54 protein-coding genes and 3 pseudogenes (2 of these 57 running past the window's edge) are annotated in these 55,969 nt (G+C 57.0%); 29 read left to right on the top strand and 28 right to left on the bottom strand.

The window, feature by feature from the left end:
- Nucleotides 1-137: the end of a GNAT family N-acetyltransferase gene (locus RGM3321_RS21030; RefSeq protein WP_244394679.1), read on the top strand. It extends 319 nt beyond the left edge of the window; the window shows 137 of its 456 coding nt (coding positions 320-456); its start codon lies off the left edge, out of view; the stop codon is at nt 135-137.
- A 13-nt stretch (nt 138-150) separates the two neighbouring features.
- Here the strand turns inward: RGM3321_RS21030 and RGM3321_RS21025 are convergent, their stop codons facing one another.
- Nucleotides 151-651: a GAF domain-containing protein gene (locus RGM3321_RS21025; RefSeq protein ID WP_244394678.1), complete on the bottom strand. Its 501-nt coding sequence runs from the start codon at nt 649-651 to the stop codon at nt 151-153.
- Between the two features lie 338 nt (nt 652-989).
- On the opposite strand from RGM3321_RS21025, the gene RGM3321_RS21020 reads away from it, so the two are divergent.
- Together RGM3321_RS21020 and RGM3321_RS21015 are read left to right on the top strand one after the other, a co-directional pair.
- Complete coding sequence (locus tag RGM3321_RS21020; protein ID WP_244394677.1) at nt 990-2,258, top strand: outer membrane protein transport protein; 1,269 nt, start codon at nt 990-992, stop codon at nt 2,256-2,258.
- Nucleotides 2,259-2,487: 229 nt separating this feature from the next.
- Nucleotides 2,488-2,985 carry a hypothetical protein gene (locus tag RGM3321_RS21015; RefSeq protein ID WP_244394676.1) on the top strand — a complete coding sequence of 166 codons (498 nt, stop codon included), beginning with the start codon at nt 2,488-2,490 and terminating at the stop codon, nt 2,983-2,985.
- 47 nt (nt 2,986-3,032) lie between these two features.
- On the opposite strand, the gene RGM3321_RS21010 is transcribed toward RGM3321_RS21015, so the two are convergent.
- The 5 genes from RGM3321_RS21010 to RGM3321_RS20990 all read right to left on the bottom strand — a co-directional run bounded on the left by RGM3321_RS21010 (nt 3,033) and on the right by RGM3321_RS20990 (nt 9,192).
- A complete protein-coding gene (locus RGM3321_RS21010; RefSeq protein WP_244394747.1) occupies nt 3,033-4,622 on the bottom strand; it encodes a hybrid sensor histidine kinase/response regulator in 1,590 nt (529 codons plus the stop codon).
- 46 nt (nt 4,623-4,668) lie between these two features.
- Complete coding sequence (locus RGM3321_RS21005) at nt 4,669-5,298, bottom strand: response regulator transcription factor (RefSeq protein WP_244394675.1); 630 nt, start codon at nt 5,296-5,298, stop codon at nt 4,669-4,671.
- Between the two features lie 216 nt (nt 5,299-5,514).
- On the bottom strand, nt 5,515-7,140 hold the full coding sequence (locus RGM3321_RS21000) for a methyl-accepting chemotaxis protein (RefSeq protein ID WP_244394674.1): 1,626 nt from the start codon (nt 7,138-7,140) through the stop codon (nt 5,515-5,517).
- A 269-nt stretch (nt 7,141-7,409) separates the two neighbouring features.
- Nucleotides 7,410-8,333, bottom strand: coding sequence for a proline iminopeptidase-family hydrolase (locus RGM3321_RS20995; RefSeq protein ID WP_244394673.1), 924 nt, complete (start codon nt 8,331-8,333; stop codon nt 7,410-7,412).
- A gap of 94 nt (nt 8,334-8,427) precedes the next feature.
- On the bottom strand, nt 8,428-9,192 hold the full coding sequence (locus tag RGM3321_RS20990; RefSeq protein WP_058400660.1) for a LuxR family transcriptional regulator: 765 nt from the start codon (nt 9,190-9,192) through the stop codon (nt 8,428-8,430).
- Nucleotides 9,193-9,531: 339 nt separating this feature from the next.
- Between RGM3321_RS20990 and RGM3321_RS20985 the strand changes: the two genes are divergently transcribed.
- The 8 genes from RGM3321_RS20985 (at nt 9,532) to RGM3321_RS28415 (ending at nt 18,072) form a co-directional block, all read left to right on the top strand.
- Nucleotides 9,532-10,479, top strand: a complete 948-nt coding sequence (locus tag RGM3321_RS20985; protein WP_244394672.1) for an ABC transporter permease — start codon at nt 9,532-9,534, stop codon at nt 10,477-10,479.
- The gene (locus RGM3321_RS20980) at nt 10,476-11,339 is read left to right on the top strand and encodes an ABC transporter permease (protein WP_244394671.1); all 864 of its coding nucleotides are present in this window, start codon (nt 10,476-10,478) and stop codon (nt 11,337-11,339) included. The genes RGM3321_RS20985 and RGM3321_RS20980 overlap by 4 nt, the downstream gene beginning before the upstream one ends.
- A complete protein-coding gene (locus RGM3321_RS20975) occupies nt 11,336-12,328 on the top strand; it encodes an ABC transporter ATP-binding protein (RefSeq protein ID WP_244394670.1) in 993 nt (330 codons plus the stop codon). The genes RGM3321_RS20980 and RGM3321_RS20975 overlap by 4 nt, the downstream gene beginning before the upstream one ends.
- Entirely contained in the window at nt 12,325-13,305 is a 981-nt protein-coding gene (locus RGM3321_RS20970; protein ID WP_244394669.1) for an ABC transporter ATP-binding protein, read from the top strand. The genes RGM3321_RS20975 and RGM3321_RS20970 overlap by 4 nt, the downstream gene beginning before the upstream one ends.
- A 50-nt stretch (nt 13,306-13,355) precedes the next feature.
- Nucleotides 13,356-14,870, top strand: a complete 1,515-nt coding sequence (locus RGM3321_RS20965; RefSeq protein WP_244394668.1) for an ABC transporter substrate-binding protein — start codon at nt 13,356-13,358, stop codon at nt 14,868-14,870.
- 157 nt (nt 14,871-15,027) lie between these two features.
- Nucleotides 15,028-16,212, top strand: coding sequence for a Na+/H+ antiporter NhaA (gene nhaA / locus RGM3321_RS20960; protein ID WP_244394667.1), 1,185 nt, complete (start codon nt 15,028-15,030; stop codon nt 16,210-16,212).
- 150 nt (nt 16,213-16,362) lie between these two features.
- The gene (locus RGM3321_RS20955) at nt 16,363-16,671 is read left to right on the top strand and encodes a hypothetical protein (protein WP_244394666.1); all 309 of its coding nucleotides are present in this window, start codon (nt 16,363-16,365) and stop codon (nt 16,669-16,671) included.
- 96 nt (nt 16,672-16,767) lie between these two features.
- Nucleotides 16,768-18,072 carry a PAS domain-containing protein gene (locus RGM3321_RS28415; RefSeq protein ID WP_279614079.1) on the top strand — a complete coding sequence of 435 codons (1,305 nt, stop codon included), beginning with the start codon at nt 16,768-16,770 and terminating at the stop codon, nt 18,070-18,072.
- Between the two features lie 83 nt (nt 18,073-18,155).
- On the opposite strand, the gene katG is transcribed toward RGM3321_RS28415, so the two are convergent.
- Nucleotides 18,156-20,426: a catalase/peroxidase HPI gene (gene katG / locus RGM3321_RS20940; protein ID WP_244394665.1), complete on the bottom strand. Its 2,271-nt coding sequence runs from the start codon at nt 20,424-20,426 to the stop codon at nt 18,156-18,158.
- Between the two features lie 373 nt (nt 20,427-20,799).
- On the opposite strand from katG, the gene RGM3321_RS20935 reads away from it, so the two are divergent.
- Nucleotides 20,800-21,234, top strand: a complete 435-nt coding sequence (locus tag RGM3321_RS20935; protein WP_244394664.1) for a GNAT family N-acetyltransferase — start codon at nt 20,800-20,802, stop codon at nt 21,232-21,234.
- A 12-nt stretch (nt 21,235-21,246) separates the two neighbouring features.
- Here the strand turns inward: RGM3321_RS20935 and RGM3321_RS20930 are convergent, their stop codons facing one another.
- The 4 genes and pseudogenes from RGM3321_RS20930 to RGM3321_RS20915 form a co-directional block, all read right to left on the bottom strand.
- A complete protein-coding gene (locus tag RGM3321_RS20930; protein WP_244394663.1) occupies nt 21,247-22,326 on the bottom strand; it encodes a GGDEF domain-containing protein in 1,080 nt (359 codons plus the stop codon).
- A 285-nt stretch (nt 22,327-22,611) separates the two neighbouring features.
- Nucleotides 22,612-22,857, bottom strand: a pseudogene (locus RGM3321_RS20925) (integrase); the annotation flags it as partial.
- 167 nt (nt 22,858-23,024) lie between these two features.
- Nucleotides 23,025-24,179, bottom strand: a pseudogene (locus RGM3321_RS20920) (tyrosine-type recombinase/integrase).
- A gap of 531 nt (nt 24,180-24,710) precedes the next feature.
- Nucleotides 24,711-25,781 (bottom strand): hypothetical protein, encoded by a 1,071-nt coding sequence (locus tag RGM3321_RS20915; protein WP_244394662.1) that lies wholly within the window; start codon nt 25,779-25,781, stop codon nt 24,711-24,713.
- Between the two features lie 144 nt (nt 25,782-25,925).
- Here RGM3321_RS20915 and RGM3321_RS20910 point away from each other — a divergent pair, with 144 nt between their 5' ends.
- Nucleotides 25,926-26,708, top strand: a complete 783-nt coding sequence (locus RGM3321_RS20910; RefSeq protein WP_244394661.1) for a hypothetical protein — start codon at nt 25,926-25,928, stop codon at nt 26,706-26,708.
- Between the two features lie 204 nt (nt 26,709-26,912).
- Here RGM3321_RS20910 and RGM3321_RS20905 read toward each other — a convergent pair whose 3' ends face one another.
- The 10 genes and pseudogenes from RGM3321_RS20905 to RGM3321_RS20860 form a co-directional block, all read right to left on the bottom strand.
- On the bottom strand, nt 26,913-27,614 hold the full coding sequence (locus tag RGM3321_RS20905) for a SprT family zinc-dependent metalloprotease (RefSeq protein WP_149657669.1): 702 nt from the start codon (nt 27,612-27,614) through the stop codon (nt 26,913-26,915).
- Nucleotides 27,611-30,937 (bottom strand): type I restriction endonuclease subunit R, encoded by a 3,327-nt coding sequence (locus RGM3321_RS20900; protein WP_244394660.1) that lies wholly within the window; start codon nt 30,935-30,937, stop codon nt 27,611-27,613. Before RGM3321_RS20900 ends, RGM3321_RS20905 begins: the two co-directional genes overlap by 4 nt.
- Before the next feature lie 67 nt (nt 30,938-31,004).
- Nucleotides 31,005-32,657 carry an ATP-binding protein gene (locus RGM3321_RS20895; RefSeq protein WP_244394659.1) on the bottom strand — a complete coding sequence of 551 codons (1,653 nt, stop codon included), beginning with the start codon at nt 32,655-32,657 and terminating at the stop codon, nt 31,005-31,007.
- 1 nt (nt 32,658) lies between these two features.
- Nucleotides 32,659-33,870: a restriction endonuclease subunit S gene (locus RGM3321_RS20890; RefSeq protein WP_244394658.1), complete on the bottom strand. Its 1,212-nt coding sequence runs from the start codon at nt 33,868-33,870 to the stop codon at nt 32,659-32,661.
- Nucleotides 33,863-36,358 (bottom strand): N-6 DNA methylase, encoded by a 2,496-nt coding sequence (locus tag RGM3321_RS20885; protein ID WP_244394657.1) that lies wholly within the window; start codon nt 36,356-36,358, stop codon nt 33,863-33,865. Before RGM3321_RS20885 ends, RGM3321_RS20890 begins: the two co-directional genes overlap by 8 nt.
- Nucleotides 36,359-36,686: 328 nt before the next feature.
- A pseudogene (locus RGM3321_RS20880) lies at nt 36,687-36,959 on the bottom strand (hypothetical protein); the annotation flags it as partial.
- Nucleotides 36,956-37,936 carry an integrase domain-containing protein gene (locus RGM3321_RS20875; protein ID WP_244394656.1) on the bottom strand — a complete coding sequence of 327 codons (981 nt, stop codon included), beginning with the start codon at nt 37,934-37,936 and terminating at the stop codon, nt 36,956-36,958. The pseudogene RGM3321_RS20880 and the gene RGM3321_RS20875, both read right to left, overlap by 4 nt.
- Nucleotides 37,914-38,273 carry a hypothetical protein gene (locus RGM3321_RS20870; RefSeq protein WP_244394655.1) on the bottom strand — a complete coding sequence of 120 codons (360 nt, stop codon included), beginning with the start codon at nt 38,271-38,273 and terminating at the stop codon, nt 37,914-37,916. The genes RGM3321_RS20875 and RGM3321_RS20870 overlap by 23 nt, the downstream gene beginning before the upstream one ends.
- Nucleotides 38,257-39,624 (bottom strand): YfjI family protein, encoded by a 1,368-nt coding sequence (locus RGM3321_RS20865; RefSeq protein WP_231671391.1) that lies wholly within the window; start codon nt 39,622-39,624, stop codon nt 38,257-38,259. The genes RGM3321_RS20870 and RGM3321_RS20865 overlap by 17 nt, the downstream gene beginning before the upstream one ends.
- Nucleotides 39,625-40,530: 906 nt before the next feature.
- Nucleotides 40,531-41,787, bottom strand: a complete 1,257-nt coding sequence (locus RGM3321_RS20860) for an integrase domain-containing protein (protein WP_244394654.1) — start codon at nt 41,785-41,787, stop codon at nt 40,531-40,533.
- Nucleotides 41,788-42,176: 389 nt separating this feature from the next.
- Between RGM3321_RS20860 and RGM3321_RS20855 the strand changes: the two genes are divergently transcribed.
- On the top strand, nt 42,177-43,160 hold the full coding sequence (locus RGM3321_RS20855; RefSeq protein ID WP_244394653.1) for a hypothetical protein: 984 nt from the start codon (nt 42,177-42,179) through the stop codon (nt 43,158-43,160).
- Nucleotides 43,160-43,447 (top strand): STAS-like domain-containing protein, encoded by a 288-nt coding sequence (locus RGM3321_RS20850; protein ID WP_230082007.1) that lies wholly within the window; start codon nt 43,160-43,162, stop codon nt 43,445-43,447. The genes RGM3321_RS20855 and RGM3321_RS20850 overlap by 1 nt, the downstream gene beginning before the upstream one ends.
- 17 nt (nt 43,448-43,464) lie before the next feature.
- Here RGM3321_RS20850 and RGM3321_RS20845 read toward each other — a convergent pair whose 3' ends face one another.
- From RGM3321_RS20845 to RGM3321_RS20820, 6 genes are all read right to left on the bottom strand, one after another.
- On the bottom strand, nt 43,465-44,646 hold the full coding sequence (locus RGM3321_RS20845) for a DUF3596 domain-containing protein (RefSeq protein ID WP_244394652.1): 1,182 nt from the start codon (nt 44,644-44,646) through the stop codon (nt 43,465-43,467).
- Nucleotides 44,647-44,853: 207 nt separating this feature from the next.
- Nucleotides 44,854-45,054, bottom strand: a complete 201-nt coding sequence (locus tag RGM3321_RS20840; RefSeq protein WP_244394651.1) for a hypothetical protein — start codon at nt 45,052-45,054, stop codon at nt 44,854-44,856.
- On the bottom strand, nt 45,051-45,287 hold the full coding sequence (locus RGM3321_RS20835) for an Arc family DNA-binding protein (RefSeq protein WP_104720687.1): 237 nt from the start codon (nt 45,285-45,287) through the stop codon (nt 45,051-45,053). Before RGM3321_RS20835 ends, RGM3321_RS20840 begins: the two co-directional genes overlap by 4 nt.
- On the bottom strand, nt 45,274-45,471 hold the full coding sequence (locus tag RGM3321_RS20830; RefSeq protein ID WP_244394650.1) for a carbon storage regulator: 198 nt from the start codon (nt 45,469-45,471) through the stop codon (nt 45,274-45,276). The genes RGM3321_RS20835 and RGM3321_RS20830 overlap by 14 nt, the downstream gene beginning before the upstream one ends.
- A 77-nt stretch (nt 45,472-45,548) precedes the next feature.
- A complete protein-coding gene (locus tag RGM3321_RS20825) occupies nt 45,549-45,929 on the bottom strand; it encodes a LuxR C-terminal-related transcriptional regulator (RefSeq protein WP_244394649.1) in 381 nt (126 codons plus the stop codon).
- An 85-nt stretch (nt 45,930-46,014) separates the two neighbouring features.
- Nucleotides 46,015-46,785 carry a LexA family transcriptional regulator gene (locus tag RGM3321_RS20820; protein ID WP_244394648.1) on the bottom strand — a complete coding sequence of 257 codons (771 nt, stop codon included), beginning with the start codon at nt 46,783-46,785 and terminating at the stop codon, nt 46,015-46,017.
- 107 nt (nt 46,786-46,892) lie between these two features.
- Here RGM3321_RS20820 and RGM3321_RS20815 point away from each other — a divergent pair, with 107 nt between their 5' ends.
- The 14 genes from RGM3321_RS20815 (at nt 46,893) to RGM3321_RS20750 (ending at nt 55,588) form a co-directional block, all read left to right on the top strand.
- Nucleotides 46,893-47,180 carry a Cro/CI family transcriptional regulator gene (locus tag RGM3321_RS20815; protein ID WP_244394647.1) on the top strand — a complete coding sequence of 96 codons (288 nt, stop codon included), beginning with the start codon at nt 46,893-46,895 and terminating at the stop codon, nt 47,178-47,180.
- Nucleotides 47,181-47,316: 136 nt separating this feature from the next.
- Nucleotides 47,317-47,652, top strand: a complete 336-nt coding sequence (locus RGM3321_RS20810; protein WP_244394646.1) for a hypothetical protein — start codon at nt 47,317-47,319, stop codon at nt 47,650-47,652.
- Complete coding sequence (locus tag RGM3321_RS20805) at nt 47,649-48,020, top strand: hypothetical protein (protein WP_244394645.1); 372 nt, start codon at nt 47,649-47,651, stop codon at nt 48,018-48,020. The genes RGM3321_RS20810 and RGM3321_RS20805 overlap by 4 nt, the downstream gene beginning before the upstream one ends.
- Nucleotides 48,017-48,262: a hypothetical protein gene (locus RGM3321_RS20800; protein ID WP_244394644.1), complete on the top strand. Its 246-nt coding sequence runs from the start codon at nt 48,017-48,019 to the stop codon at nt 48,260-48,262. Before RGM3321_RS20805 ends, RGM3321_RS20800 begins: the two co-directional genes overlap by 4 nt.
- Complete coding sequence (locus tag RGM3321_RS20795; RefSeq protein ID WP_244394643.1) at nt 48,259-48,984, top strand: Rha family transcriptional regulator; 726 nt, start codon at nt 48,259-48,261, stop codon at nt 48,982-48,984. Before RGM3321_RS20800 ends, RGM3321_RS20795 begins: the two co-directional genes overlap by 4 nt.
- Nucleotides 48,981-49,358, top strand: coding sequence for a hypothetical protein (locus RGM3321_RS20790; protein WP_244394642.1), 378 nt, complete (start codon nt 48,981-48,983; stop codon nt 49,356-49,358). Before RGM3321_RS20795 ends, RGM3321_RS20790 begins: the two co-directional genes overlap by 4 nt.
- The gene (locus RGM3321_RS20785) at nt 49,355-50,110 is read left to right on the top strand and encodes a helix-turn-helix domain-containing protein (RefSeq protein ID WP_244394641.1); all 756 of its coding nucleotides are present in this window, start codon (nt 49,355-49,357) and stop codon (nt 50,108-50,110) included. Before RGM3321_RS20790 ends, RGM3321_RS20785 begins: the two co-directional genes overlap by 4 nt.
- On the top strand, nt 50,107-50,895 hold the full coding sequence (locus RGM3321_RS20780) for an ATP-binding protein (RefSeq protein WP_244394640.1): 789 nt from the start codon (nt 50,107-50,109) through the stop codon (nt 50,893-50,895). The genes RGM3321_RS20785 and RGM3321_RS20780 overlap by 4 nt, the downstream gene beginning before the upstream one ends.
- Nucleotides 50,892-52,274 (top strand): replicative DNA helicase, encoded by a 1,383-nt coding sequence (locus tag RGM3321_RS20775; RefSeq protein ID WP_244394639.1) that lies wholly within the window; start codon nt 50,892-50,894, stop codon nt 52,272-52,274. The genes RGM3321_RS20780 and RGM3321_RS20775 overlap by 4 nt, the downstream gene beginning before the upstream one ends.
- Nucleotides 52,267-53,619, top strand: coding sequence for a site-specific integrase (locus RGM3321_RS20770; protein ID WP_244394638.1), 1,353 nt, complete (start codon nt 52,267-52,269; stop codon nt 53,617-53,619). Before RGM3321_RS20775 ends, RGM3321_RS20770 begins: the two co-directional genes overlap by 8 nt.
- A complete protein-coding gene (locus tag RGM3321_RS20765) occupies nt 53,612-54,223 on the top strand; it encodes a hypothetical protein (protein WP_244394637.1) in 612 nt (203 codons plus the stop codon). The genes RGM3321_RS20770 and RGM3321_RS20765 overlap by 8 nt, the downstream gene beginning before the upstream one ends.
- 169 nt (nt 54,224-54,392) lie before the next feature.
- Nucleotides 54,393-54,707, top strand: a complete 315-nt coding sequence (locus tag RGM3321_RS20760) for an FxLYD domain-containing protein (protein WP_020339812.1) — start codon at nt 54,393-54,395, stop codon at nt 54,705-54,707.
- A 116-nt stretch (nt 54,708-54,823) separates the two neighbouring features.
- Nucleotides 54,824-55,102 carry a DUF2513 domain-containing protein gene (locus tag RGM3321_RS20755; protein WP_024690126.1) on the top strand — a complete coding sequence of 93 codons (279 nt, stop codon included), beginning with the start codon at nt 54,824-54,826 and terminating at the stop codon, nt 55,100-55,102.
- Nucleotides 55,103-55,279: 177 nt separating this feature from the next.
- Nucleotides 55,280-55,588 carry a hypothetical protein gene (locus RGM3321_RS20750; RefSeq protein ID WP_244394636.1) on the top strand — a complete coding sequence of 103 codons (309 nt, stop codon included), beginning with the start codon at nt 55,280-55,282 and terminating at the stop codon, nt 55,586-55,588.
- A 342-nt stretch (nt 55,589-55,930) separates the two neighbouring features.
- Here RGM3321_RS20750 and RGM3321_RS20745 read toward each other — a convergent pair whose 3' ends face one another.
- Nucleotides 55,931-55,969: the 3' portion of a hypothetical protein gene (locus RGM3321_RS20745; RefSeq protein ID WP_244394635.1), read on the bottom strand. The gene runs 234 nt beyond the window's last position; the window shows 39 of its 273 coding nt (coding positions 235-273); its start codon lies beyond the right edge, outside the window; the stop codon is at nt 55,931-55,933.

Below are 55,969 nucleotides of genomic sequence, written 5' to 3'. Positions count from 1 at the left end.
CAGGTTTGGAGCTGCTGATTGTGCCGTCATCCTTGACCGCGCAGGAGTTTTATACGGCGCTGGGTTTCAGGTTGGTGCGAGAGCATCAGGAAGGGGTGGAGCGCACATTGATCATGGAACGGCAATTGCGCACCTGAGGCATTCCATGCCTTAAGCAGTGACTTCCTGCATTTCCTGCAGCTGGTAGTGCGCGTACAGCGTGCTGGCGATCAGCGTGCAGAAGACTTTCAGGGTATCGAGCGTATCGACATCGTCGAGTGGCGTGGGCAGGTTGTCCAGACCGCACAGCGTGCCGAAAAAGTCTCCGTTGGGGAAAATGATCGGCAACGAGAAATAGCTCTGAAAACCATAGAGTTTCGGGATGGGATGCTCTGCGTAGACCGCATCCGTAGCAACCTCGTTGATCACGATCGGACAGTGGTGTTGACGCAATTCATTGCACAGCGTGGTTTCAAGCTTGAGCTCGTGGCCTGGTTCCAGCCCGAATCTGATTTCGTCATACACCGCGCATGCCGTCCAGCTGGTCTCGGTTACTTTGGCAATGGCTGCAAATCTCAGCCCGGTCAGCCGGGTTACCAGCCGTAGCAGGCTGGAAGTGGCTTCGATTTCACTGATGACTGCCAGCTCTGCTGAAGTCAGTTTGTTGTTCAAAATGCGTCACCCTGGTCATAAATGCACTGATGCGGCCTTGGCAGTACGCCTGGCGCTGCCGATCACGCGCAGGAAGTGATCCTGCCATACCTGATCATGGCTTACATGAAATATCGTGTTCGTCGCCCTTAACTATTTAATGAGTTTAATGGCGCTGTCAATGTTGAACACTTGCCCAGTGGCGTGTACTAGTACATGTGTACTATATGGATCCTATTTTTGCATTGATAAAATCGCAGGTTTGCCAGAGCAAGGAATGCCTGAAACACCGTGCAGGTGTGTACAGGCCGTGTGTTTTTCTGCCGGGCTGAATTTCATCACTGCGAGCATCGAACACCATGCACAAGACTACCCTGGGCTTCACGGTTGCCATGATTTCCACGCACTTGTATGCAGGCGGCTTTGCGCTTAACGAGCAAGGTATAAGTGGCATGGGCACAGCGTTTGCGGGCCGGGCCTCTGCCGCCGAAGATGCCGGCACGGTATACGGCAACCCTGCAGGCATGGCGCGTCTGGCCGGCCAGCAGGTCACCGGTGGCGCTACCTTTATCGATGCATCGACGGATATCAGCCAGGCGAGTGGACGTTCGAGCGGCAGCAACGATGGCGACATGGTGCCATTCAAGGCCATCCCGTTCGGTTTCTATACCCGCAGGCTGAATGAACACTGGGCCATCGGCCTTGGCGCGTACGTGCCGTTCGGTCTGGCGACGGATTACGAACGCGGTTTTCAAGGGCGCGCCTTTGCCAGTAAGAGCGATGCAAAAGTTCTGACCCTGCAACCGACATTGAGTTATGCCTTCAATGACAGGGTATCGGTGGGCTTCGGGCCGACCATCAATCAGTTTGCCGGCTCGCTGGAGTCGGACCTGACGCTTAACCCGGCCATCGCCGACAGTAATGTGAAGGTGAAGGGCAAGGATGTCGCGCTGGGCTTCAATATCGGCGTTCTGGCCAGCCTGACTGATACCACGCAGGCTGGTTTGACCTACCACTCCAAAGTGCGCTACGACCTGGATTGCCACACCGAGGTTGCCACAGGTGCCGGTACGCCAGCCCAGTTGCTGAACAGCAATCGCTATGACTGCTCGCTACAGGTCGATACTCCTGAATCCTACGAATTGTCAGTCACCCAGAAGCTCACCGATGCCTGGACACTTTATGCGGGGACGACCTGGACGCGCTGGAGCCGCATGAACGACCTGAGTTTCAGTACCGAGAACATCAGCCCCGCGCGCGGAGGGGTACTGGCTGCGTCCTTGTCTGGCGCTATCGCAGGCGGGCTGGACTGGCATGATACCTGGGCCTATGCGCTCGGCACATCGTATCGACTGGATTCACACTGGTCGTTGCGTACCGGCATCCGTCTGGATCAGTCACCGACCAGCAATACCAATCGCTCGCCACGCACACCGACCGGCGACCGTACGATCTTCAGTGTGGGGACGGGTTATGACGTCAGCAAAGAACTGACCCTTGATGTTGCCTACGCCTATCTTAAAGAAGAAAGCGTTGATGTCAGCCGTGCCAATGCGCTGGCCAGTTACAGCGCGCGCTATCAGAACCGCGCCAGCTTTTTGGGCGTGGGGGCGACTTACCGTTTCTGAGAAAGTTGTCAGTCTGCAGAAGCAGTACATCCTTACTGTTACTAGTACATCCGTACTATGGCTGGCCCTGGTTCGGCAACTTAAGCTAATGCGCTGAATAACACCCTGACTTGTTGATGGCAGACGACGTTTTTATAACGTCGCCGGCCGCGCGTGCGCGACCGTAACAGGTCTTGCAGTGGTGTAAACGGATCACTCACAACAGACTTTGTTTTCAGAGGGAACGCGCATGGGTATTTCTCGCCATTTGGCAAACATAAGGGGGTTGGCGGCGATTACGCTGGTCACAGTAATCATGACGGCCTGTTCGACCGGTGGCGGCAACCCGCTCGATACCCTGACCGGTGATTACAAATATGCGCCTGACTATATAAAAGCCAACATCATTGCCCGCAAGTCGACCAAGGAACAGGTTCGCCAGGCGTTTGGTGCGCCTTATTCGGCGCAGGACGATGTGTCCGATAACAGCTCCGAGTGGTACTACGACCGTAACGAATCTGGTCTTAACTCATTGACCAAGATGGCGGCCAAGTACTCCAACCGATACGGTTCCGGAGACGCGGCATCCACCTTGCTTCAAGGGCAATCGCGTATGGGCGATGCGCAGGAAATGATAGGCGACGCAAGCACACTGAGCGGCATGCAAGCTACCGGAAGAAAAGCGTCGATTACGCGCATTTTCATCAAGTTCAAGGGCAATGTGGTTGAGCGCTTCACAACTGATTGACCACAGCTCGCTGCCCAACGTCTGCAAGCAACACATTCCAACGACTGTCAGTACACCGCCGAACCGGCCTTGAAACTCAGCAACAGCGAGCGCAGTTCGACCGGCCTTACCGGTTTTGATAGAACAGGGATATCTGGATCGTTCAGCGTCTGCCGGACGTGCTGAAGCTCATGGCCGGTAATCACGATAGCGGGTATGCGCCTTCCCTGCAGCCCGCTCAGGTAGGCAATGCAGTCGGCGCCCGAGGCCGTACGATCCAGATCGAAGTCAGTGACTACCAGATCACAGTCGACACTGATCTCGGGGATGCTGCTGAAGGTCTGTACCTCGCAGCCCCATCTGCGCAGCAACATGGCGGTGGCTTCAAGCACGTTGCGATTGTCTTCGATCAGCATGACGCGCAGACCGGAAAGCAGGCGGGTATTCCAGTTGATTTCGATGTTGTTCACCGGCTGGCTGGCGGCCACGGCTTTCAGGCCGCTGACGGTTACCGCAGTGCCGCGCTCGGGCACTGAACTGATATTGACCCGCAGATTCATGAGCCTGGCGATACGGCTGACGATACTCAGCCCCAGGCCAACACCTTCAATGTCGCGGTCACGCTTCTCGCGGACGCGATAGAACTCGTTGCACAAGTGCGGCAAGTGCTCGGCGGGTATGCCGCGGCCCCGATCATAAACACCAATGCTGACTGTGCCTTTTTGCCGGCGACAGCCAATCAGAATCGGTTTGCCCGGCGCGTATTTGAAAGCATTGGAGACAAGGTTCTGCAACAGCGTGCGCAACAATGCCGGGTCGGTCCAGACGTGATGGTTGCCGCTGTGTACGCGAATGTCCACGCCAGCCCAGGTGGCAGCCTCGCTGTTCTGAGCGGCCAGCCCGTTGAGCAGTGCATCCAGGTCGACTGATTCGGGGCGCGGTGCGACTTCGCCCTGATTGAGGGTGTAGATGTCCAGCAACGAACGAAACAGTTGTTCTACCGCACTCAATGCCCGGTCGATGTTATTTACCAGACGTTGTTCGTTATCGCCCAAAGCCGCATCGCGCAGGCAGGCAGTAAACAGGCTGATGGAGTGGATCGGCTGGCGCAGGTCATGACTGGCCTGTGCCAGAAACCTTGACTTGGCCTGATTGGCCGCCTGGGTTTCTTCAAGGGCCATGTGCAGTCGGCCAAGCAGAAAATAGACAAACAGTGGCAGGACCAGCATGGTCAGGATCATCATGACGGCCACAGCATGGTGTTCACGCAGAAACGGCGTGAGCACGATGATGATCATCAACGAAATCATGGAAAAGCCGGTTGCCAGCAGCAGGTAGTTGCGCCCGTAGCGCATGCCGTAGCCGACCGTCATGCTCAGCATTACCGAGTACACCGGCAACATGGCCTCGCCGCCAACCGAGATCGTTACGATTCCCGCCAGATTATCGGTCACCAGGGCAAACAGACGTCGTCTGCCGGAGGCACCCGGGCGCTGGGCAATGCGTATGATCAGCCCCACCGTGACGACGCCGAAGCCCATGCAATAAGCCAGGATCACAAATAGCTTGTTCTCTGACATTTCACCCATCCCATACGCGATCAGTGCGTAAAGGATCGATGTGGCAATGACCCCCATGCGCAGCAGCGCCTGAGTCATTTCCAGATCTATTCGTTGGGGCAGTAATGACATGACGGCTACCGTCTCAGTGCTGTTTGCCGGCCAGGCTGGAAAACTGTGCAGCGGCAGCCGATCGGGTGGACACACCAAGCGCCTTGAGCAGGCTGGAGACATGAATACGCACGGTAAAGGGTGAAATACCCAGATCCCTGGCGATTTCCTTGTTGGTTTTTCCCGACGCCACAAGCCCCAGTACTTCTCTTTGACGTGCGGTCAGATGGCTGATTGCGCCAGTGTCCAGATCGCTCAGTAATGAACCTTCGGGCTTGTACTTGACCACCACTTCGCCATCGCGAATGGCGATGATGGATTCGGCAATTTCCAGGGGGTCTATATTTTTGCCAATGAAGCCATCCGCACCCTGAGACATGACCTGTGAAATGGTGTCCAGATCATCGACCATCGAGACGACAATGATTGAAGTGCGTTTGAACTCGCTGCGCAGGCTGCCGATGGTCTGCATCGAAGTGAGCCCCGGAAAGCGCAGGTCTAGCACCAGTGTGTCGACCTCATCACCCCGGCGTGCGAGGGTGAGTACTTCATCCAGATTGCCTGCTTCTTCAATAATCGCTTCGGGTATCAGCCGCTCGATAGTACGCAGCATGCCCTCACGAAACAGCGGGTGGTCGTCGGCCACAATGATTCTGCACGGCATACCTCATACTTCCCGTATTCAAGTAGCGCGCATCATACCTGATAGAACGTATTTGTATCGTTAATGAAACAAATGAAGTGCAACTTTAATGGGGGTCGAGTGCTGGCATTTTGTTATTGTTTTTTTTGCCAGAACTGGCACTAGCGCTATAAAAGGTGCAGCAGACGAATCCGCTGCCTTGCCGCCATGCCCGATAGTAATGGATCCCGGTTTGCATCATGTCTTGAAGCGCAGTACAAGATCATTCAAATTGACTGCCAACTGAGAAAGTTCGGTACTGGCAATCAGTGTTTGCCGGGTGCCTTCGCTGCTTTGTACGGCCAGATCACGGATGCTGATCAGGCTTCTGTCGACATCACGCGCTACATGCGCCTGTTGCTCTGATGCTGCAGCGATCTGCAGGTTACGGTTATTGATCTCCAGTACCGAGTCGGTGATCTGGCGCAGCGATTGCCCGGCGTCTTCTGCTGTCTTGCGAGTGTTATGGACTTCCTGAGTACTCTTCTGCATGGACTCGACAGTGGCCGAAGAACCGGCCTGAATCGCCGAGATCATCTGTTCGACTTCCTGGGTGGACGTTTGTGTGCGATGCGCCAGCGCGCGCACTTCATCAGCCACCACGGCAAAACCACGACCTTGTTCACCGGCACGCGCGGCTTCGATGGCTGCGTTCAATGCCAGCAGGTTGGTCTGCTCGGCAATTCCGCGAATCACGCCCAACACTTTGCTGATGTCCTGTGCCTGGCCGGCCAGGGCAGTGACCTGTGCAGAAGAGCCCTCGACCAGACCGGTCAGGTTCTGCATGGCGGTCAGGGTCTCTGTCACGCGCTGGTTGCCCAGGTCGGCGGAGACGCTGGATTGTTGGGCGGCCTGGGAGGTAGACGTAGCATTACGAGCGACCTCTTCTACGGCAGCACTCATTTCGTTTACAGCAGTGGCGGCCTGTTCGATTTCGCTGTTCTGTTGTTGCAGTGTACGGTCGGCGCTTTCGGTGATTGACGTCATCTCGACTGCAGCGGTGCTCAGTTGGGCGGATGCGCCGGAAATCTCATGAATGGTGGTACGCAGGTTCCCCGACATGGTGTTGAGGGCCGTCATCAAGCGTGATGCTTCGTCGCTGCCGGTAACGCCCAGTTGCCGGGTCAGGTCGCCTGAGGCGATGTCTTCTGCCAGTTTGAGGGAAGCGTTGAGCGGATCGACAATACTGCGTGTCAGGGTAATCGCCAGAACCACGGTCAGAAGGGACGCCGCAATAACAACGGTCAGCAATACATTGACGCTGTGGTTGTAAACGTCGGTGGCATCTTTTCCGGAGCTCACGGCTTCTTCAGCGTTGTGCCCACGCAGCGTGGTGAGTTTTTCCTGATAGGCAGTGGCGCGCTGAACCTGCTCTGAGTTCGCAAAGGAAACAGCTTTTTCATGATCGGAGCTGTCCATGGCGATGATCTGTTTCACGCCGTCGATGTAGGCCCCCATCTTGCTGTTGGCCTCTTCGAATTGCGCACGGTCGGCTTCGCCCGAAATCAGATTTTTTCGATAGAACTCGCTGCTTGAGCGAAGCGCCTCGATCGCCTCCCGGGCTTTGGCTTCTGCTGTAATGTGCACGGCAGGATCGGTACTGGCGAGCATTCTGATGCTTTCCAGTCGAGCGTGAAGCAGGGCGATCTGAATGTCGTCGACGATCTGAATGCTGGGCAACGAGTTTTCTTCGATGTTCTGCTCGGCCATGCGCAGGTGGTCGATCTGTACGTAGGAGAATCCTCCGAGGCCGATCAGCAGCAAGGTAATCACGCCAAAAAACAGGGATGCCCTGCGTGAAATATTCAGCGATCTGATGTTCATGGTTGCCTCCAGCGGCAAAACAGGCAGAAGGACAGTACGTTCCTTTCCGATAACTGTTTTTCTGCCGAAGCCGGGAGAGCTTTAATTAATAGCGATGAAAGTTATTTCATGATGAATGTAATGTTGTTTGGGGTTTGTTAAGCAATGGTCTCGAAAACTTCCCGTCACACAGTGAATAATGTTAACGGTTTACACGATTCACTAATGTTAAAGTATTAACTCTAGTGGAGTGGCTTTTCGAAGGTCTGCCTTCAGTCAAAGCCTGCTGGCTAAGCCGCTGACTGGGTAGCGGTTGCAGGCAATATATCCAGAAAACCGGCTATGCGGCCCATGCAGGCCACTCTTTCTTCCACATGGGGCATGTGACTGGACTCTTCGAACACCGACGCGCGAACGTCAGGAATGTTCTCCTTGTAAGGTTTCACCACGAGTGGGGTGGCTTCGTCATGAGCCCCGGAAATCAGCAATGTCGGTACCTTGATATTTTTCAGCCTGTCGACAATGGTCCAGTTCTTCAGGGTGCCGATAACGTGAAACTCGGTAGGGCCATTCATGGCGTGATACACGGTCGGGTCCGCGTCGATCTGGTCGAAGGTGCGTTTCACCTCGTCCGGCCAGGGTGTGATGCGGCATACATGACGGTCATAAAATGCCCGCGATGCTTCCAGGTACTCCGGGTCAGTCAACGTTCCAGCTTGTTCGTGCTTGAGCAATGCAGCCTGCACATCTGCGGGCAAAGCCTCGCGCAGTCGGTTGGCCTCGCTTACCCAGGTACGCATGTCTGCCGGGGAGTTGGCGACAATCAGCGCTTTCAGCCCTTTGGGCTGGAGCACCGCATGTTCCGAAGCCAGCATGCCGCCCCACGATTGGCCCAGTAACGCGTAATTGTCTTCGATGCCCAGGTGGGTAAGCAGGTTGTTCAGCTCTCTCAAGAACAGATCGACTGTCCAGAATTCGCGACTCTCATCGGGCAGGCGAGTCGATTTTCCATTACCCAACTGGTCGTAATGGATCACGGCCTGAGTGTTACTGGCGAGGTCCTTGAACGAGTCCACGTAATCATGGGTACAACCGGGGCCGCCGTGCAGAATGACCAACGGTGTACGCGGGCCTTGCAAGTTGCCGGTGACGCGATACCACGTCTGATAGTCGCCGAACGGCGCAAAACGTTCCTTGATCGTCATGTCTGCCATGTCGCCGGTCCCTGCTGGATAGTTCGGGGCACCATAGCGCTGCGCGTGGCATCTTAAAACTATAGAAAATGATAGGTTTTGGCCGATAAACCGGTCAGTGGTCGAGTAAACGGTAGTGAACGGCACGCACGACCGCCTGCACACGGTTTTTGGCCCCCAGTTTCTGCATGGCCGAATTCAGATGCAGCGTCACCGTGGCGACCGAACGGTTGAGCTGATCGGCGATTTCCCTGGCGGTCAGCCCTTCGGCAGACCAGCTCAGGCATTCACGCTCGCGGCGGGTGAGCTTGATCGCATTACAGGAGCGCATCTTCTGGTCAAACAGCGGGTAGGCGACTTCCTGAAAGGCATGAGCAAGCAGACCGAACTCGGCCAGGCTCTGCCGGGCATCTTCCAGCGCAGCGTCGCTGCTGTCTGAACACAGGCCTGTCAGGGTGGCGAAACCGCCCTTGGGCATGTGGATAGGCACCGTCACGCCACAGGTCATGTGTGAGTCATGCAGATAGCGCACCACCGGCTTGTGCATGTCGGTGATAAAGGTTTGCAGCACCGTTTCGGCCTTGGGCTGGTATGACCATACAAAAGGCGAAACGCTGGCCACGGCCAGGTGTTGCACCGGGTCGATCTGGTAGTACCCCTGGCTGCACCAGAGTGCGTGCCAGTCGGCGGGGGTGTTGCGCAATGAAAGCAGCGACGGTGTGATCAGTGCTCCATCATGGGACACAGGCACCGGGCTGTAATCGTAAATCACCGCATCGAATCCAAGATCCGATGCCAGTAACAGTGCGCAATCCATTTGCTGATCCACTGTAGATGCCGATTGCAGACGCGAATTGAAATCCGACAACCTGATATGCATGGCTTGACCTCCTTTGTCATTGAGCCGGTGTGGGGGCCTTAATATAGCAATTAGCAAAGACAGTGCCACGCCTGCGTCCAACCGGCTGTCAGTCGTGTAAAACCTATAAGAATTGCTAGCTGTTTGCCATGGCGCTGCGCGATAGGGTTGAGGCCATGAGCGACGTCCGCAAAGGTGAGGTGCGATGGAGTATGCGAGCAAGGCGGATGAGCGCAAAACAATCAAAGTCGACGGATGGTCAATGTTCGACTACAACTTCGCTCTGCCCTTTTGCGTGAAAGGGGCGGCGGCGTACTTTCCGGTCCTGCTGAATTTTCTGTCACAGCATCGGGGCGTCTGATGAATCTGGGTCGTTATCGTTTTATTCTCCAGCGTCCGTTGCAGTTGCTGCCGGTGCTGTTCGGCATCAGTCTGGTGACCTTCCTTCTGGTGCGCTCGATCCCCGGCGACCCCGCGCGCATTCTGCTGGGCGCCCGTTCCACACCGCAGGCACTGGCCAACATCCGCGCCCAGTACGGGCTGGATGAACCCTTGTGGACGCAGTATGTGTACTTCATGAAAAACCTCTTGCAGGGCGATATGGGCAAATCGCTGCTGTACAAGATCGATGTGCTCAAACTGATCGTTACCCGGCTGGAGCCCACCGTATTTCTGGTGTGTGGCAGCGTTCTGCTGGCTCTGTTGATCGCCGTGCCGTTGGCCACTGTCGCTGCACGCAACAAGGGCAGTTGGGGCGATAACCTGATTCGTGTCTTCACCACAACGGGGTTGGGTATGCCTGCATTCTGGCTGGGCATCATGCTGATCCTGTTGTTCAGTGTGCAGCTTGGCTGGTTCCCGGTGTCAGGTTACGGCAGTGACTGGCTAGACAAGGCCCACCACATGGTGTTGCCGTGCCTGACCATCGCCCTGGCTTTGTCCGCTGTGCTGATTCGCAACCTGCGCGCGAGCATGCTCATGGAGCTGCAAGCTGATCACGTTACTGCGGCGCGGGCACGTGGCGTCAGTGAGGGTGCGGTGTTTCGTCGTCACGTATTGCCCAACTCGCTGGTGCCGTCGATCAACCTGCTGGCGGTGAACATCGGCTGGCTGATCAGCGGCACTGTCGTTATCGAAAGCCTGTTTGCCATCCCCGGCATCGGCCAGTTGCTGGTGCGCGGCATCTTCAGTCGCGATTACATGGTGGTGCAGGGGGTAGCCATGGTGCTCGCCTGTGCCACGGTAATCATCAACTTCCTCGCTGATGTGGCCACTGTCGCGATAGACCCGCGGGTGAACATCAAATGACCATCGCTCACGTCCATCTTCGCCCACACTGGCGTTCGCGGCTTTGCCTGCGCTTGCGCAACGGACGGCTGGCGATGCTGCTAGGTGCCGCATTGCTTGGTGTATGGCTGCTGCTGGCACTCTTCGCGCCGTGGCTGGCACCTTATGACCCGATTTACCAGAACACCGAACTGCGCATGCTCGCCCCGCACCTCGCGCATCCGTTCGGCACCGACAATTTTGGCCGCGACATCCTGTCCAGAGTCATCTGGGCGGCACGCATCGACCTGCAGATCTGTGTGCTCGGGGTGGTTTTCCCGTTCATCATCGGCACGTTTGCCGGCGCATTGTCGGGCTACATCGGCGGGCGCTTCGACAACCTGTGCATGCGCATAATCGACATCGTTCTGGCCTTTCCGTTTCTGGTGCTGATGCTGGCGATCATTGCGATTCTCGGCCCTGGACTGAGCAGTTTCTACATCGCCATGGCTCTGGTGGGCTGGGTGTCTTACGCGCGGCTGATCCGTTCACAGATTCTGGTCCTCAAGGAAAGCGATTTCGCCCTGGCGGCCAGAAGTCTGGGGTTTGGTCACTTGCGCATTCTGTTCCGCCATCTGCTGCCCAACGCGATGTTCGGCTCGATTGTGTTTTCTATGTCTGACGCCGTTCTGGTACTGCTCAGCGGTGCGTCGGTCAGCTATCTGGGGCTGGGTGTGCAACCACCCTTGGCGGAATGGGGCACCATGGTCGCCGAGGGACAGGCGTTTCTGACGTCTGCATGGTGGATCTGCACCTTTCCGGGGCTGGCCATCGTGACGCTGGCCATGGGCTTCAGCCTGCTGGCGGACGGCGTTGCCGAAACCCTGGGGGAGCGGCAATGAGTACGCCGGTGCTGACAGTCCGCGAGATGAGCGTGATTGCGAACAATCGGGGGCACGAGGTAACGCTGGTCGACCGGCTGTCGTTCGATCTGCAGCAGGGCGAGATTCTCGGGCTGGTCGGCGAAAGTGGATCTGGCAAGACCATGGCTTGCCGGGCATTGATGCAACTGATGCCATCGCCGGACCTGCACGTGCGCGGTGGTTCGGTGCTGCTCAATGATGTCGACCTGTTAACGCTGGATGCAGCCGGCATGCGCTCCATGCGTGGGAGGCGGATCGGCATGATCTTTCAGAACCCCAGCAGTCATCTGGACCCGCTGATGCGTATCGGCGAGCAGATTGCCGAAGGTTTTCGTCTGCATCAGGGCGCTTCGAAACGTGAGGCACGGGCGCAGGCGATTGATCTGCTGCGTCAGGTCGGCATTCCCGACCCGGCTTCGCGTGTGGATAACTTTCCCCATGAGTTTTCCGGCGGCATGCGCCAGCGCGCCATGATTGCCGTAGCGTTGGGCTGCGGGCCACAGGTGCTGATCGCCGACGAACCGACCACCGCGCTGGACGTGACGGTGCAGGCGCAAATCCTGCGGCTGTTGCTGGACCTGCGCGACCGTCACGGGTTGTCGTTGATCATGATTACCCACGACCTCGGCGTTGTAGCGCAAACCTGCGACTCCATCGCGGTGATGTACGCCGGTCGATTGTGTGAACACGGCAGCAAGCGCGACGTGCTGGCCCGCGCCCGTCATCCTTATACCCGCGGCCTGATCGACTGCCAGCCCGCCAGCAGCGCGGGCAGTGGCCTGCTGCGCACGATTCCTGGGCAGCCGCCATTGCTCGATGCGCTGCCCGTTGGCTGCCGTTTTCATGCGCGCTGCGGTCATGCCGGCGCAGGCTGCGTCGAGACGCTACCCCTGATGCGGTCGATGGGCGTTGCCCATGAAGCGGCCTGTCACTACCCGCTGGCGGATTCCCGAGAGGCCGTTTCATGAGCGGCTCCGTGCTGTTGAACGTCAACGATCTGGTGGTGCGCTTCCCGGCCCCTGGATCAGGCTTCATGGGCCTCAACAAGCGTTGGGTGCATGCCGTCAACGGTGTGTCGCTGAGCATTCGTTCAGGTGAAACGCTGGGCCTGGTTGGCGAGTCTGGCAGCGGCAAGAGCACGCTGGGGCGCGCCATTCTGCGTCTGAACGACATTACTTCCGGGCAGATCGTCTTCGATGATGTCGACATGGCCCAGGGCAGCGGTATCAGTCTGCAGCGTTTGCGCAGTGAAACAGCAATGATCTTTCAGGACCCTTCTTCCTCGCTCAACCCGCGCATGACTGTCGGTGCCACGCTGGCCGAAGTGCTGAAAGTACAACGCAAGGTCAGCGCATCCGAGATTCCGGCGCGGGTCATCGAGTTGCTCGATATGGTCGGCCTGCGGCCCGAATTTGCCGAACGCAAACCGGGTGCCTTGAGCGGCGGGCAATGTCAGCGTGTCGGCATTGCCCGCGCACTGGCCATCGAGCCGCGGCTGATCATCGCCGATGAGTGTGTGGCGGCATTGGACGTGTCGATTCAGGGGCAGATCATCAACCTGCTGCTGGAACTACGCCAGCGTATGAACCTGGCGATTCTGTTCATTGCCCACGATCTTGCCATCGTGCGCCGCCTGTGTGACCGGGTGGCGGTGATGTACCTGGGCAAAATCGTTGAAGAGGGCCCGGTCGAAGAGGTCTTTCTCAAACCGCGTCATCCCTATACCGCGGCGCTGATCCAGGCGATCCCCGAGATTGATCCGGATCGTCCGCTGCCCGGTGAACCCTTGCAGGGCGAGCCGCCCAGCCCCCTGAATTTACCCGCTGGCTGCGCCTTTCATCCGCGTTGCCGGTTCGCCAGACCGACCTGTTCCAGCGTCGCGCCACCCACCCGGCATGTCGGCGAGCAGCGCTACGACTGTGTACTTGATGCACCCGTTTTTTGATCCAGACCTACAACAACATCTGTCCCGACAACGGCAAGGAGTTCATTTGTATGAAAGCTCGACCAATGAAAATGCTGACCGTCGCCATGCTGGCGGCCTGTTCTCTGGCAGCGGGAGTGGCGGAAGCCGCGGGCGTGCTGACCATCGGCCGTCGTGAGGACGGCACCACCTTCGACCCGATCAAAAGCGCGCAAAACATCGACAACTGGGTATTTTCCAACGTCTACGATGTGCTGATCCGGGTTGACGACAAGGGCACAAAACTGGTGCCAGGGTTGGCGGAAAGCTGGTCGATCTCGCCCGACGGGCTGACTTATACGCTCAAGATACGCCCGGCCAAATTCTCCGATGGCTCGGAGCTGACCGCCAGCGACGCAGTATTCAGCCTGCTGCGAATTCGCGACGACAGGGGCTCGCTGTGGAGCGATTCCTACAAGATTATCGACAAAGCCGTCGCGACAGATCCGCGTACGCTGGTCATCACCCTGAAGAATCCATCGGCCTCGTTCCTCTCGCAACTGGCGCTGCCCAACGTGTCGATTCTCTCCGAGAAGGCCATGAAGACCCTGGGCGAAGAGGCCTACGCCGAAAAGCCTGTCGGTTCGGGAGCCTTCACGGTGAAAGAATGGCGGCGCGGTGACCGGGTGATTCTGGCCAAGAACCCCGACTTCTGGGAAGCGCCGAGCGTCAGCCTTGATGGTGTCGAGTGGATCTCTGTGCCGGATGACAACACCCGCATGCTGATGGTCCAGAAGGGCGAACTGGATGCAGCGATCTATGTGCCGTTCTCCCGTGTCGAAAACCTGAAGAAGAACCCTGATCTGGTGGTCCACCTAGACCCGTCCACCCGTGAAGATCATTTGTTGCTCAACCATGAGCACGGCGCATTGGCCAAGCCTGAGGTACGCCAGGCACTGGACATGGCTATCGACAAGAAATCGCTGGTCGAGGCCGCCACTTTCGGGCTGGGCACAGTGGCCAATTCCTACATTCCCAAGGGCGCGCTGTATCACTACGCCGATAACCTGCAACGCCCGTATGACCCGGTCAAGGCCAAACAGATGCTGGCGGATGCTGGTGCGTCAGACCTGAAGCTCAACTATGTGGTCAACGCTGGCAACGAAGTCGACGAGCAAATTGCGGTCATGCTGCAACAGCAACTGGCCAAGGTTGGCGTAACCACCACGCTGCAGAAAGTCGACCCGAGCCAGAGCTGGGACATGCTGATTGCCGGGGACTACGACATCTCCGTGATGTACTGGACCAACGACATCCTCGACCCGGACCAGAAAACCACCTTCGTGCTTGGCCATGACACCAACAACAACTACATGACCCGTTACAAGAATGACAAGGTCAAGGAACTGGTCGCCGCCGCACGGGTTGAAATGGACCCCAAGAAGCGTGAGCAGATGTACGTCGACCTGCAGAAAATGGCCAAAGCCGACGTCAACTGGATCGACCTGTACTACAGCCCTTACATCAGTGTTTCACGCAAGAACATCGAGCACTTCGGGCAGAACCCGCTAGGCCGGTTCACGCTTGAGGAAACCGTCAAGAAGTGAAGCGGGCAGGGCTGTTGTCTGGCAGACAGCAGCCCTGATTCTTCAACCGATGACGGGCATGCGCGTTAATTTGTATCCTCAGGTTTACCTGCGCTGTGGCAGGCTCTGCGAGTGGTAAGGTTGCGGCCTTTTTGCGCTGTACTCCGCGGAGCCCTTCATGCACAACCCCGTCCCCCGTACCGAATCGCCGAGCGCGCTGGCGTTCATCAAGCGCTTTTTCGCCGCTGAGGCCGCTGGCGGTCTGATCCTGATGGCGGCTGCGCTGGCAGCCCTGATCGTCGCCAACTCGCCGCTGGCCGACAGCTACTTTGCGGCGCTGCATACCGTGCTCGCCGGGATGTCGGTAGAGCACTGGATCAACGATGGCCTGATGGCAATCTTCTTCATGCTGGTGGGCCTGGAGATCAAACGCGAAATGCTGGCCGGTCAGCTTGCATCCTGGAGCCAGCGCGCCTTGCCGGGCTTCGCGGCGCTGGGCGGCATGGTGGTTCCGGCGTTGATCTACGTGGCATTCAATTGGGGCCAGCCAGGTACCATTGGCGGCTGGGCCATTCCGGCAGCGACCGACATCGCATTCGCCCTGGGCGTGCTGTCATTACTGGGCAAGCGTGTGCCGTTGTCGCTGAAGATATTCCTGTCGGCACTGGCAATTCTCGATGACCTCGGTGCCGTGCTGATCATCGCGCTGTTCTACACCAGCGACCTTTCCATTCCCATGCTGCTGGCCGCACTGGGCTCCATCGCCTTGGTCGTCGCGCTGAACCGTCTGGGCGTTAAAAAGCTGCTGCCTTACCTGATTGTCGGCGCGCTGCTGTGGTTCTTCATGCTCCAGTCCGGCATTCACGCCACCTTGGCGGGCGTAGCGCTGGCGCTGTGCATTCCGCTCGGCAAACCCGATGAAGAAGCCAGCTCGCCGCTGCTGCATCTGGAAGAAAAACTGCACCCGTGGGTCGCCTTTGCCGTCGTACCGATCTTTGGTTTTGCCAACGCTGGCGTTTCACTGTCAGGCATCACCGTCGACAAACTGCTGGACCCGGTGCCGTTGGGCGTCGCGCTGGGGCTGCTGATCGGCAAACAGGTCGGCATCTTCGCCCTCTCTGCACTGGCGATCCGCGCCGGCCTGGCTCGCTTGCCGGACGGCAGCAACTGGGGTCAGCTTTATGGTGTTGCGGCGCTGTGCGGTATTGGTTTCACCATGAGCCTGTTCATCGGCGCACTGGCCTTCCCGGGTGTACCGGAGCTGGTCGATGAGGTCAAGGTGGGCGTGCTGATCGGGTCGGTATTGTCGGCGTTGTTGGGGGTTGTGGTGTTGCGCAGGTTTGGGGCGCAGGGGGGAGCGTAGGGTACGATAATCTCAACTATCGTGCGACGCTCCGCGTCGGCATGCCGGTCTGGACGCTCTGCGTCCTCTTTGCGACGTAAACCGTCGCGAACTGCATTCCCGACGTAATGGAAGTCACAGTCAATCATATAGCCAGGAGTAGATTGAGAAATGTTGAAGCTGATCAGTCAGCACAATTGTGCGCCTTCGCTTGAGGACCCGAAACACGATGTGTACCTGTTCAGCGTCGATACATCCAGAGCCGATAAACCGTTCTGTTTTGAACAGTCAATTGGCGGTGGACACGCTGAGCGGGGTGGCTGCATATTCCTGAATCTGGATGGGCTTGAGAAATGGCCCGGTGATTGGCGAGTTCATCTGGATAAGTCCGGTTGCGGCTGGGTAGCGGAGTTGATGGCGGGGGCGCAAACCGATCAGCAAACCGTGAAGTTGATTCTGGATCAAGTGACCATTAACTGATCGCAATCTGACGGTTCAGAAACCGCACGGCATGTCGATAAAGAAGTGACATGCCAGGGACTCGGCAAATCTGACTTTATTTTGAGAGCCCGGTGCATGTTTCACTTATTCCGACCACGTCATGACAGAAAAGCGCTTCAACAACTTATTGCCTCTCTCAAGGGGGCTGGCGAGCCAGTTGTAAGAGGCTGCGCTGAAGAGAACACCGTACTTGAGTGCTGGAGTTCGCTGAGTACCCAGCGTCGTCTCGACGAGCAACGTATCGCCGATCTTGAGCAGGAACTGGAAACCGCCCGCCACCTTCTGGGTGAAGCCTCTGCCTCGGCCGCCGCTTTTGAGACCCGCTTTGATCTGGTCAACCGTGCGTCGAGCGAGGGCCTCTGGGATATGGAGGTCGTAGCCGGCGATCCGGTCAACCCGAACAATCGATTCTGGTGGTCGCAGCAACTTCGCACGCTTCTCGGTTTTAACGACGAGCGAGATTTCCCTAACGTACTGGCGAGTTGGGCAGACCGGCTTCATCCGCAGGATAAACAAGCCACGCTCGACGCATTTGCCAAGCATCTGAATGATCGCTCGGGTAACACGCCGTACCGAGTCAAGAATCGTCTGGCGATGAAGAACGGCACTTATCGCTGGTTCTATGCCCAAGGCGAAACGTTAAGAGACGCACGCGGAACGCCGCTACGTGTCGCCGGCTCGCTTCGTGATATTCACGATGAGCTTGAGCGTGATCTGCAACACGATGTGATCATTACCCGATTCGAACTGGCCCGGGAGATGCTCTCCGACGGGCTCTGGGACATGGAGGTCATTGCTGGCGACCCGGTCAATGCGAGAAACCCGTTCTGGTGGTCTCCACAGTTCAGGCGGCTCTTGGGTTTCGAAACAGTCGAAGAGTTTCCTGACGTACTGGATAGCTGGGCGTCACGGCTGCACCCTGAAGACAAGGAGCGCAGTCTGACGGCATTCGGTGCGCACTTGAATGACCGGACTGGCAAGACGCCGTTCGATATCGAGTACCGCCTAAAGATGAAAACCGGCGAGTACCGCTGGTTCCGTGCACGCGGCCAGACTCGTCGCAATCCCGAAGGTGTTCCGCTGAGGGTGGTCGGTGCGTTGGTGGATGTGCATTTGAAGCATGAGCAGGATGCTCTTCGCGACACCGAAGCACAGCATCAGAAAAACCTGGAAGAGAACATCACTCAACTGACCCAGATAGTCGGCACTATCCAGAGCATTGCCAGCCAGACCAACCTTCTGGCGCTCAATGCGGCGATTGAAGCTGCACGTGCCGGGGAAGCTGGTCGGGGCTTTGCGGTGGTAGCTGACGAAGTGCGCAAGCTGGCGACCCGAACGACTGAAGCGACAGAGCAGGCGGCAAGCATGATGAGCCGCTGATAAAACCAGCCTTCGCTTTTTGATAGCCGCAAAAAAACGCCTCCGCAAGGGAGGCGTTTTTTCAACTCAGCACATCAAACACATCAAGCCAGGTCGAAGCGGTCCAGGTTCATCACCTTGGTCCATGCGGCCACGAAGTCTTTGACGAACTTCTCGTTAGCGTCCGAACTGCCGTACACCTCGGAGATCGCACGCAGTTGGGCATGTGAGCCAAATACCAGATCGACACGGGTGCCGGTCCATTTGACTGCGCCGGTTTTGCGGTCACGTGCTTCAAAGGTGTCGTTGGCACCCGAAGTTGCTCTCCACTCAACGCCCATGTCCAGCAGGTTCTTGAAGAAGTCGTTGCTCAGGGTTTCCGGCTTGTCGGTGAATACGCCGTGCTTGCTCTGTCCGACGTTAATATTCAAGACCCGAAGGCCGCCCAACAGCACAGCCATTTCCGGTGCAGTCAGTGTCAGCAGTTGCGCCTTGTCGACCAGCAGCGATTCTGCCGAGACCTTGTAGTGCGCCTTCTGATAGTTGCGAAAGCCATCGGCGATCGGCTCAAGGAAGCTGAACGACTCGACATCCGTCTGCTCTTGCGATGCATCGGCACGGCCTGGTGTGAACGGCACCGTGACGTGCTGGCCAGCGTTCTTCGCAGCCTGCTCGACGCCTGCACTACCGGCCAGGACGATCAGGTCAGCAATGGAAACCTGCTTGCCACTCGACTGAGCGGCGTTGAACTCGCTCTGAATACCCTCAAGGGTCTTCAGTACGCCCGCCAGTTGTGCAGGCTGGTTGACCGCCCAGTCCTTCTGCGGAGCAAGACGCAGACGGCCGCCATTGGCACCGCCGCGCTTGTCAGAGCCACGGAAGGTAGAAGCGGCTGCCCATGCGGTGGAAACCAGCTGCGAGACAGAAAGGCCCGAAGCGAGAATCTTGCCTTTGAGCGCGGCAACATCCTGATCATCCACCAACGCATGACCCACATTCGGAATCGGGTCTTGCCACAGCAGCTTTTCGGCCGGTGTTTCCGGGCCGAGGTAGCGCGCGAGCGGGCCCATGTCACGGTGAGTCAGCTTGAACCAGGCGCGCGCGAACGCGTCGGCCAGTTGCTCAGGGTTGTTCAGGAAGCGACGGGAGATCTGCTCGTAAGCCGGATCGAAGCGCAGCGCCAGGTCAGAGGTCAGCATGCTCGGTGCATGACGCTTGGATGGATCGTGGGCATCCGGAATCTTGCCGGCGCCAGCGCCGTTCTTCGGCGTCCACTGATGCGCGCCTGCCGGGCTCTTGGTCAGCTCCCACTCGAAGCCAAAGAGGTTTTCGAGGTACTCGTTGCTCCATTTGGTCGGAGTCGAAGTCCAGGTCACTTCCAGGCCGCTGGTGATGGTGTCGCCACCCTTGCCGCTGCCGAATTTGTTTCTCCAGCCAAGGCCCTGCTCTTCAAGACCGGCTGCTTCAGGCTCCGGACCGACGTTGTCGGCAGGGCCTGCGCCATGGGTCTTGCCGAAAGCGTGACCACCGGCAATCAGCGCTACGGTTTCTTCATCGTTCATCGCCATGCGACCGAAGGTTTCGCGGATATCCCGCGCCGAAGCGACCGGGTCCGGCACACCCTCAGGCCCTTCAGGGTTCACGTAGATCAAGCCCATCTGCACAGCGGCAAGCGGGTTTTCCAGATTGCGCTCACCGCTCGCGGTGCGGCTTTCTTCGTTAGCGTGATTCTCCGGCTCGGCCACCAGCGTGCCGTCGCCCGGCTGCTGCATTTTCTTCTGTGCGCCGTAGCGTTCTTCGCCACCCAGCCAGGTGGTCTCGGAGCCCCAGTACACATCTTCTTCCGGTTCCCAGACATCCGGGCGACCACCGGAAAAACCGAACGTCTTGAAGCCCATCGACTCCAGCGCGACGTTGCCGGTAAGCACAATCAGGTCAGCCCAGGAAATCTTGCGCCCGTACTTCTGCTTGACTGGCCAGATCAGGCGACGTGCCTTGTCCAGGCTGACGTTGTCAGGCCAGCTGTTGAGCGGCGCAAAACGTTGCTGACCGGCACCTGCACCGCCACGGCCATCGCCTGTACGGTAGGTACCGGCGCTGTGCCAGGCCATGCGAACGAACAGTGGGCCATAATGGCCAAAGTCTGCTGGCCACCAGTCCTGCGACCGGGTCATGACATCGCGCAGGTCTTGTTTGACCGCTTCGAAGTCAAGGCTCTTGAACTCCTTGGCATAATCAAAGCTCTCGCCCATCGGGTCGGAGAGTGAGGAATGCTGATGCAGAATCTTCAGATTCAGCTGCTTGGGCCACCAGTCACGGTTGGTGGTGCCGCCGCCAGCAGCGTGGTTGAAGGGGCATTTCGATTCAGTTGACATGCTTGATACACCTTTTTGTCATTTGCATCCGGCCATCCAGCCCACTCGCGGGGCTTCAGACAGTGATGACGGAACTCAATAGCACTGGGTTCGTACCGGCCGCTCGATCAACGATCAGGCCGGTAGCGATCATTGGATTGCTGCGATACGAGCCCGCAACGTGCACGGAAAACTTGAGCTCATTCTTATCTCCTTATCAGGGTAAAACCGCACGGCCTTCGCCGATGCTTTTTCAGATTAGCCTTCTTCGCGAAGATTTCTAATAGAAAGAACGTTATGGGTTGATAGGCAAACTCTGGCAGCGCTGTCATCTGAACAGCGAAATGCTCTGTTAATCTGCTCCGCCATTGGAATAACAGGCCGGGCTTAGCCAGTGATCACGATTCGCAGCATGACAATCAACGATTACGAATCGGTCATCGAACTGATGCGCAACACACCGGGCATCTCCCTGCGCGACGCCGATTCGCGTGAATCGACGGCACGCTACCTCGACAGAAACCCCGATATGAGCTTCGTCGCCGAGGCGGAGGGGGCTCTGTGCGGCTGTGTCATGTGTGGGCATGACGGCCGCCGGGGTTATCTACAACATTTGATTGTGCTGCCGGAGTATCGTCGACAGGGGATCGCTCACGAGTTAGTCGAGTGCTGCCTTCAGTGTCTGGAAGCGCTGGGAATTCATAAGTGTCATCTGAATGTGCTGAAGGTTAACGAGGCGGCTGGCCGATATTGGTCGGGGCAGGGGTGGACATTGCGAGAAGATATTGACCGCTATTCGATGGTTCGGCAGGGCGGCGAGAATGCTTGAGAGGATCGAGCGCTATGCATGGGTATTAACCGATCTCACCCCTTGGTTCTGCTTTTCCACACGTCCAGAGGTCGTGGAAACTATCCTGCCTTCAAAGGCAATACATTGTCTGCCGCTCCGTTTGGCGTGATACAAATTTTCATCGGCTTCTTTCAACAGTTCATTGACGTTTTTTGCCCGTGCCAAACTCGCAATACCTGCACTGAACGAATAGGGCACTTTCGCTGTTTGGTCTTTTTGGGCGTGCATCAATAAATGATCCATTGCCGCTATGGCGTCTGCTGCGCTTGCTGCTGATAACATCACGCCAAACTCTTCTCCCCCCAGGCGACCAAAGCTGACCAGTCCCGTTGTGTTTTTCATGAGTGTTGCGAAACATATAAGGACATTGTCACCCACGTCGTGGCCATGGTTGTCGTTGATGTTTTTAAAGTTATCCAGATCAAGAATGGCGAACCACAGCGAGGACGTGTCATCTGACGTCAGTGCGTTGTCCAGGCTGGCGACCAGAGCACGGCGATTTGGGGCGTTCGTCAGCGTGTCGGTTTCGGACAGCTTCTGGTAGCGATCACTCGCCGCCATGGTCTGCATGACCAGGCTCAGGAAGGTTGCATTCAGGGAGCCGCCCAACAAGGTCGAGCTGATCAGGAAAACATAAAACAGAGCCGCATGATGGACGCCGACCGCCGTCAGGTCCGTTTGCCACATGATCAACCAGATCAGAGCAGCCGCAGCGACGTAGTCAATGAATTTGACGAAGAATACGCTCATTCCCGTGATGAGCAGGGAAGTGACAACCAATCCCCACATCGACGCCTCTACGCCCATGCGTTCGATCTGTACCTTGAACAGAACGGTAAGTGAGGTCATGTAGATAATGCCGAACAGGCGCCACGTCACCATGCTTCTGCTGTTGGAAGTGACAATGATTGACAGCGTCGCCCCCGCCAGAGCGCAATAAATAAATATATCCAGTGATTGCTCAATAGAAGGATTCAGATACCAGCTGATAATCCAACTGAAAAGGCCGATCAATTGAGACAGCTTCAAGGGTATGAAAATAGAGTTTTTCAGGTTTCTTCTTTGTGGCATGCGCTGTTTTCCATACTTATGCCAGCCGAAGCGTAATCGACGGCACATGCCTTGGTCGAGATGCGTGATGATATATTGCCAGTATACGTGATCAGCACTCGAGAGCGATGGCCGCTTGTCTTGCTGGGACAGCGACTGGGCCTACACCATGACTCAACGGGACGCTTTCTATTTGAAGCGAGCAGAGTTTTTATGAAGCTTGAAAGCAGTTTGGTAGCTTCGCTGTATTAATCCCCCAAGCTCCTTGCTGCCGGAATGAAACTTGCCTTCACTTATCAGTCGCATAACCACGTCGCGCAGATACGCTGCATAGTCGGCCAACACCTTCCGATCAATCTGCCGCGCATCATTGATACCCGGCCCCTGTTCTGAGCGGCACCACTTCACGAATGCCTGCCACCGATCATAGTGTGCCTTGACCGTGCAGTAATGACCGCCACCGAACATGTCTTTCAGAGCTTGCGGCCCTGCGTAGCTCAATTGTCTGCCGTAACCGAAATTGCGGCCATCGCGTCTACCCACCAATGCCATGTCAGTCACCTCATCTTCTGCTCCCCAGTCCTCGCCCCACGTCATCCCGCCAAGAATGCTGAGTGTTATCAGGGATCAAGGCCCCTGCGACCTGTGGGGAATGTCCTCTACGCGGGACTGGCGGCTCCTTACGACCGGGAGCAAGGGCATCTCATGATCTGGCCTCCTTAACACCGTTGCCGGTGGGCGGGTGGAGGCGGTGCCGGCTGACTAAACCAGCACCTGAAGATCCTGAGCCGAGTGAAGGCAGCGATGCGATGACAGGGGCACCCATGCTCATTCAAGATGGTGCTGGCCATCAAGCGCATGCCGTGGCTGACCAAGCGATCCTGGAAGCCCATGCGTTTCAACGCCATGCTGGCGGTCTGGCTATTGGCATGGGTACGCGGATTTCTGTCAGCCGGAAAGACATATTCGCGATGGCCGCTGTGAGTCTTCAGTGATTCCAATAGTGCGACAGCGTGATCACTCAATGGGATGCTGTGTGGGCGGCGCTTCTTCATCCGCTCCGGTGGGATAGTCCAGACACGCCTTTCAAAGTCGATATCTGCCCAGCGAGTAGTAGCCGCCTCGGCAGGGCGAGTCATCGTGTGCAACTGCCATTCGATCAGGCAGCGGGTCGTGCGTTTGATACTGGCGTTCGCGATCTCCAGCATAAGCTCGGGGAGCTCTTCGGGTGGAAGCGCAGCCATGTTCTCTTTCTGAGGCTTCTTGAAGACCGCCCTGATACCGCTGAGTGGGTTGGCGAAGATCAGACCAGAGTTCACCCCGTAGGTCATGATCTCGTTAAGCCGTTGGCTAAGACGCTTGACCGTCTCCAGGCTGCCTTTCGCTTCGATTGGACGAAGTAACCCGATCACCATCGGCGCGGTGATTTTCGTGAGTGGTGCCGTCCTCAAGTCGGGGAACACATGCAGCGTGAGCGACCGCCAAATGTCCTCGGCTTAGGCCGGGGTGACCGAGTCTTTCTTGAGCTCGAACCAGGCGGTGGCCACGTTCTCAAAGGCGTGTTCTGTTTCTGCACGCTTGGCTTCATTTAGCGTATTGCGCTGCACCTTGGGATCGATGCGTTGGGCGAGCAGCTCACGCGCATCGACTGCCATCTTTCGTGCGTTCGCCAGTGACAATTCGGGATAGGTCCCGAAGCCGATTTTGATGCGCTCATTGGTCACCGGTTCGCGGTAGTTGAAACTCCACAACAACGAGCCGTTGGTGCGTAACCTGAGCTGCAAACCGTCACGGTCCGCGAGGACATAATCCTTGGACGCCGTTTTGATTCCCTTGAGCTGTCGATCGGAGAGGCGGAGGTTTTGGGCAGGCATGAGATCGTCCTCAGGCACTGGTTCGGTACTCCGAAGAGTAGCACCAGATGAGCTGAAATATCGTCTGGAATACCCGAATGGATGGAACTCAGAAAATCTCAAAAGACCAGAAAAGGCGCTGTAGGCCGCGTATTTACTGGGTTCCAGACACAAAAAAGACGCCCTAGGGCGTCTTCATTTGCAATTTGGTGGGCCGGGGTGAGCTGAAATGATTTGCTAAACCTATGAAAAATATGAAGTTGGTTAGTTGAGCTTTCTTCGTGGAATACTATTTGGAATGCGCTGCACAGGGTTGAGGCGGAATGCTGAAGCGTGTTCCTCCTGAGTCAATTGCCAGGAGTCATTTCGCTGTGGCCAATCACGTGGTTGTCAGCCCCTTTTTCTTTCCTGTGTTGGATGAGGATAGGGTACAGGTATCAGCTTTAAATGAAGGGACCTAATTGGCTTTGATTACTCATCGTTAGCATCCGGGTACTAAGAGTACAGGTGCGTGGTTGAGCAGTATCTTGTACTTGTACCCTACTCGGCGGACTATGTGGGCTTGAAAATGGCGAAAAATTCCTTGAAGCCCTTTGTGGTTAATGTGTTATGTATGCGTGGCAATCCTGTTTCATCTAAAGGGGCGGTTCCTTTGCCATTTCGGCTTCTCTCGTGCTGGAGTTGCTCTTGCAGTTTATCCACTGATAGCCAATAGTTGCATGTCTGCTGATCATGTGATCGATTGATGCTGAAGTATTTTCCGTCTCGCTCACCTGCGACTGGGTAATGATGAATGGACTCACTCAGCCAGTATAACTTGGAGTCCAATGTGGCTATCCATGTGTCCTGAAGCTTGCCATAAAAGAGCTCTTTGGAAAACTCCAGGGCACCTTTTATATATTTAAGGTCTTGAACGCCATTGAAGATATTTTTGAAGCGCTGCGCTGGCTTGTTGCTCCCACTCATGAAGTTGTTCTTGATGTCTTCGATTTTGGCGTTAAGCTCGTCGGAATAGTTGAGCTTTTTCTCACAGAAGCAGTACTTGGCAATTTCGGCTTCAACAGCACTGAGCATATCAATGTCATCACAGACACGGCTCATATATGTTTTGAATTTTTCAATGCCTGTCAAGTTCGGCTTCGTGGCGTTGATAATATGTATCTGCATGAGCGAAAAAAACGGCACGCTGTAGAGGTGCTGCTCTTCTATGCTGAGTTCTGAAAATTCATACGGTCGGGTTCTTTCCGCTTCATTTGGGGTGTTTCGTGTCGTGGTTGGATGATCGACCATCTGCGGGCAGAATATCGAAAGAAACAATTCATACATCTCAAAGCTTAGCTTCTTGAATTTCGGGTGGACCTCGTTAAGGGCAAGCCCAGGCGTTATGCACAGACTTTGTGGTGGGCAAGAATTTATGAAGTTTATAAGTCTAGTTAAGTCAAAATCGTTCGGGCTGTGGCGGCGAAGAATTACATCTTCCATTCTCACCAGAATGTTAAGGTCGAGAATCAAGGTCGTTTCTATGCCGTTCCGCTTGTTTTCGGCCACCATGCTTGGGGTGAGCCGCGGGGAACTGTCGGTTTTGCGGCAAGGCTTTATGAAATGTAGGGTATGTGTGGGCATTGTGATTTACCTAACTCCTATCTGATTAGGCTGCGTCCTTAGATCGTGTGCTGCTTACTGCGTAGAGCCTGCATTGCCTGCTGGGGCAGCGTCAAGTAGATAGTCAGATATTGCTTCTAATGATCCTTTAGTGGTGATAAATTTATGCTACTAATCTATGGCGTGGGTTGTATGAAGAAAACTAGGCAGGAAAACGTAATTCAAGCTGCAATTACTGGTGCATTGGAAGCCTACTGCAGAGATAGTCGGACTTCGCTCAAAACCTTCCCCCCATATGCTGTCCAGCAAGGCGACGGAATGCGGCTGTATTGTGGTGATCTAGTCGCTATGTTGGAAAACGCTAAAATACTGCTTTTGGAAATTAAAGAGCTTAATTGTAAAAGCGGGGTTTTTGACCAGTTTGATGGCGAGCAATTCAAAAGCTGCCTTGCTTATGAGGAACTTGGCGTTCCCATTGCATATTCATATAATGCTATATCTCTTCCTGATTATGATGATCGCTCGGATGTTGAGCGGTGGCCTGAGTTAATTTTGGGTAGGACGAAACGGGCAGTGCCGAGTAAGCTACCAAACAAAAAGCCAGATAAGTTAAATCATTCATCGCTGCTGGATTGGCTTCGTGATGATCAGGGCGGCGACATGACTGCGGGCTTTGGCCGAGTGCTCGGTGCGCTTGAGCGTCCGGAAACGCTAAAGAATGGTGCGTTGGTCCTTCTGTACGGCGTAGCTGAGCAAACGCTTGCAATGCTAGATCGTGAACAGGTTCTGCTCGTTTTGAACTATTTGGACAAGGAAAGTAAATTGCGTCCGGGTCATTATAAGAAGATAGAAAGTGTACTGGGTGCCGCAGCTGAGGTATTTAAAGGTTACATAAAGCCTATGATTAGTAGAGACAACTCTGGTGGGGCGACGCCAGGGCAGCCGTGAATTATTTTATTGGTTTTCTGCAGGGTATGGTTGTTCAAAGAGTTCTAGGCGCGTGGTGATCCTAATGTCTGGCTCGAAGGTTAAATGCAGAAATTTATCCGATCGCTGGAATCCTGGTGCTTGTAAGCCATCCTCAGAGTCAAGTTGGTTGGTTCTGACCAGTACCTATGCCGCGGGTGCTGATGAAATAGTCAGCCATGGTACTCAGAGGCCTTCAACATCAATTCCATGTTCTGCCAGCCATGTCTTGCGCTGTGCGTAGTCAGGCATGACGCGTTCAAGGCGGAGCCAAAATTCTGGGGTGTGATGTGGCTCTTGCAGGTGCACCATCTCATGCACAACCACATACTCCGCAATGGGCTTGGGCAGCAGGATTGTTTTCCAATGAAAATAGAGCTGTGCGCCCTTGCCACAGGAGCCCCAGCGATAGCCCAGATCCTGCACACGCACACCGCTGGGGGTCAGGTCCATTCGCGCTTGGTGGTTCTCGACTCGTAAGGCCAGCCAGCTGCGGGCATGTTCGCTATACCAACGGATGAAATGTTCGCGGGCTCGTGGCAATTCGCTACGCAGCAGGCGGAAGCGACCAGCAGAAAGTTTTAGCGGCCCATCCTGCTCATCGACCAGTTTGAGGCGATAACTTCGCCCCAAGTACAGAAATCCCTCTCCGTCGACGTATTGCTTGATAGGGATTGAGCGCTGCAGGCGCTCCTTTTCGGCAAGACGCGAATAAATCCAGAAGCTTTTTTCCGCTACGAATTGACGCAGCGCTTGCTCCTTCACCTCTGGCGGAGCGGACAGGATAAGGGCACCGTCACGCTCGACAGTGATCTCTAGCGTCTTACGCCGCGCGCTGCGGCGCAGTGTGAATTGTAGGTCATTGATGGTTAGCGTTTCGTTGCTCACAGCTGCATCAACCGTTCATGGCTGGCTCTGGCCTGATCCATCAAACGGTCAGACAGCACCCCCGCCGTATCGCTATCTACCAAGGGTGGACGCAGTCTCATCAAGTAATCAAATAGCTGTCCGGCCAGCTCCTCCTGTGCCGCTCGCTTGCGCGGGCTCCAGATATCGCGGTGGCTCTGGAGTTCGCCCACGAACAGATCGACCAGTTCCACTGTGACATCCTTCAAACGCAGCAGATCGGCGGGCTGTGGAGTGGCGTCGGCACACAGCACATCCAGGAGGGTGCGAAGGAAGGGGGCATAGTGTTCGGGCAAATCCAGAGGGCTGTAGTCATCGCTCATTTGACCGCTGCGCAGCTCGTTTATGATCTTTTGCATCTGCTCAACCAATTGATCCCACTGCTCGCCCAGCGACTTGAGCAACTCGTTCAGGCGTTCGGACAGCTTGCGATAGAGCACCGGATCTTCATCAGTATGCTTGCGCACATGCGAGCGAATGGCGTGCTCCATCTCTGATGCCTTGGCGCGGTCGTTGACGCTTCGCGACAACTGTTTCTCGAAGTCTGCATCGGTGAGCTGGATCGGCGGAATCTTCGGGTCGATGCCCAGTGAGATAACATGATCGTCGATCAGTTTGCGCACCTTGGCACCGACATCCTTGCCCAATTGCGGCAGGTCCTTGAAGCGCCCACGTGCCCGCGCGTGGATATAGGCCAGGCGCTTGGCATCCTTGACGAAGGGCAGGCCCTCGGGGCGTGGCAGCACAGTGTCCAATGAGTTGAGGAACGCTTTGAGTTTTACCGCAAATTCGGCGCGCACCTTTTCCGACTCCAGTGCGGCAATGCAGGTTTCGGCATCTTCCAGCGACTCGATGCCCTGGCGACGCAGCACATCCACTACACGAAGATGACGATCGCGCAGCACCGGCACCTCGTCCTTGATGCTGCTCAGCGCACCTTCGATATCCTCGTCGGCATAGGCTGCCAGCGCTTCGCGCAGGTGGTTGGCGACCCCGTAGTAATCGACCACGATACCGCAGCGCTTGCCGAAACCAGTACGGTTGACCCGCGCAATGGCTTGCAGCAGCTCGGCTTCCTTGATTGGCCGGTCAAGGTACATGACCCCTTCGATGGGGGCGTCAAAGCCGGTGAGCAACATAGACTTAACGATCAGGAAAGCCAACGGGTCGGTCTTGCCTGGCTGCTCATGATTCAGGGGCTTCTTGAAACGCTGGATCAGCAGCTCATGCTTGCTGCCATCCGTCCAGGTTTTCCACTCGGCCGGATCGTTATTTGAGCCGGAAATAATCGGTGCGAATTCCAGGCTGCGTAGCCTGTCGCGATGGCGCCACGCCTGCACGCGCGCCTGCAGCTTGGGTGGACGCTGGCACAGTGCTTCATCGTCGAGGTCCTTGTCGGCTGCTGGCAACGCTTCGGCCTCGGCCAACAACTGATCGCGGGCGGCCTGCAGTGCGTGGAAATAGCGGATTGCCGCAATCCGGCTATAGGCTACCACCTGCGCCTTGTAGCCATTGGGCAGGATATTGGTGACGTAATGTCTGAGGATGTCGCGCGCCTTATCTGCAATCAGCGCGGGGGCATCAAAGATATGGCCTTTAGTGGCGTATTTTTTCTTGATCAGCTCCAGCTCGTCCTGACTGTGCTCGCGGAACAAATCCTCGAACAGTTCATCCAGGCTCGCTCCATCTTTTAATGCGCCCTGGGCAGTGCGTCCTTCGTAAAGCACCGGCACTGTAGCGCCATCTGCCTCGGCTTCCTTGATGGTGTATTTGTCGATGAACGCGCCGAAAATTTCGTGGGTGCGTTTCTTATCGCCCATGATGATCGGTGTACCGGTAAAGCCGATGCGCACGCAGTTGGGTAGGCCCGCCAGCAGGTTTGCCTGCAGATCGCCGGCCTGGGTGCGGTGCGCCTCATCGATCAATACCAGAATGCTCTCGTCGTGGTTGAGCACCTCGAATGGTTTGCTTACCAGGTAGGGCGCGCGCTTTTCTGCGGCTTTGAGGGGTGCAGTAGCTTGCGTAGGGATCGACGCCTCCCCATCTTCTTCCTGTTCGGGATTGCGATACTTCTGGATGGTGGCGAATACCAAGCCGGGGCCCTGGCGACGTGCCAAGGCTTTAACACCCTCGATATTGGAGGCCACCTCCGGCAGTTCACCGCTCAGCGTGGCGGTGGCGGAGAGCTGGTTTTGCAGGTCTTTACGGTCAGTGACCACGATGATTTTGAAGCGGCGCAGTTGTGTATCCGTGCGCATCTTGCGCACCAGAAATACCATGGTCAGGCTCTTGCCTGAGCCTTGAGTGTGCCAAACGATGCCGCCGCGCTGGTCGCTCTCGCCGTGCTCAAGGCGTGTCTGCCCGCGTTTCATGCGGATCACCGTGCGGTTCACCGCGCGGTACTGCTGGTAGCGGCAGACCGTCTTGATGGTCTGCCCGCCAACCGGCATGAACAGCATGAAATGCCGGATCAGATCGAGCAGGTGGGCCGGCGTCAGCATGCCTGCCACCAGGCGCTCCTGCTCGGACAGTTTGGCTTTGCCCAACTGCTCGGCTACTGACTGCTCGCTGCCGCTACCCTCCGGGCCAACCACGGTTTTCCATTGGGAGAAATGCCCGAAGCCGGCCCCAATGCAGCCCACCCGTGCTTCGTCGTAGCTACTGGCGACCAACAGTTGCACGCTAGCGAACAGTGTTTCGTTGCCCTCGTTGTCCTCGACTTCGAAGGCCGCCTTGCGCTGGTTGCTGTAGCGGCGCAATTGATCGACAGCTTCGGCCAGCGGTTCTGGGATGGATGGGCTCTTGCATTCCACCACCACCAGCGGGATGCCGTTCACCAGCAACACCAGATCCGGGACGATAAATTTCTTGCCGCTGTTGTACCCCGGGGGGCAATCCACTCGGAACTGGTTGATCACGCGGAAGTGGTTATTGGCCGGGTTGGCCCAATCGATGTACTGGATGGTCTGACCACGTCCGCCTTCCCAGGCCTGAAGGCCATCGACCGTGATGCCTTTGAGCAGCAGCTCAGTGACTGTCTGGTTGGCTTCCATCAGCTTGCCGGCGCCCACGCGGGTAATGGCCGCCAGTGCTTCGGCAATGCGCTGCTCATCCAGCCAGGGCTGACCGTCGCGCAGGTTGATGGCAAGCAAGCGTTCGGCCAGTGCAGCTCGCTGAATCACTTCACTGAAACTGCTGCGACCAGTGATGGCCGGGTCGTCGAGGCTGCCCTCGATATGCTTCCAGTTCAGCCCCTGTAACTGAGCCACAAAGGGTTTTTCGACGTCATCCAATTCCCAGCCCACGGTTACTCCTTTAATCCAGTTCAGGCGTGTATGGGCTCATACAGGCTCATAGCGGCTCATAGAGTTTTTAGCCGAGCTTATAGACCGACCAGCGTCGTTCACCTTGCTGTATCAGTGTGCCCTTGTCTTTCATGCGCTTGAGCAGTTTTGCCGCTTGATCTGGCGAGAGCCGACAAAGATCCATTACTTCAGCGCGTTGAATCTGCCCATGCTGCTGCACGTAGTTCAACACCATCTGCTCATGTTGAATGGGTGTGAAACCTGCCTGGCGGGTATAACCGGCCTTGTCGCCCACGGCCTGGTACAGACTGGCTGACGGAGTGTAGCTGCGCCCTCGGGTAGAACCGTGTGCCTCCACCAAGCCGGCTTCGGTCAGGGCTTCCAGGGTGCGTTTGGCACTGGCGGTGTCGCGCTGAATCTGCACGGCCAGTTCGTCGGCCGTGACCCGCTTGGTTTCACGCAGGGCGGCCAGGGCGATCAGGCTGTCGATGGGCAGCTCGGCGTTAGTAGCACGCTCGTGCTCGACTACCAGGCGGCGGAAGTCCAGGTCGGCCTCTGCGGTGGGTAGGCGCAGCACCACGCTCTGGGCGGTGGTGTAACTGTAGTCCGGGGCCGGCCGGCCGAACTTGAGCATGCCGCGGAAAATCTTGTCCACGCCTCGGCCGGAGCGTTCGACCACGCCGACGCGCTTCATGGCGTCGGCCAGGGCAGGGTTGCGCGGACGCGGTTCGGTCACCAGCAGGTTGGTCAGGGTCACGCCATCGACCAGACCGCCGGGGTTGCTGACCACAAGAGCATCGTCCTCTAGGCGCACGTGCACCGCGCCTCGGCCGTGGTAATCGCGATGCACCAAAGCATTGGCTACGGCTTCGCGGAAGGCGCCGAGGTCGACCTTGGGGACTGGCACGCGGAATAGGCCGACCTGTAGTTCTTCCTCTGGGTTGTAGGGACGGAAGTTGGTTTCCAGCCAGTCCAGTGCCTTAAGTAATGGGAAGCGGCGAAATTCATTGAAGCGCACTGCCTGCTGGGCCAGCACCTGGAAAGCGAACTCGTGGGTGGGCACCAGTTGGCGCAGGGAAGTTTCCCGGCCGATCAGTAGCAGGCCGGTAAGGGTCGGCACGCGCGTACCATCGGGTTGACGCGCTGTGAGCAGCAGTGCGCCGTCCAGGGCTTCGTCGTCCAGTTCCAGCAGTACTCGGTCGCCGCCGTATTGCTGCACTGCCTGGCGCAGGCGTTCTCGCTCCAGCGGGTCGAGGTCCGTCAGGGTGGCGCCGGCTACCGGCTGGGCGGAGACATCGAGCAGGCCGAAGCTGCTTGCGCGGCTGCTGCGCTCATGGGGCAGCATGGCTACGCATTCGGGCGTGCCGTCGTGTTTCAAGCGACGGCGTAGATAGACGCCGCTGGTGGTGGCCACCTCGCCCTGGGCTTTGGGTACATGGATAAGTGCCACGGTCACGCCATCCAGATCGAGCGCCTCGGCCTGTACGTTCAACGACGGCGAGGTGCGCGCTGCGACCATGCCGGCTAAGCCCTCCAGCGGGTGATGCTCTGCATGCAGTCCGGTGGGTGTACCGTCGTCCTCGACGCCTAGCCACAGCTCGCCGCCTTCGGCATTGGCCAGGCAGATCAGCGCCTCGATTAGTTCGCGGTCGGGGAGCTTGTTGCGGTCGCTCTTGAACTCGACCGTGAGGGATTCGCGGGGTGGTAGGCGCTGTGTCATATCATGCCTCCGTGGGGACGGTAGCTTTCTGTATGGGCTCCAGCAGCGGGGTGACGCAAACGCGGCCGGTTAGAAGGTCGCCCATCAGGCCAGCCTTTGCACGCCGGAGCTTGGCTGCACTCAAACTTTCACTTTCCAGGCGCTGCTCTTGGGACTGAATTTCATCAGCGATTGCCTTTGCCTCAAGTGCTGAGGGCCGCGCGATGGGGATTCGACGAACATCTCGAAGGTTTATTCCTTGCACTGCTACTCCAAGCGTGTGAGTCGCAATGAACCTGCTTGGTACTGCCATGCCAAGATAGGCACGTAGGTATCGAGCATCAGTACCAACAACTGCTAGTCGGGCGGTATCTTGTGTGATGTTCGCTGAATCTAGGACGGGAGGCACAAACGCTGTTCTTCCCACTGTTCCACGAATCGTAAACAAGAGATCACCAGCCTTGAGGCGGGATCTGCTGTACTCTCGATCAATCTTAGGGCTGGTGAGTAACAGATCGTTGAGGTGAATCTTTCCATCGTAGATGTCCTTCACCTTTACAACCGGAACCCCTCCCGGATACCCATAGCCAGGCATCAGAATCCCGTATACGACTGGACGCTTCGGGTCTATCAATTGATTCAGCTCTACTGCTTCCCACTCCCTCGGAATCCACCCCAACGGTGACTCCTTGTAGAGCTGCGGCGCTTCGCTCTGCGGCGGGCGCAGTTGGCCGTTGGTGCCGACGCCGCGGGTTAGCAGGTCGTGCAGCAGGCCCTGCTTGACGGCCTTGAGCTTGTCGATCAGCGCCTCGGTTTCGCGTATGGCAGTGTCGAGGATGTCCAGAATTTGGGCAATTTTACGCCGCTCCCCGAATTTTGGTCGGTAAACCTCCAGCTCATAGACATCCCTCCGGTTCAGTCCTGGGATACCCGTAGATGTATCCAGTAGATGAAGCGGCAACCAAGACAATACCCAATACAGCCAACGACGCTCTTCTGGCGGACAGTTCACCCAATACGTTGTATCAATGGGCCAGAAATCATTATCAGACCAAGTGACCTTGCCAACGCTACCCTTACGACCGACAACAATCCCCGGCCCAGCGATCAGTGCGGATTGATGGCGACCAACCTCACCGTTTGAGCCAAATACGGGAAAGCCGTGTCCAGTGCGGCGTTCGGCAGGTAGCGGTTCACCATATTCAAGAGAGATGAGCGCGTCGAGCTTAGACATACCCCAACCCCTTCAGGAACCCGTGTAACGCCTCTGCCGCCGCATCGCGCTTCTGCTCGATTTCGTTCAGCGTTATCCGATATTTGTCCCACCAGTTCTCGAAGGCGGCGACTATCTGCTTGCGCTGGGCGGCGATATAGCGTTCGACGATGGCCTGCATATCGTTGTGCAGGATGGTCAGTAGCAGTTCGGCGGCTCGCTGCTCGTCCAGCCCGTCGACGGCCTGATTCAAGTGACTGGCGAAGTTGTCCTGCCGGTTTTTGAGCTGTTTCTTCACCTTGATCAACTCGGCTTTCCAGGCCTTGAGTTGGGCTTCGTCGACGGTGTTTTCCTCGTCGTCGGTATCCGTCGCGTTTTCGGCCTCGTCAGCCTCTTCCCCTTTAGCTGGGGTGGCGGCCTTGAGCTGACTATCCAGTTCGGTCTTTTTTACTTCCAGTTCGGCCAACTCGGCAACGAAATCGCCAAGCAGGAACTTGACCAGTTTATGCTCCAACGGGCTTTGCTTGCTGGCCTTGTCTTCCAGAGCGGTGATGATGCTGGTGCGCCAAGCGTCGATTACGCCCCGGCAACCGCGGGCCATCAAGCCAAGGAAGTCATATTTGCTCTGGTACCAGAAGCCGGCGACGATGCCTCGGACCTGGAAGGGGTCGAGTAGGCCGATGCCTTCCAGCGTCTGGCTAAAACTGGCCAGCAGTTCACCACGCAACTCGACCAGCACGGCGCTGTTATCCAGCTTCCCAGCCAGGGCGGTGATCCGCGGGCTGTGTACGTGCCACCAGGTTTCGAAGGCATCACGCAGGGCGGCTTCCTTCGCCTGTAGGCCGGGGTTGCTTTCGATGGCTGGCTTGAGGTCGGCGCGGCAGGTCAGCTCGCCGCGAAAGTCGAAATACTGCGCATCGCGTGCGATGAATAGGTCATGAGGGTCGAGGCCGTGGGCGGCGAACAGCGGCGTTTTCGCTTCGACTTCGGTCTTGGGCACGCCACCCAGCAGGTGAGCACGCACATCATGCGGCTCGGGTGCTGGTGCGTTATCCACATAGCGGCGGATATTCAGGTTGTAATCATTGGCGCGCAGGGTGGAGATATCTACCACATCGCTAAGACCGTCGATCCGGCGAAATTTGTCGAAGGCGGTGGTGATCTTCTCAATGTGCTCGGGCATCAGGTAGTTTTGCGCACGGCCCTCGAAGTACTCAAGGTCGGCGTTGATAAACAGTACCTTGCCCTGGCGCTCGGTAGGCCTGGCGCTGACACGGTTGGCGCCTTCCTGCTTTTGTTGGCGCAGGATCAGGATGCAGGCGGGGATGCCGGTGCCGTAGAACAGGTTGGCAGGCAGGCCGATCACCGCTTCGAGCAGGTCGTTTTCGATAATGCCAGCGCGGATCCCGCGTTCTTCACCGCCGCGGAACAACACGCCGTGGGGCAGTACGGTGGCAATCATGCCCTCGTCGCGGGTCACGGCGAGCATGTGCTGGAGGAACATCAGGTCGGCCTTTTTCGACCCCAGCGGTACTTCGCCGAAGCGGAAGCGCTGCTCGCGGAATGTCGGGTTCCAGGCCAAGCTGCCATCCGGGCTTTTCTCGGTGTGGCCCCAGTTGATGGAAAACGGCGGGTTGGTGAGAATGCGGTCAAAGCGGCGCAGTTCACCGCCCTCGATATGCCGAGGGTCGGCTAGGGTGTCTTCGTTCTCCAGCCAGGCGTTGCTGATACCATGCAGCAGCATGTTCATCTGCGCGATGGACCAGACGGTACCGTTGAATTCCTGGCCGAACAGGTTGGCCTTGCGGCCGTCCTCACCGTGCTCGTCGATATATTCCTTGGCGGCAATCAACATGCCGCCCGAGCCGCAGCAGGGGTCATAGACATCGTGTGCCAGAGTCGGCTTGAGCAGGTGCACCATCAGCCGCACAACCGAGCGCGGTGTATAGAACTCACCGCCTTTCTTGCCGGCCGAGTCGGCGAACTCGGCGATTAGGTACTCGTAGGCCGCCCCTAGCAGGTCGGGGAATTCGAAGTCACTGTTGCGCAGACGCACCTCACCGAAGTGGGTAATGAGTTGGCGCAGTTTCTGATCGGGAATCTTGCTCTGGCCGACCTTGCGGGTGAAGTCGATATGCTCAAGCACCCCTTCCAGGGAGACGTTATTTTCCTCGATGCCGCCCAGCGCCTTGTTAAGTACATTGCCGACGTTGATGTGCGCTTCGTTGAGCAGATACCTGAAGCGCGAATGGTTGGGCACCCAGAAATTGCCATCGCGCTTGTACCAGCGTGGATTTTCCGCCGTGACAAAGGCCTCGGCCTTGCTCTTGCCGGCGTTTATTTCATCGGCAACGACCTGCTCATAGCGCTCCTCGAATACGTCGGAGCAGCGCTTGAGGAACAGCATGCCAAAAATGTATTCCTTGAACTCCGAGGCGTCCATCTTGCCGCGAAGAATATCGGCAGCCTTGAACAGATGGCGTTCCAGTTGTTGCAGCGTGAGGGGCATTGCGGAATCTCTTGTGGGCACCCAGGGAGCGGATGCCGGTCCCCATGGTATTAAATGCCGGGGATTGTATCTCAATCCGAGCTCGGCACTGAGCTGTCTCGGTTACACGGGCCAGGTTGGGCGTCTAGCGCTAGCTGTACTGACTTTTTCATGTCGGTGATTCGCGCTGATGCTCATTGCAGCGCGTTGAGCATTGAGTTGTTCCCCAAAAATGACCCACTTGCTGTATCTCTCAGTCGCTTACGGCTTGCAGGGCTATTTGCTCTACCGCGCTTTTACGATCACCTGAGCAAACTACTGTCAGCAAGTTGCGACACACGGCAGGGGCGATCACCAAGTCTCGGTTCTTCCCTAATCGCTTCCAGACCAATGAAGCCGTGAGTAGGTAATAATACCGGGTGGCGTCTGAATGGTCTTTCAGATACTGAGTGAGAAACCAGCGCACATGCTTAAGCTGCCAAGTCCAAGGATTATCACGCTGCCAGCGCTCTTGAATGGCCGCTTGCATGAATCGAGCTTGCCGTAGGTGACGTTGCTGCGTGACCTTTGAACCAGTCATTACGCCGCTCAGGAACAGCTCCATATTGAAGGGTTTGGTCACGCTCGACCTCCAATGTAGGCCGAAATGACATCGATCCGGTTATGCCCAAGCTCAAGACTGATTTGCCGTCGCGCCTTTTGGTCCAGAGCGTGGTCGATGAGATAGCATCGGCCACCGTTGAAGGGGGCCGCGTGGCCAGTGAGTTGTGCGTAACGCTCGCACGCATAAGCGGCTCGCAATTCATGAACGCCCTTCAGTCCCTGCTTATGAAGCAATTCACGGGCTGGCCTCACCGTCTGTTGCTGGAACTTGGCGTAGCTTTCACCTTGGGCCAGCAAATTGCGGCTGTGGGGTGGCGAAGCGTGATGAGCCATCTGCAAGGCTGCCTTAACCTCGTTATTTGCGATGATCCAGCGCGGAGCTGAAGCGCCAGCCCGGCCGCCTTTGGTCCCATCCTGAATATTGATGCGGCCTAAGTGTTTAGCCTCACGTTGCAAGCGTGGCAGGTCAGCCAAGATCGTTTCGCGCAAGCGCATGCCGGTTGCGCGGGCCAGGCAGATAATCGCAGCGACGCGGTGGTGGTGCTGTTCGCGAAGCGCTTCAATCACTCGACTCAGTTGTTGGTGCTCTTGGCCATCCGGTGCGCGGGTGCGTACGCTTGATCGCTGCATGCCGAGTGCCTTACTCGGGCTGGCGATTTTCACGTACTGGTCGCCGCGTAGTGCTGCGAGGGTACGGTTTACGCTACTCAGGCGGTTCTGCGCGGTGGCGATGCAGATTTCACCTTGTTGGATTTGCTGACGCAGGTGTGTGGCGTAGCTGTGCAAGGTACTGCGATCTATCTGGCGAGCGTCGTTGTAACCGGGGCCGTCCGCTGACCGACACCACTTCACGAAAGCCTGCCAGCGATCACTGTGTGCTTTGACCGTAGCGAAGTGGCCGCCGGCAAACATATCTTTCAGCGCTTGTGGGCCGGCATAGCTGAGCTGACGGCCGTAGCCAAAGTTGCGGCCATCACGCCGGCCGACCAATGCCATCGGCTTCACCGTTTTCCGTGTCTTGCAGAAAGCGCAGCACCGCTTTCCAGTGGGCGCTGATCTTGTTCACTTGTTGCCAATGTGTGGGACGAATAATCAGGGCGTTTTGCTGATGCCGCAATATTGCTCCCTCTTCGCGCAGTTGGTGGATCAGTTGGCCGATGTCGACAGGCCCTAAGGCGGGTGTGGCGACAACGGCGACAGTGGCGACAACCCTTGTAGTTGCTGGTCTGAAGCATGGCGACAAGGCGGCGACGGAAGTGGCGACACTCCGCAACGCAGGCCGTGTCTGATGCTGCGCCTGATAACGGCGCACCGCATCATTGAGGCGGAACATGGCGTACCTCGAAGGTCTTTCCGTCATGAGAGTCCAGCCAGCTATGTGAGATCAATTCGACCAGTAGCGTAATGGTGTGATGGCTGCTTTTGCGGGCAAAACGGGGACCATTGCGGTTGAGGTCGCGGACGGTAAATTGGGTCCAGCCTTTTTGCGTCAACCAGCGCAGCAGTCGATCCGATTCCTCGCGTAACGTGTTGACGGGCTCTTGCTCCGTCAGGCGCTGGATCTCGGCGAGGTAGTAATCCATCAGCGTCGAGGCACGCTGGATATGGGGCTCGTCCACTACGTGCGCGTCTTCAATCACCGCCAATACCCCGGCGATACGCAGTACATTGGCGGCTGCTTTCCCGGCTACAGATTGAATGCCGGCCAGCTCGCCAAACTCACCAGATTGGCATTCGATGGTATCGTGAATATCGATCCAGGCAGTGCGAGCGCTGGGTGTCAGTTCCAGCCTGTCAGGGTTAAGTGAGCCGTCGTTGTGTAGCGACAGCGGCTTATCCAGCAGAGCGGTAATGCGCGCTTGGTAGCGCTGGATCCTGGCATCTCGCGTGAGGTCGACTGCCTTGTACAACCGCCGCCCCACCAGGCGTTCGGGCCAACTGATCAGGCAACGGCCAAGGATGCCTTGGCCATTGATCATCCGGTCTGTGAGTAGCTGGTTGGCCAGGTAAGGTTGCAGCATCAGATGCAGACTGAGGCGACGATCATAAGCTCGCAGGCTTTCGCCAGGCATGGAGCGCGCCCGGTCGATGGGGCTGCCATCCCAGAGCGCTGACAGGGTGGTGATGGCCTTGAGTTGGTTCTCTTTACTCATGGTGCTGCTGCCCAGAAACTGGCCGCCCTCATCGTTGAATAACCCCATGCTGGGCAAGCCCTGGCATAGGTTTTTGATCAGGGCTTCAATCGTGGGTTCGGCGATGATCAATCTGGGTGGGACGGGTTCGGATAACTCACGAGCTTCGTGCTTTCCTCGAATGGCGGCGCGATTGGATTTCAGTTGCTCCAAATACAGCATCCACTGTCGCCGCTCCCACTCACGTGCAGATGCTAGCGCCAGATGATCCACTGCGCTTTTACGATCACCTGACGATGCCACCGTCAGCATGTAGAGGGACAACGGATAAACACGGCCATCGAGCTGCACATTGGCGTGCGACTGGGTCACCAGGGCGGCAGTGGCTAACACCGATTGCGCAGCCATGGCGCAGGGCACGCCGATCACCTCGGCCATGCGTTGGACGGCTGGCCCTAATATCTGTCCTAACGCTTCGACCGGATATGCCAGCGGCTCGGGCCGGTATTCCAGCAGCGGCCGTGGCAGGTCGAACACTTCGCACAATTGCATCGTCATTCTCCTGGTGTTTCGAATTTCTCCCTCACTCTCCCCGCCACGGTTGTTGAGTGTTATCAGGGATCAAGGCCCCTGCAGCCTGTGAGGGTTGTCCACTTACGCGGGACGGGCGGCTCTTTACGACCGGGAGCTTGGGCATCTCATGATCTGGCCTCCTGAGCACCAATAGCGGTGGGCGGGTGGAGGCTGCGTTGTCTGACGAGACCAGCGCCGCGAGATCCTGAGTCTGTTGCAGGCAGTGATGCGATGACCGGGGCGTGCCTGACTGTCAGTCAGGTGCAGTCCATTCCGTGGGATGCGGCACCATCATCTGCATTGCTGCTGCGAGTGACATCGGGGTTTGTCACGCCGATTGTCACAGGGACAAACGCTGCAATGTGTTGCCCGGCAAGGGCTGCGGCAGTGGTTTCGGCGCCCGTCTCTTTCCTGGAGAAAGAGACGGGCGTGGGCTGCCGCATTTGCACTGTGGATAAGTTGGCTTCGATCACGTTGGGCGTGACTGCGCGCCTAATTGGAAGCGAGCGCGCATGGGCTGGGACCACCACTGTAGGGCGTAGCCCTAAAGATCCCTGGCTACCTGGGCAATGCTGTCGATGACAGCGCTTTACGGCTCTGGTGTAGCGCGTGCTCGGACGGTGGTCAACTGGGTGTGCGGTGGGGTTTTTAGGCGTTGGACGTGTGTGGAAGAAGGTGGCTTGGAATGGACAATGGGCCGTTCGTCGGTTTTTAAAGTGAGCCCCTGAGGACGGGAAGGCGAAGCCTTCCTGCCCTCAGGGGCTGGGCATTAAAAGCTTGTGGGCGCTGCAGATGGTGGCGACTGTCGCCACGTTGTCGCCATAGGAAGGACCGCTAAATACGTGGGTTGTCGCCAGTGTCGCCGCTGTCGCCAGCAGGAACTGATTAACGAAACGGGATGACGTTCCCGTTTTTGTTTTCATGAATGGCCGTCACCGACAAATTGCCGGTGGCCGCTTTTTGAATATAGTCGCTCCACCAAGTCATCATCGGGCGTCTTCGCTCGATATAGTCCGCTCGGTTGTACGCGCTTCGGACTTCGTCTTTGTCGACATGGGCGAGTGCGACTTCAATCAACTCCGGGTCCCATCCATGTTCGTTGAGGATGGTGCTGGCCATTGATCGCAGGCCGTGGCTGACCAGCCGATCCTGGAAGCCCATACGCTTTAATGCCATGTTTGCGGTCTGGCTGTTTGCGTGGGTACGCGGATTTCGGTCGGCCGGAAATACGTGTTCCCGGTGGCCGCTGTAGGGCTTGAGTGTCTCTAGCAGCGCGAGCGTCTGGTCGCTTAGGGGGATGGGGTGCACACGGCGTTTTTTCATGCGCTCCTTTGGGATGGTCCAGATGCGTTTCTCGAAATCTATTTCTGCCCAAGTCGTCCCGGCAGCCTCGGCAGGGCGGGTCATAGTGTGCAGTTGCCATTCGATCAGGCAGCGGGTGATGCGTTTGATGCTGGCGTTGGCAATCGCCAGCATAAGGTCGGGTAGTTCTTCGGGAGGAAGTGCCGGCATATTTTCTTTTTGCGGCTTTTTGAAGGCTGCCCGAATGCCGCTGAGCGGGTTCGCGAAGATCAGTCCGCAGTTGACGCCGTAGGCCATGATTTCGTTGAGACGTTGGGAAAGTCGCTTGACCGTCTCCAGGCTGCCTTTGGCCTCGATCGGGCGTAGGAGCTTGATGATCATGGGGGCTGTGATGTCTGCGAGGGGTGTGGCTTTGAGGCTGGGGAAAACATGCAGCGTGAGTGAGCGCCAGATGTCTTCGGCGTAGGCCGTTGTGACGGAGTGTTTTTTCAACTCGAACCAAGCGGTGGCCACCTTCTCGAATGTGTGCTCGGTTTTTGCCAGCTTGGCCTGCCTTAGCTCATCGCGGTGAGCTTTGGGGTCGATGCCTTGCGCCAGCAGTTCGCGTGCCTCAGCAGCTTTCTTTCTGGCATTCGCCAACGAGAGGGCTGGGTAAGGGCCGAGCGCCATGTTGAGGCGGCTTTTGGTTACCGGCTCGCGGTAGTTGAAGTTCCAGATCATCGAGCCACTGGCTCTGACCCTGAGTTGAAGGCCGTCGCCGTCAGTGAGAACGAAGTCTTTTCCTGTTGCCTTGACTGCCTTGAGTTGGCGGTCTGATAGGCGGGCTGCATTAGTAGGCATGAGAGCTACCTCTGACACCGTTTTGGTATCCCAAAAATAGCACCAGTGGGCTCGGGATACCAACTGGGATACCAAAACGCCTGGAACTCAAAAAGCTTGTGTGGAAGCCAATAGCCCTGAAATCCCCGTATTTACTGAATTCCAGCCACAAAAAAAGACGTCCGTGGACGTCTTTAGATGATGAAGTGGTGGAGCCGGGGGGATTTGAACCCGCATCCGATCCTTGTAGCACGGGGCCTACAGGTACAAGGCTGGCATAAGGCTGTCATTGTGGTCGTAGCACCAGGTATTGGTTTTGCGCTCTGGGTCTTGCCGAACATCTGAATCTTTTGAGAAGAGACTCGATATGATGGCAAAATGGTCGGCCATACAAAATCAAAGGAATGAGCGTGGCTGACCTCGTTGAAGCTTTAGATTGGCTTCCAAAACATTATGGTCATCTTGACGCGTCTGCGGAGCATAGGGTACCGGACAGGTATTATTCCCCTGGCTTCATTGCTGCTTTCGCCGCCTATTTGACCTACAAGCGGGTAAATCAGGATTCAGTAGTTTTCGAAAACGAAAACCACGAAGGGTATTTTTCCGCCGTCGGTCTCGCGAAAGCTGTTTGGGGAGTGGATGATTATCTCTACGAGCGCAGGAATGCTGGGGTGAACTACGCTCCGTTGACACCTCTTGCATCGCAGGATGATGTTGACAAAGCGACCGCTCAGATCAACAGTTGTCTTCGATCATTCGCTAAATCTGGACCGGTGGATTACGGTCGTAGCCCGGCTTTCAAGGAGCTTACCCATGTGGTCGGGGAGATGCATGACAACGTTTGGTCCCATGGGCTGAACACTGGTTTCTCCATTGCGCAGCGGCATGCAATCCGAAATGGTCATGGTTATGTCCTTGAGTTTTCCCTCGCAGACTGCGGGATGGGGTTCCTTGAGGAGTTGAAGCGCTCTCGGATAGCTGGAGCCAACGGCATCCAGTGCGACCGTGATGCAGTGGAATGGTGCGTTCAGGAAGGGAACTCATCGAAGCTCGCAAAGCTCCAAGATGAGTGGGCGCAGTCGGTACCAGAAGATCACTTGGGTACAAGTCCGTTTGGAGACGTAGGTGTCGCCCTCTCGGGTAACGGTAACCATCATCAAGGGCTTGGCTTAGCCAAGCTAGTCGAGTTGGCAAAGTCTTACGAAGGGGTATTGAATATTGCCTCTGGGGACTGCTTAATGATGCTGCGGAGAGGAGAATCCCGCTTCAGGAAGCTTTCACAGCCTTGGAGGGGAGTAGCGGTTTCCCTGTCCATTAAAGAATCAAGCTTCATGGCCGCTAAGGTTGATGAGGCGGAAGATGTACAAGACATTATGAAATTATTGAGGGGGTAATGATGGAAACGTTTGCCTTTAGGCACAGTGACCTAGCTTCCCGAAGCCTCGCCTCGAAGGAACGGAGCGCGTTATATCGAAAGCTGCATGATCACGAACAGATCGTGATTGATCTTGCTTCGGTAGAATCCATCTCCGAATCCTTCGCCGATGAGCTTTTCGGTGTATTGGTGCTCGAACGAGGGTTTGACTTCGTGATCAGGCACGTAAAAATTGTGAACGCAGCCGATGATGTGCTGCGCTCTATTGCCATAGCAATGAAGCGTAGGCGCGCACTCGCCGCGTAATCCGCTAAAAAAAGAGGCTAATCAGCCTCTTTTTTTTCACCTGTATTTCCCGATGGTTGGCACCATAGATTTTCGGCTCGATGTCCGGCAGAGATATCTGCTGCTGGCATCCAACGCCCATACACGCGCGCGATCATAGTCCAATCGCTATGGCCCATCTGCTTCGCTACCCACATAGGGTGTTCGCCTGCGGAGAGCATCATCGATGCATAGGTGTGCCGGGTCTGATAGGGGCGACGGTACCGAACTCCCGCCTTCTTCATCGCCGGAATCCACATTGTCTTTCTGATCGGCCCGTCGCCTGCCCAACGTTCAAGCGTGCGAGGGTTCTGAAACACCTCCGCATCAGCCAGAAATGTATGGGCCTTCTGTGCTTTCAAAGCCTCCATCGCGGGTCTCAGCAGCTTCACCGCTCTGCGTCCGGCCGCTGTCTTCGTCACCTCGGCCTGGCCCTTTGCAGCTTGCGTCATAGCGCGGCTGACCATCACTTCCTTGCGGAGCCAGTCGATATCCCCCCAGTCCAATGCAACCAGTTCGCTCGTGCGCAAGCCAGTCCACAGGGCGAACTGCATCATGTTGCGTGCCTGGCCATTGAGCGTCGCCAGCACGGCCTGCTGCTCTTCCGGACTGAACGGATCTACGTCGTCGTCCTTGGCTGGCGCTTCTTTCCGCGAATACGTCCACCCGGCCAGGGGATTCACCTCTATCAACTCATCCTCGGCAGCATCAGTTAGAGCCGATCTGAGACAGCTCTGTATGTTGCTCAGTGTCTTGTTGCCGACTTCTAGGGTGCTCAGCCAGTCCCGCACGTCTTTCCGTTTCAGCTCGACCACCATGCGCTCGCCCAAGGCCGGCACCAGGCGCAGCTCCACGATCTTGCGATAGCCGTCGAACGTGCTGCTCGATACGTGTCGCTTCTTTCCGTCCAGCCAGCGAGTCAGGAAGCCTGCCACTGTTTCCCGGTTCGCCTCAGGCGCAAATTTTGCTGCCCTGGGCGAGCCAGGAAACGTGACCGAGTAGTCGAACCCGCCGATCGATATCGCATGCTCGATCGCTGCCTTGTGCTGCTCGGCCTTCTTCAGATTAGTGGGGGAGGGCTTGAGCGTGATGCGCTCGCGGCACCGGACGCCCCGATACATGAACGTGATTTCGATGCTCGTATCGGAGACCGCCCGAACTCCCCGCCCGTCTCTACCCATGACTCGTACCCTTCCATGTCGATGAGCGTCCGGCCATCCGGAGCCCTGTACCAGATTTCGCCAAGCCGCCAGATTCCATCACGGATTTTCGAGCGGATAGCGTCCTCGCTGTAGCCAGACTCGCTGGCGAATTTCCTGATGGTCATGTAGCGCATTGACTGCTACTCCTGCCGCGTCAGGTTTGGAACTGCGGGTGAAACTGACGCGTCAGCCTTCATCATCGCGCGGCCCCGATTCAGCTACGGTGCGCAGCTTGAGTGCGATCCCGCAGGAGTTGGCCAGTCCGGTGAGTTGTCCAACTGTGGTGGCTGGGTCTTGAAGCGCCTGGCCGAATCGAATCAGGCGCTCGCCCAGGCTTTGGAACTCGGTGCGCAGTTGGAGCCGGGTGCCTTGGCTGAGAGTGCTCATGCCTGCTGCTCCTGATTGGCCTTTGCCGCCTCCTGAGCAGCCTTGGCCAGCGCATCAAGCAACAGCGCTTGCTGCTCCTGGCCATGCAGGTACAGGCGAAGGGCGCGGATCACGACGGTGTTCATGCTGGTGTCGCTTGATGCCGCTGCGCGCTCGACCTCGCTGCGCATGTCGTCCGGGAGGCGCACGACGAATTTGTCTGCGCCGCGGCTACCACCTTCATACCGTTGCATGGCGATCGCTCCCGGTGTGAGGGTTGGCCAACTTGGCGGTACGGATCTCGGAGCGGTCGACAGCCAGCTCGGCCGGAGCATCTATGCCCAGGCGGATCTGGCCGTCGCGGCCACTGATCACGGTGATTTTGATGTTGTCGCCGATGACAATTGATTCGCCGAAGCGACGGGATAGACACAGCATGGTGCAACTCCTTTTGGTTTCTACAGGCAAGCCGAGGGCCTGCCGCGATTGTTGGCTTTCGCAAAATCAGGTTTGGGTTATGCGGCCAGCGTCACTTCATGGCGCTTGGCTGCGATTCGGGCTTCGATCTTTGTATCTGATCCGCCACTGCGCCGAACTTTGGTCATGGGGTCTTCGGCTAGTGCGCCGTGAGCGGCCAGCACGAGCGCAAGTGCGGCGGCAGGGGAAATAAGACCGCGGCGGAATGCTTCTGCCACCAAGGCAGGGCGTTTGTAGACGCCGAGCTTGTGCATACAAGATTCAATACGGCCTTTAACCGAGCGTGGAGAGATACCATCATGCTTAGCAATCTCCTTGTCAGTCTGTCCAGCAGCAACTGCCAGCAGGCAGGAGAGCTCACGCTGGGCGAGACCAAGACCAAGATTTCCTTTCCATAAGCCGTTGCTGATGCATTGCATGAGGTGCCACCCTTGACCAAAGTTATCGTCTGGTGGCTATAGTGCTGGCGGGATTTGTCTGTGTCAATCCCTGCGGGATTATATTTTAAAGGCCTGGTATTTTTGCATCGATCACGCGCCCGATTATTTCCCAGTCTCCGTCGATCTCAATCGGCTTAAAGCCTGGGTTCAGGGGCATCAGATAGGCCGATCCAGCGTCACTCAGGTACTGCTTAAAGGTAGTTTCACCATCCCGATGACGGGCTACGTAGAACTTTCCACTGATCAGATCGAAGCCCTCTGGCTGAACCAGTATTTTCGTTCCTTCTGGAAAGCTCGGAACAGCTTGCGTGGTCATCGATGGTCCTTTCACGTCAAGCCAATACCCTCCGGCACCCGCATTTTCGGTCGATCCCAAATACTCCTCAGCATGACCCGCAAGATAATCAGTGGGCGATTCGGCTCTATCCCCTGCTGCAATCCAGCTTATCAACGGGTAGCTCATCGCGGGCCGCCAAGGGTGTAGAGCGGGCGAGACATTGGACACGCCATCAGTTTCAGTTGAATAATTTTCACGCATTAGCCGGGCCAGTTCACGCAGATCTTGGCTGGAAACCGTTATTTCTCCGATGGCCTTTGCCAGCCTTGGACTGAACTGGTCAACACTAGTGCCAAGGATTTTGGCGACCTTCGCGGAGAACTCCATATTCAACGCATTGCGCCCATTCAGATAATGGCTCAGTGAACCCTGATTCATGCCCAAGAGCTCCCCGACCTTTTCCTGAGTGAGGCCCAGACGATCCTTATTTTTTAGGTAAATCGCCTTCAGTGCTGCACATTCGGCAAGTTCTTCTTCGGACAGCGGTCTTTTTTTCATGAATGAACCTTATGGGTAGCGGGACTTTAAATCAAATCCCGCAGGCATTGACTTTTGTAAATCCCGCCAGCACTATTTAAAAGAACCGAAATAGTGGAGTCATCCCGGTGCAACGAATTCCTCTTGCTGAATACGCAGCAAAGCGACATGCCGGTACAGCCGAAAAGCTCGGAATGAGCCAGGGCTCGTTGAGCAAGGCTATCCGCGAAGGGCGATCCATCTTCGTGATCGTGTCCGATGACGGCAAACTGTCTGCCCTCGAAGAGAAGCCTTTTCCAAGTCAGCGGCGAGGCAACTCACCTCACCGATGTACAAATAATAATCCCTCAGGCTCTGAATTATCAGGATCAAACGTACCTGTTAATTCATCCAGTACCCAGCAGGCATCCCCGTGACCGCCTGCCAATCCAAGTTTTTGCTGTCCGGCTAACACAAACGCCAGGCACAAAAAAGCCCGACCTAAGTCGAGCCTCTTGTTCAGTACCCGCGCCAACGGGAACTGCGCATTCACTTTGCTTCGAGAAAACCAAAATGAAATCAGAAAATATCACCCGCTCAACTCCAGCGCAAGCAACCCTTATCACCAAGGCAGTTGAGTTCGGCGAAACGCCAATTGCGAACCAAGGCGAATACCTCTTTCAGACAGTGCCTTCAATGCAGGTTGAAGACGCGCTACAGAAAGCCCGGACGCTGTCTCTGGGGCTTTCGCAGATCTGCGAGGACATGCGCCAGTCGATCAACTACGGGGGCCTTGTTCACTGCGATGGCATGGCGCTGCTGGGGTTTGTGGCTGAGGCGATCCACGCGCTTGTCTGCTCGACCCAGGATGGCATCAGCGTCCCAGATCAACAGGGGGCACGCCAATGACCATTCCAACTCTGCACGATCTGATCATCGATGTTGAGGCCCAATTTCCAGCTGAATCGTCAGGAGTCACGTTAACCAGCCATCAAGTAACGCACCTGAATCGCATCAGGCAGGCATCCGGTGAGACTGCCAATGTCCTGATCTCGGGCATTGAGGCGATTGGCGAAATGATGGGGCTGGCTGAGGGCGGCGAAATGTCCACTGAGTCCGTGGTGGGGATCGGTTGGCTCATCAAAGAGCTGGCGAGTCTTAACCGCAGACTGCAAGAAGAGCGCACCGCCGCGAGTCACAAGCTGGAAAACATGAGTGGCGCGCCACAAGAAGCGCCCTCCGCAAATCGTGGCGCGAGTGCTAGGGGTGCCCTATGAGCAATCCAGAGTATTACCCCGACGCAGCCAAGCGAATCGCCGAGTCGCTGGATGTCATTGGAATTCTTTCTGATGTGCTGGCGGAAAACACTGTTGCCCGCGAAAGCTCCGACGAAGGCGAAAGCGACGAGCAGTTGAGCTGCCGATGCGAGGCCGGTGTGCAGGCCGCTATCCGCCTTATTGCTATGGCTGCCTATACCGACCTTCAGTCGATAGCCCAGGGCTTGGGGATACCAGAGTGAACCCGATCACCAGCACCGCCCCGACAATGTCATCCCAAGAAATTGCCGATCTTGTCGGCTCCCGGCACGACAAGGTGAAGCAATCGATTGAACGCCTTGTTGAGCGCGGCACGATATCCCAACCCCCAGTGGGGGATGGGCCGAGGTCGGCCAACGGAGTCGTCGTGCAGGAATACCACGTCTGCAAGCGCGACAGCTTCATCGTGGTGGCGCAGCTCAGTCCCGAATTCACCGCCGCGCTGGTTGATCGGTGGCAAGAGCTCGAAGAAATGGCCGCTCGCCCGATGACCCAAGCCGAAATCACGGCGGCGAACGCAAACCACCTGGTGGAAATGGAGCGCCACCAGCGCGAACAGCAGGTGGCCATTGACCGGATCGAACGCAGGGTTGAGGTGATCGCCGAACAGAGGGTCTGGGATCACTGCCCGCAGAACTGCATCCCGCTCGGCCGCATTCAGGCAGAGATGAACAAGGCCTATGGCCTGTCCGGACCGATGGTTTCGTTCGTGCTGCGCCAGTGGCCGAACCAGCCCAATCACGCAGGCATGGTCCGCAATGTCCACGAGGAAGCGAAGGGCAGCCAGTACATCGTCTGGTCCAAGAGCCTCGTCACCGCCGCGTTCAAGCGCTTCGTTTCAGAATGCCAGATGGTCAGCGCCACCCAGGCTACACACCCCTATTTTGAAGGCCGGTTTCGACTGGTGAACAAGGTCAAATCATGAGCAAAAAACCGTCCCATCAGCAGCTTGTTGAGCGTGTGGCAGCTCTGACCGTTGACTGGTATCGCGCGCAGGCGCTCGTCCGAGACGTTCGGCAACTGCTCAATAACGAGTATCAGCAGTACTTCGCAGTACACGGTGAGCCCGAGCCGAACTTTCGCCGAATCAACCCTGACGACCCGGCCTACACGCCAGTTATCAACTTCACGAATCAAACATACGAGCAGTTGCAGAAGGCCAAGCAAGCTAAGGGCAGCGCGAAGCGCCGTATGGAGACCGCTGTGCGCGCTCTGATGGCGTATCGCGGCGAGGTCATCGAAGCGCCAAGGCAAGCGGTCGTGCGCCGCGCCAACGCAAGCGGGGAGACGCTGCAATGAGTATGGAATTGATGGTCAAGGCCATGAAGACCAAGGTCGGAAACCCTCTGCGCAAGCTGGTGCTGGTCAAGCTGGCCGACAATGCCAGTGATCAGGGTGAGTGCTGGCCGTCGTACCAACACATCGCGGACCAGTGCGAGATCGGTCGGTCCACGGTGAAGCTGCACGTTCGTGAGCTGGAGAAAGCCGGTTTTCTTCGCCGAGAGTACCGCCGGAAGGGCGAGCTGAATCAATCTAACCTTTTTCACTTGTCGCTTGATGGTGGGTCACCATCTGCCCACCCGAGTGGGGCACCAGATAACCCACCTGGGGCAGGAGATAACCCAAGGGGTGGGGCAGCAGCTGCCCCCAGAACCAGTCACTCTTCTGAACCAGTCAATGAACCTAAACCTATGTGCAAAACAGGCACGGTGAAAGGGTTTGACCAGTTCTGGAAGATGTACCCGCGCAAAGTTGGAAAGGATAAGGCATCGAAGGCGTGGCAGAAGCTCCAGATGACAGAGGCTCTGTATGACCTGATCGTTTCGGCGCTGGCGAAGCATGTGGCGACACCTGGCTGGACGAAGGACAACGGCCAGTTCATCCCGCACGCTGCCACCTGGCTCAACGGCAAGCGCTGGGAGGATGAGGTAGAACCGGCCGGCAAGACCGGATCTGGCAACCGGCACACCCAGCTCGATCAGGTGGACCACACCGATGGGCTGGAGCTGGACGCCAACGGCAATTTCCGGATTGCGGGGGATGGCCAATGACTTCTCAACCGCGCTACGCCATCGACACCCGCCAAGGCACTTGCTCAACACATGGCCGCTTCACGAGCGCCTTGGTCGAGCAGTTCGGCGCAGACCCGATCTGGTATGGCTGCCCCGGCTGCGAGTTCGATAACCGTCACTCGGCTGACATCAGCATCCGCGCTGGCGGCGTGCTGGTCCACACTGAGCGTTTGCTGAACGCTCGACTGCTTGATTCATGCATCCCGGCCCGGTTCCAGCAGTCCACCCTTGAAAACTGGGTTACCGGGAATGACGACGCCAAGGTCAAGGCGTGGAACATCGCCACTGGCTTCGTGGAGGCTTTCGCCGAACACTATCAGGCCGGTCGCTGCATGATGCTGCTGGGGCAGGTTGGCACCGGCAAAACTCATCTTGCCACGGCCATGCTGCAGCAGGTCATCCGATACTTCGGGGCCCAGGGCGTGCACGGCCTGTACGCCACTGCTGGTAGCATCATCCGCAGCATCAAGGAAACGTTCGGCTCGCAGATCAAGACCGAATCGCAGGTCTATGCCGATCTGATCGGCCCACACTTGCTGGTGATCGATGAAATGGGCCTGCAGAACGGCACGGACTTCGAGCGCCAGGTCCTCTTCGAGGTCATCAACGGGCGGTATGAGCAGCTCAAACCGACGATTATCGTCAGTAACCTGAGCATCACCGATTTGAAAGTGAGCATGGGTGATCGCGCCGTGGATCGGCTGCGTGACCGTGGCGGGTTGGTCTGCGTGTTCCGCTGGCCCTCGGCGCGAGGTGCCGCATGAGCCGCGAACTTTATAGTCTTGAGGCTGAGCATGGCCTTCTGGGCGCGCTGCTGCTGGACGCCTCCCTGTTCGACGCTATCACCGCCCGGATCACGACGGCCGACTTCGCCTACGACGACAACGCCGCGCTGTACCAGGCGATCATCGATACGCACGCCACCGGCCAGCCTGTGGACGTCGTGACGGTGGGCATTGAGTATCCGGACCTGCCGAGCGGTGAACGGACGCTGGCCTACGCATCTGAAATCGCAAAGAACATCCCGAGCACGGCGAACTGGGCCGGGTATCAACGCATCGTGCTGGAACGTTCAGCGCTGCGCCGGGTGGTTGAGGTGGCGGACGTGATCCGGGATTCGGCCAGCGAAAGTTTGCCGGTCGCTGACATCATCGCGCTGGCCCAGCAGGCAACGGCGGATCTTCGCGAACTGGGCGCACCCGACCGGAAGGATTATTACAAGTACAGCGAAGTGCTGACCCCTGTAATCGATGGCATCGACAGCCGGTTCAATGGCGCGAAGCAGCTCGGGCACTCCAGCGGCTTGAAGGATCTGGACGAACTGATCCGAGGCCTTCGCAACAAAAACATGATCGTGATCGCTGGCCTGCCCGGCTCAGGGAAAACCACGCTCGGCGTGCAGATCGCCCAGCATATTGCATGCGTCGACAAGGGCGTCGGTCTAATCGTCTCGATGGAAATGACCAAGGAAGAGTTGGTCACGCGCGGCATTGCTTCCGTGGGTGGTGTAAGCCTGACGCGCCTTGATGAGGGGCATACGCTCCAGGATGAGGACTGGCCGAAGATCACCAGCGCCGTGAACGTACTGCATCACTCCAAGTTGTTCGTTTGCGATGAGGAAGGCATGACTGCCGCCCGCATTCGCTCGACAGCCAGGCAGGTGCAGCGCAAAGAGGGGCTCGGCATCGTGGTGGTGGATTACATCGGCCTGATCGCCGCCGAGGGCGCTGGTCAGAACCGAACGCTCGAGCTGGGCAAGATATCCACTGCGCTCAAGAACATGGCCAAAGAGTTGAACGTGCCCGTGATCGTGCTGGCGCAGCTCAACCGCGGATCAACCAACCGCACGGACAAGAAGCCGCGCCCAAGCGACTTGCGCGAGTCGGGTCAGATCGAGGCCGACGCCGACGTGGTGATTCTTGTGCACCGGGATGCAGACAGCGAGGAAGGGCAGAACGGTGTCACAGAGCTGATTGTGGGCAAGTGTCGCCATGCCAAAACCGGTAGTTGCCTTGTCCAGCAGCAGGGCCAGTACGTCCGCTTTGTGAACTTTGCCGGTAATTCTTACGCCACGGACGAAGAGGTCGAAATGGGCCGCGCCTTCGCGAACCGTGGGTATCGGGGGAGGGCAGGCAATGAATGACCTGGTGAAGACACTCACGGTGATCATGACAGACGCAGAGATCCGTCGGCATGCCTCGCGCCTGCATGTTCGTGCGCTGCGTGATGCTCGCCACCCAGAACTGCACTTCCGTTATTCCACCGTCGACCGCACCCAAGGCTCCTGGCATGTGGTGGTGCGCGGCAAGTGGGGCAAGGCCGGCAACTATCCTGGCATCAACGCCAAGCTGATGCAGTCCACGCTGCCGAGCATCCTTGCCCGCCGATCTGCGGACCCGGCGGCAAACTCGGTCACCACCAGTTGGGCCACTGTCGGCGACGTGCTGGCATGGTACGCCGACCGTATGGGACGCGACCGTGGCTTGTCATCCAAGCGCAAGGCCAGTGCCCAGTCCGCGCTACGCCGCCATCTGGTGCCCCGGCTCCAGGATGTGGAGCTTGAAGCCCTGACCAGCCCTGCGTTGGACAGGTTGCTGATGTGGCCCCTGCAGGAGCGGTACGAGCTGTCTTTCGTGCGCTCGGTGTACGGCGTGCTGGCCGTGGCGTTCCGCCAGGCAACCCGGTTGGCGCTGCTGGGCTCCAATCCGATGGCCAGTTTCAAGTACACCGACTTCGTGCAGACGCGAATCCGGCCCAAGGCGGCCCGGTTGCGCAGCGATGATCTGCCGCCTCTGTTGCTGGACCTGGCCGAACGTATCGAACGGGCACCGCTGGAATCCATGCTCGCGCTGATGATGCTGTGCCACGGCACCCGCCTGGGTGAGACGCGGTTGGCCCGCTGGAAAAACGTGAACTCCACGACCCGGCAGTGGTTCATCCCGGCGGCAGACACCAAGACCAAGGCGGAACACACACTGCCATTGACACCGCAGGCATGCGCGCTGATCGAGCGTTACCGGAGTCTGCAACAAGCCAGCGGGTATCAGGGACCATTTCTGTTCCCTGGCCGCTCCGGTGCAGCAATCAGCGCAACGTTGGCCAGCACTCTGTTCACTGGCTTGGCCAAGGGTGAGTGGTCCAGCCATGACCTGCGCAAGGTGGCCCGCACAGCGTGGGCCGATCTGGGCGTTGACTACATGGTCGGTGAGATGTTGCTCAACCACGCCATGAAAGACCTCGACGCGACTTACATCCATACCGCCGCCGAGGGCCTGAAACGCCAGGCACTGGAGGCGTGGCACAACTACCTCGAACAGCACGGGCTGACCCCTTTGCTCGGTGAGACATTTGCAGGACACGAAAACATGAAACCTACCCCAAAGGCCACGGATATTAAGGCGTTCAGCGATTCTCAGTATCCATCCCAAGGGAGGAAGCAGAACGAAAAAGCGACCGCCCAGACCCCAATCGGAGGCAGCAATGAGTAAGGTCGCGATAGCAGCACCCCGCAGATTGCTGGCGGACTTCTCCCCAACCGTTTATCAGAGCGTTATGTCGGCAATCGTTCGCGTCCTGGCGACTGACAACATAGACAACAGTGCCAAGCAGAGCTGGCAAAAGCTGATCGACTCCGGCGGAAGGACGGGCGGCTCAAGGGCTTTGCTCTCTGCTCGCGACCAGTTTGATTACGACTGTTGCCTGCACGCACTCCTGCACCGGGAGTTGAGCAAGGCCCATTGGGATCTGCTGGTGGGCAAGTTCTCCACCAGCAAGGGCAACCGCGTCGGTGCGATATCCAGGACGGTCTATCGCATCAGCTCCCCAGCGCCAGCCCTGTTTGTTTACAAGGCCACCACCGTATGGTTCATCCCGAAGATGAAGGGCGTGCAGGGTAAGCGATCCAGCGACGTCGCAATTCTTCCTGCAGAGTTCTACGACATGAACACATGGGATGCGGAAGCCAGGCCAGCATCAACGCGAGGCCGCTGGAGGCTCGGGATTCACAAGTGCCTGGAGGCGATGCAGGAGGGCGCGGTAGTTCATGTAACGGAGATTCTGGACCGTGAACAGTTGTTGTGCGATGGAACTTGACAAAAGTGGGCAAATGGTTGAAATTGCCACCCATCATATGATCTCTGCGCGCTAACGGGATCGAACGAAAAGCCCGGCCATTGAGTCGGGTTTTTTGTGCGAGCTCGGGGTTGACACCTAAGGTGGTTATCGACGAAAGTCAACTTTTAAATAGTTGATAGGTCAAGGAATGAAAAAAGTTCTCGCGCTCGCCGGGCTTCTGTTATCAGCAACTGTATTCGCAAATGACAAGGTGGAAGTTCAAAACATTCAAGTAGTAAATATCCCGGGTGGAAGTAGCATCCAGGGTATTGCCCATAACAATACCAATGCCACCCTCAAAAATATTTTTGTGAATTTCAAACTCTACGATAAGCAAGGAAACGTAGTCGGCAATACGCTCGCTCACGGACAAGACATTGGCCCGGGCGAAAACTTCAAGTTCGCAGCGGATACGAATAAAAGCTTTGCTGAGGCACGCTTAAGCGGCGTAGACGTCTACTAGAAAAAACTTTGTGGATTATCAGACCCCAGTCAAGCGCTGGGGTTTCTCGTTTCGAGCCCCTTGCGTAGACTCGATGCAAGATCAGGCACCAGCTTGATCTCATGCAGGAGTGGAATATGAAACGTGACATTTTGATGGCAGCCCGTATTCTCGGTTTTTTAGTCCAGGAGTGCGTAGGGACAGGAGTGCCGCGCAATGATATTCGGCTCCGATATGTTGGTGACAAGGTGCAAGGGGTCCCAACTGAAGTCATCTGGGATCAAATTGATTACCATCTGGAGCTTCTGGAGTCTGCCGGCTTCGTCGCAAGACACCGCGCCGGGGAAGATTTCAGCGCGGATATCTTTTCCATGACTTGGGCTGGGCATGACTATCTGGATCAGCAAGATTTCTGAAGTTTTTAGAGCTTTTTCTGCGCTCCCGGCTGAGTGCGGGGTTTTTGTTTCCACCTGACTTGCCTCATTGGCTGCGATGTGCGCATGATCCAACCCCGCATTGATTAACCTCTGCAAAGGCGATACGGGATCAAACCCAGCTCTCAAAGCTGGGTTTTTTTGTTTCTGGAGTTCGCAATGAAAAAGCTCGTGATCGATGTAAGCTTGGCAGAAACTGATCAGTTGCTAAGGTCTGTTGCTGAGGCTATGGGCTCACTTGAACATCTTCCCGAGTTTCCGCTTCAGGTCTTCCGCGACCTTGTCTCCGATAGCCTTCTTGACCTTTCCATAGGTTTCGACAGCGCCGCACTTGCGGCAGGTGATCTTCGAGCTGTCGTTCAAATTGGTAGGCGCTTCGAGCTGGTCGCTTCCGCACTTACTGCACTTCAAGGTTACCTTCATCAGTTTTCGCTCCGTGAAACGTCTCATGTGGAAATAGGACGATAGCACGGAGCTACTTTTGTCGTTTAGCCACAGTCAGGGTTGCCCTTAGGGCAGAGCCTGGACGCGGTATATCCGGTTGTCACGCGTTACGAAAGAACACCAGCAGTCAGTGTGCCCTCGCTCCATCACACAGGGCAGTGCTGGCGGACTGATGGAGAGACATTACACCCATTCCAAGGCTCGCCATATCGGCGGGCCTTTTTTCGTTTCTGGAGCAGCAAACGCAGAGCCACCACTACGTGCAGGAGAGCCTGCGGCCGCTCATTGTTATTGATGGGGTCACCGACATCAGGCAGGCCGACATCAAATTAATACCTGAGTCTCAGCCTGCCGTTATTGATGAGCTTACTGCGCAGCTTTCTGATCCTGAGTTACAGGAGTGCC

Source organism: Pseudomonas sp. RGM 3321 (assembly GCF_022836805.1).
Taxonomy (GTDB): Bacteria; Pseudomonadota; Gammaproteobacteria; order Pseudomonadales; family Pseudomonadaceae; genus Aquipseudomonas.
The sequence above is the reverse complement of the archived record's forward strand: the minus strand, read 5'-3'. Positions and strand labels throughout refer to the sequence as shown.

Excerpts from the sequence above, each read along its gene's own strand:
- RGM3321_RS21015 (WP_244394676.1), top strand. The coding sequence starts at position 2,488 with ATGGGTATTTCTCGCCATTTGGCAAACATAAGGGGGTTGGCGGCGATT.
- RGM3321_RS20760 (WP_020339812.1), top strand. The coding sequence starts at position 54,393 with ATGAAAAAAGTTCTCGCGCTCGCCGGGCTTCTGTTATCAGCAACTGTA.
- RGM3321_RS21020 (WP_244394677.1), top strand. The coding sequence starts at position 990 with ATGCACAAGACTACCCTGGGCTTCACGGTTGCCATGATTTCCACGCAC.
- RGM3321_RS20910 (WP_244394661.1), top strand. The coding sequence starts at position 25,926 with ATGCTACTAATCTATGGCGTGGGTTGTATGAAGAAAACTAGGCAGGAA.
- RGM3321_RS20915 (WP_244394662.1), bottom strand. The coding sequence starts at position 25,781 with ATGCCCACACATACCCTACATTTCATAAAGCCTTGCCGCAAAACCGAC.
- RGM3321_RS20755 (WP_024690126.1), top strand. The coding sequence starts at position 54,824 with ATGAAACGTGACATTTTGATGGCAGCCCGTATTCTCGGTTTTTTAGTC.
- RGM3321_RS20790 (WP_244394642.1), top strand. The coding sequence starts at position 48,981 with ATGAGCAAAAAACCGTCCCATCAGCAGCTTGTTGAGCGTGTGGCAGCT.
- RGM3321_RS20895 (WP_244394659.1), bottom strand. The coding sequence starts at position 32,657 with ATGACACAGCGCCTACCACCCCGCGAATCCCTCACGGTCGAGTTCAAG.
- RGM3321_RS20885 (WP_244394657.1), bottom strand. The coding sequence starts at position 36,358 with ATGCCCCTCACGCTGCAACAACTGGAACGCCATCTGTTCAAGGCTGCC.
- RGM3321_RS20765 (WP_244394637.1), top strand. The coding sequence starts at position 53,612 with ATGAGTAAGGTCGCGATAGCAGCACCCCGCAGATTGCTGGCGGACTTC.
- RGM3321_RS20810 (WP_244394646.1), top strand. The coding sequence starts at position 47,317 with ATGAAATCAGAAAATATCACCCGCTCAACTCCAGCGCAAGCAACCCTT.
- RGM3321_RS20975 (WP_244394670.1), top strand. The coding sequence starts at position 11,336 with ATGAGTACGCCGGTGCTGACAGTCCGCGAGATGAGCGTGATTGCGAAC.
- RGM3321_RS20850 (WP_230082007.1), top strand. The coding sequence starts at position 43,160 with ATGATGGAAACGTTTGCCTTTAGGCACAGTGACCTAGCTTCCCGAAGC.
- RGM3321_RS20955 (WP_244394666.1), top strand. The coding sequence starts at position 16,363 with ATGTTGAAGCTGATCAGTCAGCACAATTGTGCGCCTTCGCTTGAGGAC.
- RGM3321_RS20820 (WP_244394648.1), bottom strand. The coding sequence starts at position 46,785 with ATGAAAAAAAGACCGCTGTCCGAAGAAGAACTTGCCGAATGTGCAGCA.
- nhaA (WP_244394667.1), top strand. The coding sequence starts at position 15,028 with ATGCACAACCCCGTCCCCCGTACCGAATCGCCGAGCGCGCTGGCGTTC.
- RGM3321_RS20970 (WP_244394669.1), top strand. The coding sequence starts at position 12,325 with ATGAGCGGCTCCGTGCTGTTGAACGTCAACGATCTGGTGGTGCGCTTC.
- katG (WP_244394665.1), bottom strand. The coding sequence starts at position 20,426 with ATGTCAACTGAATCGAAATGCCCCTTCAACCACGCTGCTGGCGGCGGC.
- RGM3321_RS20840 (WP_244394651.1), bottom strand. The coding sequence starts at position 45,054 with ATGAGCACTCTCAGCCAAGGCACCCGGCTCCAACTGCGCACCGAGTTC.
- RGM3321_RS21010 (WP_244394747.1), bottom strand. The coding sequence starts at position 4,622 with ATGACTCAGGCGCTGCTGCGCATGGGGGTCATTGCCACATCGATCCTT.
- RGM3321_RS21000 (WP_244394674.1), bottom strand. The coding sequence starts at position 7,140 with ATGAACATCAGATCGCTGAATATTTCACGCAGGGCATCCCTGTTTTTT.
- RGM3321_RS21005 (WP_244394675.1), bottom strand. The coding sequence starts at position 5,298 with ATGCCGTGCAGAATCATTGTGGCCGACGACCACCCGCTGTTTCGTGAG.
- RGM3321_RS20865 (WP_231671391.1), bottom strand. The coding sequence starts at position 39,624 with ATGCAATTGTGCGAAGTGTTCGACCTGCCACGGCCGCTGCTGGAATAC.
- RGM3321_RS20860 (WP_244394654.1), bottom strand. The coding sequence starts at position 41,787 with ATGCCTACTAATGCAGCCCGCCTATCAGACCGCCAACTCAAGGCAGTC.
- RGM3321_RS20770 (WP_244394638.1), top strand. The coding sequence starts at position 52,267 with ATGAATGACCTGGTGAAGACACTCACGGTGATCATGACAGACGCAGAG.
- RGM3321_RS20980 (WP_244394671.1), top strand. The coding sequence starts at position 10,476 with ATGACCATCGCTCACGTCCATCTTCGCCCACACTGGCGTTCGCGGCTT.
- RGM3321_RS20805 (WP_244394645.1), top strand. The coding sequence starts at position 47,649 with ATGACCATTCCAACTCTGCACGATCTGATCATCGATGTTGAGGCCCAA.
- RGM3321_RS28415 (WP_279614079.1), top strand. The coding sequence starts at position 16,768 with ATGTTTCACTTATTCCGACCACGTCATGACAGAAAAGCGCTTCAACAA.
- RGM3321_RS20930 (WP_244394663.1), bottom strand. The coding sequence starts at position 22,326 with ATGCCACAAAGAAGAAACCTGAAAAACTCTATTTTCATACCCTTGAAG.
- RGM3321_RS20985 (WP_244394672.1), top strand. The coding sequence starts at position 9,532 with ATGAATCTGGGTCGTTATCGTTTTATTCTCCAGCGTCCGTTGCAGTTG.
- RGM3321_RS20835 (WP_104720687.1), bottom strand. The coding sequence starts at position 45,287 with ATGCAACGGTATGAAGGTGGTAGCCGCGGCGCAGACAAATTCGTCGTG.
- RGM3321_RS20870 (WP_244394655.1), bottom strand. The coding sequence starts at position 38,273 with ATGTTCCGCCTCAATGATGCGGTGCGCCGTTATCAGGCGCAGCATCAG.
- RGM3321_RS20780 (WP_244394640.1), top strand. The coding sequence starts at position 50,107 with ATGACTTCTCAACCGCGCTACGCCATCGACACCCGCCAAGGCACTTGC.
- RGM3321_RS20990 (WP_058400660.1), bottom strand. The coding sequence starts at position 9,192 with ATGCATATCAGGTTGTCGGATTTCAATTCGCGTCTGCAATCGGCATCT.
- RGM3321_RS20995 (WP_244394673.1), bottom strand. The coding sequence starts at position 8,333 with ATGGCAGACATGACGATCAAGGAACGTTTTGCGCCGTTCGGCGACTAT.
- RGM3321_RS20830 (WP_244394650.1), bottom strand. The coding sequence starts at position 45,471 with ATGCTGTGTCTATCCCGTCGCTTCGGCGAATCAATTGTCATCGGCGAC.
- RGM3321_RS20875 (WP_244394656.1), bottom strand. The coding sequence starts at position 37,936 with ATGGCATTGGTCGGCCGGCGTGATGGCCGCAACTTTGGCTACGGCCGT.
- RGM3321_RS20775 (WP_244394639.1), top strand. The coding sequence starts at position 50,892 with ATGAGCCGCGAACTTTATAGTCTTGAGGCTGAGCATGGCCTTCTGGGC.
- RGM3321_RS20785 (WP_244394641.1), top strand. The coding sequence starts at position 49,355 with ATGAGTATGGAATTGATGGTCAAGGCCATGAAGACCAAGGTCGGAAAC.
- RGM3321_RS20890 (WP_244394658.1), bottom strand. The coding sequence starts at position 33,870 with ATGTCTAAGCTCGACGCGCTCATCTCTCTTGAATATGGTGAACCGCTA.
- RGM3321_RS20750 (WP_244394636.1), top strand. The coding sequence starts at position 55,280 with ATGAAAAAGCTCGTGATCGATGTAAGCTTGGCAGAAACTGATCAGTTG.
- RGM3321_RS20845 (WP_244394652.1), bottom strand. The coding sequence starts at position 44,646 with ATGGGTAGAGACGGGCGGGGAGTTCGGGCGGTCTCCGATACGAGCATC.
- RGM3321_RS20825 (WP_244394649.1), bottom strand. The coding sequence starts at position 45,929 with ATGCAATGCATCAGCAACGGCTTATGGAAAGGAAATCTTGGTCTTGGT.
- RGM3321_RS20800 (WP_244394644.1), top strand. The coding sequence starts at position 48,017 with ATGAGCAATCCAGAGTATTACCCCGACGCAGCCAAGCGAATCGCCGAG.
- RGM3321_RS20965 (WP_244394668.1), top strand. The coding sequence starts at position 13,356 with ATGAAAGCTCGACCAATGAAAATGCTGACCGTCGCCATGCTGGCGGCC.